This is a genomic window from Pleomorphochaeta sp. DL1XJH-081 (assembly GCF_049310885.1).
Classification (GTDB): domain Bacteria; phylum Spirochaetota; class Spirochaetia; order Sphaerochaetales; family Sphaerochaetaceae; genus CAYZJV01.
The window spans coordinates 403,701-461,371 of the sequence record NZ_JBMDYO010000002.1 but is presented as its reverse complement, the minus strand read 5'-3'; the positions used below and the strand labels follow the sequence as shown (position 1 = coordinate 461,371).

At 48.6% G+C, this 57,671-nt stretch carries 55 protein-coding genes (1 of these 55 only partly in view); 34 read left to right on the top strand and 21 right to left on the bottom strand.

Annotated features, from left to right (window positions below):
• The first annotated feature begins 26 nt into the window (after positions 1 to 26).
• Positions 27 to 1,205 carry an iron-containing alcohol dehydrogenase gene (locus tag ACODJP_RS06415; protein ID WP_422479673.1) on the top strand — a complete coding sequence of 393 codons (1,179 nt, stop codon included), beginning with the start codon at positions 27 to 29 and terminating at the stop codon, positions 1,203 to 1,205.
• 42 nt (positions 1,206 to 1,247) lie between these two features.
• On the opposite strand, the gene ACODJP_RS06410 is transcribed toward ACODJP_RS06415, so the two are convergent.
• Entirely contained in the window at positions 1,248 to 1,829 is a 582-nt protein-coding gene (locus tag ACODJP_RS06410; protein ID WP_422479671.1) for a 4Fe-4S binding protein, read from the bottom strand.
• Positions 1,830 to 1,972: 143 nt separating this feature from the next.
• Positions 1,973 to 2,380, bottom strand: coding sequence for a hypothetical protein (locus ACODJP_RS06405; protein WP_422479669.1), 408 nt, complete (start codon positions 2,378 to 2,380; stop codon positions 1,973 to 1,975).
• 358 nt (positions 2,381 to 2,738) lie between these two features.
• Between ACODJP_RS06405 and ACODJP_RS06400 the strand changes: the two genes are divergently transcribed.
• The 4 genes from ACODJP_RS06400 (at position 2,739) to araA (ending at position 7,121) form a co-directional block, all read left to right on the top strand.
• Positions 2,739 to 3,218: a ferritin-like domain-containing protein gene (locus tag ACODJP_RS06400; protein ID WP_422479667.1), complete on the top strand. Its 480-nt coding sequence runs from the start codon at positions 2,739 to 2,741 to the stop codon at positions 3,216 to 3,218.
• Positions 3,219 to 3,356: 138 nt separating this feature from the next.
• A complete protein-coding gene (locus tag ACODJP_RS06395; protein ID WP_422479665.1) occupies positions 3,357 to 3,929 on the top strand; it encodes a GNAT family N-acetyltransferase in 573 nt (190 codons plus the stop codon).
• Positions 3,930 to 3,966: 37 nt separating this feature from the next.
• Entirely contained in the window at positions 3,967 to 5,631 is a 1,665-nt protein-coding gene (locus ACODJP_RS06390; protein ID WP_422479663.1) for a ribulokinase, read from the top strand.
• Entirely contained in the window at positions 5,631 to 7,121 is a 1,491-nt protein-coding gene (gene araA / locus ACODJP_RS06385) for an L-arabinose isomerase (protein WP_422479661.1), read from the top strand. The genes ACODJP_RS06390 and araA overlap by 1 nt, the downstream gene beginning before the upstream one ends.
• Before the next feature lie 72 nt (positions 7,122 to 7,193).
• On the opposite strand, the gene ACODJP_RS06380 is transcribed toward araA, so the two are convergent.
• Positions 7,194 to 8,414, bottom strand: a complete 1,221-nt coding sequence (locus ACODJP_RS06380; protein ID WP_422479659.1) for a hypothetical protein — start codon at positions 8,412 to 8,414, stop codon at positions 7,194 to 7,196.
• A 508-nt stretch (positions 8,415 to 8,922) separates the two neighbouring features.
• Between ACODJP_RS06380 and ACODJP_RS06375 the strand changes: the two genes are divergently transcribed.
• Together ACODJP_RS06375 and ACODJP_RS06370 are read left to right on the top strand one after the other, a co-directional pair.
• Positions 8,923 to 9,858: an ArsR/SmtB family transcription factor gene (locus tag ACODJP_RS06375; protein ID WP_422479657.1), complete on the top strand. Its 936-nt coding sequence runs from the start codon at positions 8,923 to 8,925 to the stop codon at positions 9,856 to 9,858.
• Between the two features lie 117 nt (positions 9,859 to 9,975).
• A complete protein-coding gene (locus tag ACODJP_RS06370) occupies positions 9,976 to 10,593 on the top strand; it encodes a GNAT family N-acetyltransferase (protein WP_422479655.1) in 618 nt (205 codons plus the stop codon).
• A gap of 11 nt (positions 10,594 to 10,604) precedes the next feature.
• On the opposite strand, the gene ACODJP_RS06365 is transcribed toward ACODJP_RS06370, so the two are convergent.
• On the bottom strand, positions 10,605 to 11,534 hold the full coding sequence (locus ACODJP_RS06365) for an AEC family transporter (RefSeq protein WP_422479653.1): 930 nt from the start codon (positions 11,532 to 11,534) through the stop codon (positions 10,605 to 10,607).
• Between the two features lie 172 nt (positions 11,535 to 11,706).
• On the opposite strand from ACODJP_RS06365, the gene ACODJP_RS06360 reads away from it, so the two are divergent.
• The 6 genes from ACODJP_RS06360 (at position 11,707) to ACODJP_RS06335 (ending at position 17,434) form a co-directional block, all read left to right on the top strand.
• The gene (locus ACODJP_RS06360) at positions 11,707 to 12,123 is read left to right on the top strand and encodes a PPC domain-containing DNA-binding protein (protein WP_422479651.1); all 417 of its coding nucleotides are present in this window, start codon (positions 11,707 to 11,709) and stop codon (positions 12,121 to 12,123) included.
• A gap of 54 nt (positions 12,124 to 12,177) precedes the next feature.
• Positions 12,178 to 12,324, top strand: a complete 147-nt coding sequence (locus ACODJP_RS06355; RefSeq protein WP_422479649.1) for a hypothetical protein — start codon at positions 12,178 to 12,180, stop codon at positions 12,322 to 12,324.
• A 62-nt stretch (positions 12,325 to 12,386) separates the two neighbouring features.
• Positions 12,387 to 14,528 (top strand): KamA family protein, encoded by a 2,142-nt coding sequence (locus tag ACODJP_RS06350; RefSeq protein ID WP_422479647.1) that lies wholly within the window; start codon positions 12,387 to 12,389, stop codon positions 14,526 to 14,528.
• A gap of 2 nt (positions 14,529 to 14,530) precedes the next feature.
• The gene (locus tag ACODJP_RS06345; RefSeq protein WP_422479645.1) at positions 14,531 to 15,838 is read left to right on the top strand and encodes a sn-glycerol-1-phosphate dehydrogenase; all 1,308 of its coding nucleotides are present in this window, start codon (positions 14,531 to 14,533) and stop codon (positions 15,836 to 15,838) included.
• Positions 15,839 to 15,845: 7 nt separating this feature from the next.
• Positions 15,846 to 16,646 (top strand): HAD-IIB family hydrolase, encoded by an 801-nt coding sequence (locus ACODJP_RS06340; RefSeq protein WP_422479643.1) that lies wholly within the window; start codon positions 15,846 to 15,848, stop codon positions 16,644 to 16,646.
• 161 nt (positions 16,647 to 16,807) lie between these two features.
• Positions 16,808 to 17,434 (top strand): hypothetical protein, encoded by a 627-nt coding sequence (locus ACODJP_RS06335; protein WP_422479641.1) that lies wholly within the window; start codon positions 16,808 to 16,810, stop codon positions 17,432 to 17,434.
• Here ACODJP_RS06335 and ACODJP_RS06330 read toward each other — a convergent pair.
• Positions 17,431 to 17,976 (bottom strand): O-acetyl-ADP-ribose deacetylase, encoded by a 546-nt coding sequence (locus tag ACODJP_RS06330; protein WP_422479639.1) that lies wholly within the window; start codon positions 17,974 to 17,976, stop codon positions 17,431 to 17,433. The two genes, ACODJP_RS06335 and ACODJP_RS06330, sit on opposite strands and share 4 nt — an antisense overlap.
• 239 nt (positions 17,977 to 18,215) lie before the next feature.
• Here ACODJP_RS06330 and ACODJP_RS06325 point away from each other — a divergent pair, with 239 nt between their 5' ends.
• The 5 genes from ACODJP_RS06325 to ACODJP_RS06305 all read left to right on the top strand — a co-directional run bounded on the left by ACODJP_RS06325 (position 18,216) and on the right by ACODJP_RS06305 (position 25,994).
• A complete protein-coding gene (locus ACODJP_RS06325) occupies positions 18,216 to 19,487 on the top strand; it encodes an ABC transporter substrate-binding protein (RefSeq protein WP_422479637.1) in 1,272 nt (423 codons plus the stop codon).
• A gap of 82 nt (positions 19,488 to 19,569) precedes the next feature.
• Positions 19,570 to 20,682 carry a carbohydrate ABC transporter permease gene (locus tag ACODJP_RS06320; protein ID WP_422479635.1) on the top strand — a complete coding sequence of 371 codons (1,113 nt, stop codon included), beginning with the start codon at positions 19,570 to 19,572 and terminating at the stop codon, positions 20,680 to 20,682.
• Between the two features lies 1 nt (position 20,683).
• Positions 20,684 to 21,586, top strand: coding sequence for a carbohydrate ABC transporter permease (locus ACODJP_RS06315; protein ID WP_422479633.1), 903 nt, complete (start codon positions 20,684 to 20,686; stop codon positions 21,584 to 21,586).
• Positions 21,587 to 21,589: 3 nt separating this feature from the next.
• Complete coding sequence (gene pgmB, locus ACODJP_RS06310; RefSeq protein ID WP_422479631.1) at positions 21,590 to 24,532, top strand: beta-phosphoglucomutase; 2,943 nt, start codon at positions 21,590 to 21,592, stop codon at positions 24,530 to 24,532.
• A gap of 103 nt (positions 24,533 to 24,635) precedes the next feature.
• Positions 24,636 to 25,994 carry an alpha-glucosidase gene (locus ACODJP_RS06305; RefSeq protein WP_422479629.1) on the top strand — a complete coding sequence of 453 codons (1,359 nt, stop codon included), beginning with the start codon at positions 24,636 to 24,638 and terminating at the stop codon, positions 25,992 to 25,994.
• Positions 25,995 to 26,002: 8 nt separating this feature from the next.
• Here the strand turns inward: ACODJP_RS06305 and ACODJP_RS06300 are convergent, their stop codons facing one another.
• The 4 genes from ACODJP_RS06300 to ACODJP_RS06285 form a co-directional block, all read right to left on the bottom strand.
• On the bottom strand, positions 26,003 to 26,968 hold the full coding sequence (locus ACODJP_RS06300) for a LacI family DNA-binding transcriptional regulator (protein ID WP_422479627.1): 966 nt from the start codon (positions 26,966 to 26,968) through the stop codon (positions 26,003 to 26,005).
• Between the two features lie 27 nt (positions 26,969 to 26,995).
• Positions 26,996 to 27,244 carry a DUF3343 domain-containing protein gene (locus tag ACODJP_RS06295; protein ID WP_422479625.1) on the bottom strand — a complete coding sequence of 83 codons (249 nt, stop codon included), beginning with the start codon at positions 27,242 to 27,244 and terminating at the stop codon, positions 26,996 to 26,998.
• A complete protein-coding gene (yedF, locus tag ACODJP_RS06290; protein ID WP_422479623.1) occupies positions 27,241 to 27,867 on the bottom strand; it encodes a sulfurtransferase-like selenium metabolism protein YedF in 627 nt (208 codons plus the stop codon). The genes ACODJP_RS06295 and yedF overlap by 4 nt, the downstream gene beginning before the upstream one ends.
• A 73-nt stretch (positions 27,868 to 27,940) precedes the next feature.
• Positions 27,941 to 28,795, bottom strand: a complete 855-nt coding sequence (locus tag ACODJP_RS06285) for a histidinol-phosphatase (RefSeq protein WP_422479621.1) — start codon at positions 28,793 to 28,795, stop codon at positions 27,941 to 27,943.
• 136 nt (positions 28,796 to 28,931) lie between these two features.
• Here ACODJP_RS06285 and amrB point away from each other — a divergent pair, with 136 nt between their 5' ends.
• From amrB to amrS, 3 genes are read left to right on the top strand one after another with little or no spacing between them, the layout of a single operon-like run.
• Positions 28,932 to 29,837, top strand: coding sequence for an AmmeMemoRadiSam system protein B (gene amrB, locus ACODJP_RS06280; protein ID WP_422479619.1), 906 nt, complete (start codon positions 28,932 to 28,934; stop codon positions 29,835 to 29,837).
• Between the two features lies 1 nt (position 29,838).
• The gene (amrA, locus tag ACODJP_RS06275; RefSeq protein WP_422479617.1) at positions 29,839 to 30,414 is read left to right on the top strand and encodes an AmmeMemoRadiSam system protein A; all 576 of its coding nucleotides are present in this window, start codon (positions 29,839 to 29,841) and stop codon (positions 30,412 to 30,414) included.
• On the top strand, positions 30,415 to 31,419 hold the full coding sequence (amrS, locus tag ACODJP_RS06270) for an AmmeMemoRadiSam system radical SAM enzyme (protein ID WP_422479615.1): 1,005 nt from the start codon (positions 30,415 to 30,417) through the stop codon (positions 31,417 to 31,419).
• A gap of 5 nt (positions 31,420 to 31,424) precedes the next feature.
• Here amrS and ACODJP_RS06265 read toward each other — a convergent pair whose 3' ends face one another.
• The 3 genes from ACODJP_RS06265 to ACODJP_RS06255 all read right to left on the bottom strand — a co-directional run bounded on the left by ACODJP_RS06265 (position 31,425) and on the right by ACODJP_RS06255 (position 35,738).
• Positions 31,425 to 32,432, bottom strand: coding sequence for a hypothetical protein (locus ACODJP_RS06265; RefSeq protein ID WP_422479613.1), 1,008 nt, complete (start codon positions 32,430 to 32,432; stop codon positions 31,425 to 31,427).
• A 63-nt stretch (positions 32,433 to 32,495) separates the two neighbouring features.
• Positions 32,496 to 33,689 (bottom strand): glycosyltransferase, encoded by a 1,194-nt coding sequence (locus ACODJP_RS06260; protein WP_422479611.1) that lies wholly within the window; start codon positions 33,687 to 33,689, stop codon positions 32,496 to 32,498.
• Between the two features lie 90 nt (positions 33,690 to 33,779).
• Positions 33,780 to 35,738: a DEAD/DEAH box helicase gene (locus tag ACODJP_RS06255; RefSeq protein WP_422479609.1), complete on the bottom strand. Its 1,959-nt coding sequence runs from the start codon at positions 35,736 to 35,738 to the stop codon at positions 33,780 to 33,782.
• A gap of 139 nt (positions 35,739 to 35,877) precedes the next feature.
• Between ACODJP_RS06255 and ACODJP_RS06250 the strand changes: the two genes are divergently transcribed.
• Positions 35,878 to 36,282, top strand: a complete 405-nt coding sequence (locus ACODJP_RS06250) for a hypothetical protein (RefSeq protein ID WP_422479607.1) — start codon at positions 35,878 to 35,880, stop codon at positions 36,280 to 36,282.
• On the opposite strand, the gene ACODJP_RS06245 is transcribed toward ACODJP_RS06250, so the two are convergent.
• Together ACODJP_RS06245 and ACODJP_RS06240 are read right to left on the bottom strand one after the other, a co-directional pair.
• Positions 36,276 to 37,313 carry a DUF2804 domain-containing protein gene (locus ACODJP_RS06245; protein WP_422479605.1) on the bottom strand — a complete coding sequence of 346 codons (1,038 nt, stop codon included), beginning with the start codon at positions 37,311 to 37,313 and terminating at the stop codon, positions 36,276 to 36,278. The two genes, ACODJP_RS06250 and ACODJP_RS06245, sit on opposite strands and share 7 nt — an antisense overlap.
• 3 nt (positions 37,314 to 37,316) lie before the next feature.
• Positions 37,317 to 38,276, bottom strand: coding sequence for an aldo/keto reductase (locus tag ACODJP_RS06240; RefSeq protein ID WP_422479603.1), 960 nt, complete (start codon positions 38,274 to 38,276; stop codon positions 37,317 to 37,319).
• Positions 38,277 to 38,435: 159 nt separating this feature from the next.
• Here ACODJP_RS06240 and yqeC point away from each other — a divergent pair, with 159 nt between their 5' ends.
• Genes yqeC through selD form a run of 4 tightly spaced genes read left to right on the top strand, consistent with a single transcriptional unit; the run spans position 38,436 to position 42,997 of the window.
• Positions 38,436 to 39,257 carry a selenium cofactor biosynthesis protein YqeC gene (gene yqeC / locus ACODJP_RS06235; RefSeq protein WP_422479601.1) on the top strand — a complete coding sequence of 274 codons (822 nt, stop codon included), beginning with the start codon at positions 38,436 to 38,438 and terminating at the stop codon, positions 39,255 to 39,257.
• Positions 39,254 to 40,834, top strand: a complete 1,581-nt coding sequence (gene yqeB, locus ACODJP_RS06230; RefSeq protein WP_422479599.1) for a selenium-dependent molybdenum cofactor biosynthesis protein YqeB — start codon at positions 39,254 to 39,256, stop codon at positions 40,832 to 40,834. The genes yqeC and yqeB overlap by 4 nt, the downstream gene beginning before the upstream one ends.
• Positions 40,831 to 41,967, top strand: coding sequence for an aminotransferase class V-fold PLP-dependent enzyme (locus tag ACODJP_RS06225; protein ID WP_422479597.1), 1,137 nt, complete (start codon positions 40,831 to 40,833; stop codon positions 41,965 to 41,967). The genes yqeB and ACODJP_RS06225 overlap by 4 nt, the downstream gene beginning before the upstream one ends.
• On the top strand, positions 41,960 to 42,997 hold the full coding sequence (selD, locus tag ACODJP_RS06220; RefSeq protein ID WP_422479595.1) for a selenide, water dikinase SelD: 1,038 nt from the start codon (positions 41,960 to 41,962) through the stop codon (positions 42,995 to 42,997). Before ACODJP_RS06225 ends, selD begins: the two co-directional genes overlap by 8 nt.
• A gap of 118 nt (positions 42,998 to 43,115) precedes the next feature.
• On the opposite strand, the gene ACODJP_RS06215 is transcribed toward selD, so the two are convergent.
• Positions 43,116 to 44,003 carry a VIT1/CCC1 transporter family protein gene (locus ACODJP_RS06215; RefSeq protein ID WP_422479593.1) on the bottom strand — a complete coding sequence of 296 codons (888 nt, stop codon included), beginning with the start codon at positions 44,001 to 44,003 and terminating at the stop codon, positions 43,116 to 43,118.
• A gap of 365 nt (positions 44,004 to 44,368) precedes the next feature.
• Between ACODJP_RS06215 and ACODJP_RS06210 the strand changes: the two genes are divergently transcribed.
• The 7 genes from ACODJP_RS06210 (at position 44,369) to ACODJP_RS06180 (ending at position 50,766) form a co-directional block, all read left to right on the top strand.
• A complete protein-coding gene (locus tag ACODJP_RS06210) occupies positions 44,369 to 44,653 on the top strand; it encodes a Trp family transcriptional regulator (protein WP_422479591.1) in 285 nt (94 codons plus the stop codon).
• Positions 44,634 to 45,884: a tryptophan synthase subunit beta gene (trpB, locus tag ACODJP_RS06205; protein ID WP_422479589.1), complete on the top strand. Its 1,251-nt coding sequence runs from the start codon at positions 44,634 to 44,636 to the stop codon at positions 45,882 to 45,884. Before ACODJP_RS06210 ends, trpB begins: the two co-directional genes overlap by 20 nt.
• 140 nt (positions 45,885 to 46,024) lie before the next feature.
• Complete coding sequence (locus tag ACODJP_RS06200; protein WP_422479587.1) at positions 46,025 to 46,855, top strand: arginase family protein; 831 nt, start codon at positions 46,025 to 46,027, stop codon at positions 46,853 to 46,855.
• A gap of 86 nt (positions 46,856 to 46,941) precedes the next feature.
• Complete coding sequence (locus ACODJP_RS06195; RefSeq protein ID WP_422479585.1) at positions 46,942 to 47,328, top strand: RidA family protein; 387 nt, start codon at positions 46,942 to 46,944, stop codon at positions 47,326 to 47,328.
• 26 nt (positions 47,329 to 47,354) lie between these two features.
• Positions 47,355 to 48,482, top strand: coding sequence for a glycine cleavage system aminomethyltransferase GcvT (gcvT, locus tag ACODJP_RS06190; RefSeq protein WP_422479583.1), 1,128 nt, complete (start codon positions 47,355 to 47,357; stop codon positions 48,480 to 48,482).
• A gap of 82 nt (positions 48,483 to 48,564) precedes the next feature.
• Complete coding sequence (locus ACODJP_RS06185; protein ID WP_422479581.1) at positions 48,565 to 49,869, top strand: hypothetical protein; 1,305 nt, start codon at positions 48,565 to 48,567, stop codon at positions 49,867 to 49,869.
• Between the two features lie 18 nt (positions 49,870 to 49,887).
• On the top strand, positions 49,888 to 50,766 hold the full coding sequence (locus ACODJP_RS06180) for a hypothetical protein (protein WP_422479579.1): 879 nt from the start codon (positions 49,888 to 49,890) through the stop codon (positions 50,764 to 50,766).
• Here the strand turns inward: ACODJP_RS06180 and ACODJP_RS06175 are convergent.
• The 3 genes from ACODJP_RS06175 to ybaK form a co-directional block, all read right to left on the bottom strand.
• On the bottom strand, positions 50,763 to 52,223 hold the full coding sequence (locus ACODJP_RS06175; protein WP_422479577.1) for a TrkH family potassium uptake protein: 1,461 nt from the start codon (positions 52,221 to 52,223) through the stop codon (positions 50,763 to 50,765). The genes ACODJP_RS06180 and ACODJP_RS06175 overlap by 4 nt on opposite strands.
• A gap of 9 nt (positions 52,224 to 52,232) precedes the next feature.
• Positions 52,233 to 53,582 (bottom strand): Trk system potassium transporter TrkA, encoded by a 1,350-nt coding sequence (trkA, locus tag ACODJP_RS06170; protein WP_422479575.1) that lies wholly within the window; start codon positions 53,580 to 53,582, stop codon positions 52,233 to 52,235.
• A 76-nt stretch (positions 53,583 to 53,658) separates the two neighbouring features.
• The gene (ybaK, locus tag ACODJP_RS06165) at positions 53,659 to 54,123 is read right to left on the bottom strand and encodes a Cys-tRNA(Pro) deacylase (RefSeq protein ID WP_422479573.1); all 465 of its coding nucleotides are present in this window, start codon (positions 54,121 to 54,123) and stop codon (positions 53,659 to 53,661) included.
• Between the two features lie 91 nt (positions 54,124 to 54,214).
• Between ybaK and ACODJP_RS06160 the strand changes: the two genes are divergently transcribed.
• Positions 54,215 to 54,754 (top strand): hypothetical protein, encoded by a 540-nt coding sequence (locus ACODJP_RS06160; RefSeq protein ID WP_422479571.1) that lies wholly within the window; start codon positions 54,215 to 54,217, stop codon positions 54,752 to 54,754.
• 87 nt (positions 54,755 to 54,841) lie between these two features.
• On the opposite strand, the gene ACODJP_RS06155 is transcribed toward ACODJP_RS06160, so the two are convergent.
• The 3 genes in view from ACODJP_RS06155 to ACODJP_RS06145 are tightly spaced (each overlapping or abutting the next) and all read right to left on the bottom strand, a layout consistent with a single transcriptional unit that may run on beyond the window.
• Positions 54,842 to 55,804, bottom strand: a complete 963-nt coding sequence (locus tag ACODJP_RS06155; RefSeq protein WP_422479569.1) for an ABC transporter permease — start codon at positions 55,802 to 55,804, stop codon at positions 54,842 to 54,844.
• Positions 55,804 to 56,862, bottom strand: a complete 1,059-nt coding sequence (locus ACODJP_RS06150) for an ABC transporter permease (RefSeq protein ID WP_422479567.1) — start codon at positions 56,860 to 56,862, stop codon at positions 55,804 to 55,806. Before ACODJP_RS06150 ends, ACODJP_RS06155 begins: the two co-directional genes overlap by 1 nt.
• Positions 56,859 to 57,671: the 3' portion of an ABC transporter ATP-binding protein gene (locus tag ACODJP_RS06145; RefSeq protein ID WP_422479565.1), read on the bottom strand. Its footprint extends 729 nt past the window's final position; the window shows 813 of its 1,542 coding nt (coding positions 730-1,542); its start codon lies beyond the right edge, outside the window — the gene reads right to left on this strand; the stop codon is at positions 56,859 to 56,861. Before ACODJP_RS06145 ends, ACODJP_RS06150 begins: the two co-directional genes overlap by 4 nt.

The following is a 57,671-nucleotide window of genomic DNA, read 5'->3' as shown; positions in this document are numbered from 1 at the left end:
GATTTACATCAAGGAGGATCAAAGATATGTTGAATTTTTCATATTATAATCCGACACGGATCGTGTTTGGAAAAGGTACTATCGGACAAGTCGGTGAACTGGCGAAAGGCTATGGAAAGCGTGTATTGCTCCACTACGGTGGCGGCTCGATCAAGAAGAATGGTGTCTATAGCCAGGTGGTAGAATCACTCAAGGCTGCCAAATTAGATGTGGTGGAATTGGGTGGAGTCGTTCCTAATCCGCGATTGTCGCTGGTGCGTGAAGGTATAGCGCTCTGCAAGAAAGAGAAGATCGATTTCATCCTTGCCGTCGGTGGTGGAAGCGTGATCGATTCCGCGAAAGCGATCGGTTTCGGTACCGTACTCCCCGATAATGAGGATGTGTGGGATGACTACTATATGAAGGGTGACTGTGTGGTTAGAAAATCGTTGCCCTTGGGCGTTGTGCTCACCATTCCGGCAGCGGGGTCGGAGAGCTCCACAGGTACGGTGGTTACCGATTGGGAGAACAATCTCAAGCGTGCTGTCAATAGCGAGACCATTATTCCCAAGTTCGCGGTCATGGATCCCGAAACCAACTATACCTTGCCGGCCTATCAGACAGCGTGTGGTGCAGCAGATATTCTAGCACACCTGCAAGAGCGGTACTTCACCATGGAGAAACACAACGACCTTTCCGACAAGATGTTGGAGAGTGCGATGCGTAACGTGATCGCCTACTCATTGATGGCTCTCAAGCATCCGAACGACTATAGGTATCGTGCTGAGCTCATGTGGACGGGAACACTTGCCCACAACAATCAGCTCGACAGAGGTAGGGTCGGCGATTGGGCAAGCCACGATATAGAGCATGAGATCAGTGGTCAGTACGATATTGCCCACGGCGCAGGTTTGGCTATCGTATTCCCTGCCTGGATGAAGTATGTCTATCGTGACAATATCGATCGTTTCGTCCAGTACGCTCTGAGGGTATGGGATATCAGTCTTACCTTCGATGATAAGGATGCCATAGTTGAGGCCGCCATAGATCGTTTGGAGGCATTCTACCGTGCTCTCGGACTTCCCGTACGACTCAGCGATGCCGGAATCGGTAATGAGAGAGTACGTAAAATGGCCGAAAGCGCCATGATCGGAAGAGATTCCGTTGGTAACTTCAGGAAATTGAAGGCCGACGATGTAGAGAAGATTCTCAAGCTAGCCCTCTAGTAGCCCAAGAAACGCGAAGATCAGGATATTGAAAATCACTGATCAATTTCCCGGTGGTGTCAGTTTGTTTGATAGGTTTCCTACCGGACAGACTGCACACCATGCGCGGGATCGCCATATACGAGCAAAGGCAATTCCCAGGATAGTTGAACTGAACATCATTGAATAGAGTCTATAGGAGAGGTGTATCAGCCAGTCGGGACCCTCGAGCTGTACCAGCTGTGGTAGGGGGAAGAGGGGAATTGCGATGAATAGGCGTATATAGGGCATTGCCGGCATATTCCCCATGGCAATCTGGATAGTACTTCCTGTAATGAACAGGAGATTCAAACCGAAATACCATAGTAATAATTTTCTTAAAAATCCATCGGTGAAGATCTGGGGCAACTTTTTCCAGCGGTTCCTTTTAATTCCCACAAGATCGATCAGTGAAGCTCTAGGGCAGTAGTGGTGGCACCACACTTTTTTCTCATGCTTTGCCAGCAGTATGAATGGAATGGTCATGCAGAGAATTGCTGTCAATGCTGAGTATATGGAGACAAAACCTAACGCGAAGTAGAGCAGAGTGATGATGTAGAGACCGGAAATTAATCCCGGAGTACGTCTGGATGATGGGTTGACCATGAGTTCCTCCCCGAAATGATGTCTTAGTATCACATACATTGGCAAACATGTTCGGTGACAAGATCACGGTAAAAAGAGAGAAGCTGCCGCTTCGGTCATCTTTGACCTAGTCGACAGCTTCTTTTTCCTTGGCTGCAGTGTGTTTAGGCTGCAGTTCGTGGTAACTGGAGTCTGGAGACTAGTTTTGCCAGTCCCTTCCCGTATGTCGCTGCATATTCAAGCGCAGCGAAGTGGGCTGATACTCCAGGGTTCTTCTCCAACAGGTAATACCAGTGGTTTGAAATCTCGAAGAACAGTATTGCGCGGGTTTTGGTTGGGAACGCCGCTTGGACTTCCCACATGTCCACAACCTGCATGATAGGATGGAATACGTTTTCCATCCAAGAGAATGCCGCCTCATCCCAGGAGATTGTCCAGGGGATGTCTTGGTTGATCAGATACTTATGCACTTCTATTTGATCGGACAGGGCCTGGTAATCTGCTTTTTCAAACACGGAACCAGTACTCGCCATCAGGAACTGCATCCTTGCATTGCTGGTGTCATTTTTCATGTGACCCCTCCTTGTATATCGTTTTTTTCAGTGGTCTTTTCAGTACCACACCTATAGTATCGATAATTTGGGAACAATAGGCAATAGCTTTTAGTAAAAAAATGAAAAAATTTCTTGACAAATCAAAATATGTATGAATCGTAAAGCATAATAAGCTATGTTTTTCATATTAATCAATAATTTACTAATTTATTATGGTCTATGTGATGATTGTTGTGACAGGAAGGTAATAAATACATGAGCGATTGATGGCTTCTTCGCTAGGGGTGGAGCCAGATCCTTCCGAATAAAGCATTTGCTTGCCAACTCCATCAGCCTTTGGTACTATGCAGGTAGGAACTATCGATAGGAGGATTTCATGGAATTATTCGACATCGCTATCCGTATGGAGACAGAGGGGGCGGCTTTCTATAGGGATTTGGTTGCCAAGGCTACATCGGAAGGTTTTAAGACCATCTTTACGATGCTCGCCGAAGATGAAGATCGCCATAAGGCTACATTCGAGGCTATGAAAGCCAATTCCGATGTTCCAGCGAGTACTTCGGATGCATCAGTGAGAGCAACACAGATATTCAAGAAATTTTCCAAAGAGGATTTCTTGCAAGAAGAGAAGCAGCTTTCCGTGTATGAAGAGGCATTGGAGATAGAATTGAAAAGCATCGAATTCTATTCGGAGCAGCATGACTTGGTTACCGATGTGAAGCAAAAGCGAGCTCTTTCGAAGATCATCGAGGAGGAGAGGCGACACTATGACCTCATAGATGATATCATCGTCATGGTCGAAAGGCCTGAATCCTGGGTAGAGGATGCCGAATTCGGTGTCCGCGACGATTATTGATCGCGCTCCCATCGTTGGGACTGTCATCTGACTGTGCGGCCGTTTGATTTCGGCCGCCAATTTTCTATTTGGGCAAGAAAAATCAGCATTTGTAACATAAATGTTGCAACAAACGCCAGCTAGGGCTAGGATAGGGATATGGATAGTTCGAATCCCCGACTTACCGATCGGGTCTATACCGATAGGTTAGTTTTGGAACAACCTCAGTCGCTTGATGAAAAGGATGTATTGGCCTTCTATATAGCCAATAAGGTGTTCCATGCGCCTTGGGAACCTGTTCGTCCCAGCGAATTCTATCAGGAAGATTCCATGCGGAAGTTACTTGCATCACAGGCAGCCGATAATGCGGAAGGCCGTGCGTTGCACCTCTACCTGCAGCTTCCCCAAGAGCCGGGTATCATCGGTTCGATCAGTCTTTCAAACATAATTTATGGACCTTTCCTCTCTTGCTTTCTCGGTTACCGGATAGCCCGTTGTATGACCTGTCATGGATACATGGGGGAGGCTGTGGAGAAGGTCATATCGCTTGGTTTCGGGCATTTCGGTCTGCACCGTATAGAAGCTAATATTATGCCAGGGAACCATGCTTCGGTACGATTGGTCGAAAAATTGGGTTTTATCAATGAGGGTTTCAGTAGTAGGTATCTCAAAATTGCGGGGGTATGGGAGGGGCACTCTCACTATGTCCTCTTCAATGAAGCATTGGAATAGCATAAAAATATTTTACGGCAAAGGAGTTGCGAACGCTATGGAAAAAGGTAAGAACTATGTTTTGGGGGCCGATTTCGGTTCTGACTCGGTACGGGTGGTGGTAATCGATGCCGCAGACGGCGAAGTCGCCGGCAGTGCGGTCTCGTACTATAAAAGGTGGAAAGAGGGACTCTATTGCGATCCCAAAGCGAACCAATTCAGGCAACACCCCCTAGATTACACCGAGAGTTTCGAATTTGCGGTGAACGATGCCGCCAAAGAGTGTAAGGAAGCCATGTCTAAGGTCCGTGCAATTTGTGTCGATACCACTGGAAGTACTCCCTGCTTGTGCGACGAAAATGGTACTCCTTTAGCGCTCAATGAGCGTTTTGCCGATAATCCCGATGCGATGTTCATTCTCTGGAAGGATCATACTGCGGTAAAAGAGGCAGATGATTTCAATGCCCTCTCCCACAGTTGGGGTGGAACAGATTATACTCAATTCATGGGCGGTACCTACTCTTCCGAATGGTTCTGGTCTAAACTGCTGCATGTTGCCAGAAAGGGTGGTGCAATAGTCGATAGTGCGGTATCTGCTGTCGAGCATTGTGACTGGTTCTCTGCTGTCCTTACCGGCACCACCGCATTGGATAAAATCAAGCGTGGCCGCTGCTCTGCTGGACACAAGATCGCTTGGCATGCTTCATGGGGCGGGTATCCATCCGAAGAGTTCCTCGGGATGTTGCATCCTCTTTTAGTGAAAGTTAGACAGAACCTGGGTAGTGAGACCTATACATCCGACCAGGTTGCTGGCCAGCTCACTCAAGAGTGGAGTGGAAAACTTGGACTTCCTTCCGGTATACCGGTCTGCGTTGGCTCTTACGATGCCCATATTGGTGCAGTCGGTGGTCATGTGGCCGAAGGAGTCATGGTAAAGAGCATAGGAACCAGTACCTGCGATATCATTATTGGTCCACAACCAGCCGAGGGTGAAACAGAGCGACGAGTCGCTGGTATAGCTGGTCAGGTAGATGGTTCAGTAGTCCCAGGCTATATCGGGTATGAGGCTGGACAATCGGCATATGGTGACTTTTACGCATGGTTCAGGAATGTTCTCATGTGGCCAGTACAGAATATGGGACTCGATATCGATGAAGAAACCGCAACAAAGATGGAGAAGAAGGTTCTTGCTGCATTGGAGAAGGCAGCCGAGGAGATTGAAGTGACCGAAAACTCTCCAGTAGCACTCGATTGGATAAATGGTCGACGAACTCCGAATGCCGACCAGACGCTCAAAGGGGCTCTTTCGGGTCTCAGTCTGGGTACCGATGCTCCTGCTATCATGAGGATGCTCTTGGAATCCACTGCATATGGTGCACGGGCAATCTTGGAATGCTTTGAGGCTGGAGGCGTCAAGATAGATCAGATCATTGCAATCGGCGGAGTTGCCAGAAAGAGTAAGATCGGTATGCAAATTCTTGCCGATGTAACCGGACGGGAAATCCAAGTTACAAGCAATGACCAGGCTCCAGCGATTGGAGCTGCGGCCTATGCCTCCGTTGCTGCCGGGCTCTACCCCGATATTCCCTCGGCACAAAAAGCCCTCTGTGCTCCGATGGAGCGGGTCCATAAGCCGGATACCAAGAAAAAGAAGATTTACGACACCTTGTATGAACGGTACCTTGCATTGGGCGCCTTCGAAGAGAAACAGAGGAGAGGATGATGAAGCAATTGAAAGAGTTGGATTTCTGGTTCCTGACCGGTAGTCAGGACCTCTATGGAGAGGGGCCGCTGAAACAGGTCGCTGCCGATTCCCAGAAGATGGTCGATGCTTTGAATAAAAGTGGCTCATTGCCCTTCAAGCTAGTGAGCAAGCCGGTGCAAAAGAGCTCTTCGCAGATCCGTTCAACGATTGAACAGGCTGGCGCTGATGCTTCCTGTGGTGGAGTAGTCTGTTGGATGCACACCTTCAGTCCCGCCAAGATGTGGATTGGAGGGCTCTCGGTCCTCTCCAAGCCATTGTTGCAGTTGCATACTCAGTTCAATGAGAAGATTCCCTTCGATACTATCGATATGGACTTCATGAATCTGAACCAGAGTGCCCATGGGGATCGTGAATTCGGCCATATAACCGCCCGTATGGATATTCCGAGGACGGTGATAACCGGACATTGGTCCCACCAGGAGACACAGGACAGGATTGCCCGTTGGATGCGTTCGGCAGCTGCCGTTGCTGAGAGTCGTGATCTTATTATAGCCCGCTTCGGCGACAACATGCGTGATGTCGCGGTGACCGATGGAGACAAGGTAGAGGCAATGATCAAGCTCGGATGGTCAGTCCCCTACTATGGTATTGGAGACCTCGTCGCCTACCGGAATAAGGTAGCCGATAGCGATGTCGACTCCCTCATAGATGAATATCAAAAAGCCTATGAGTTCAAGTATTCGGTGAGTGAAGCGTCTTTTCTTAACCAGACGCGTGAGCAGGCTAGGGTCGAACTTGCTCTGGAGGCTTTCCTTGGAGATGTGGGAGCACGGGCTTTCACCACCAACTTCCAGGATCTCCATGGTATGAGCCAATTGCCGGGGCTTGCGGCCCAGCGACTGATGGGTAAGGGCTACGGTTTCGCTGGTGAAGGTGATTGGAAGACCGCTGCTATGGTCCGTCTGTTTAAGGTTATGGGAATGGGACTTTCTGGTGGTGCCTCCTTCATGGAAGATTACACCTACCATATGGAGAAGGGTTCCATGTTGGACCTGGGAGCCCATATGCTCGAGATTTGCCCATCCATAGCAAAAGACAAGCCGACTCTAGAAGTCCATCCTCTCGGTATCGGAGATCGTGAAGACCCAGCTAGGCTGGTATTCGACGGCCGACCGGGTAGGGCGCTCTGTGCTGCGATCGTGGATATGGGAAACCGTTTCAGGATTGTCGTGACTGAGGTCGAGTCGGTCGATACTCCCCAAGCATTCCAGAAGTTACCTGTTGCTCGTGTGTTGTGGAAACCACTTCCTGATCTCGTTACAGCGAGCGAAGCATGGATCCTTGCAGGTGGTGGCCACCATACAGCCTACTCCGATGCCATCGAAGTGGATTATATTCGCACCTTCGCAGAGATGACAGGGATTGAGTGTGTGGAGATTGGCCAAGAGACAAAGATTCCCCAATTCCGCAACGAATTGCGATGGAATTCGGTCTACTACGGTAAGTGATCGGTTACTAGCATGGTTTGTGAGAGATAATGTTGAGCCGGAGGCTAAAAACCTCCGGCTTGATTATATTTACTAGACCATTGTCATTCTTAAAATTCCAGAAAGCGTCTTCATGAACACATTCATGGCCTCAAGACCTGAATAGAGTTCAATAGGAGTACTCGCCGACTCATCACCAAAGTAGAGATTAATTTCCATGCCGTCAGAACCAGCTCCCCAAAGCAATGTTTCCAGATCTGCATAAGCTGTTCCTATCGTGGTTTCGTCAGGAACATCTGCCGATATCGCATCGACATAAGCTTGGAAAGCCGTTGAGAATGCTACGAGTGATACTTCGGTAAACTCTGGCAGTTCTATCTCAAGCACCATGGGAATACGTACTATCTCATCAGTCGCTCCTGTTTCCAAGTTTATAAAAGCGAAGTTTGTTCCAATGCTGATTGCAGCCTCACCGCTGATGGTTCCCGTGGGTGCGATTTCTGGTTCGGGATCTTCTACTACTCTAGCATCTGCCTCAACAGCCATATCAATCGCAAAATCTGCGAACAGGCTGGCAAATCCCTCCAGTTGTGGAGACTCTGCATCAGTGGTGAAGTCTGGACTGTCATCAAACATTCGTGGATCGGCCTTGCTCTCCAAGGCTATGGAGATACCGGCACTCCCTTCAGCTCCAAGATCGAAGGGGACTACTCCGCTATCCATTGGCTCAAGCGACATAAGTAGTGCCGTAAGCGAATCGATCTTGCCTTGGAGCAAAAGTTCCAGATTCTCGATGTAGATATCGCTCAGCACTATTTCTTCGACGACATCAGTAGTGGCAGGATCATCATAGATAAATTTTACGCCCTCATTATACAGTCGTAGATGCAACAATGCTTCGAGAGTTCTTGCTTTGGAGTACAAGTCGATATCGGACGCTACCATAGCGCCAGCAACATTGGTTTCGATCATTGCTCCGAAGGCATCGGCGACGACGCCCATGACGAAGGCTTCTGCATCAACATCATCAGGTGGATCATCAATAAAAGTCATTAACGTGGATCTTACATCTGCGGTTTGCGCCTCTCCCAATGATGCAAAGTCACTGATAATCACAGGATTGTATGCGGTGAGTGTGATTTCTCCTGTCGAGCCTGATGAATCATCATCCGATGTGTCGTCCGAACCTCCTGGTGATACGTCCCCGATGAGATCGTCCGAATCCGGTTCCATACTCATAGGGCAACCAGAGAATACTACCACCAATGATAATGCAATGATCATTACCAAAGCCAAAGACAGCCGTTTTTTCATATGCTGTTCCCCCTTTTCTATGATTACATCGAAAAACCGATGAATTTTCCGGGTGGCCAATGATGTGACATGGGTAGAAGTAATACATTTGGCGAAAGTACAGCGTCGTAGTAGGTATTTCTGCAATACATTATAAACGGTGGAGGATGAAAATCAATAATATTTATGACAAGTGTCATAAATAATGCTAATATATTACTATTACATTGAGTTGCTCCTTTGCCTCTACCGTATATTTTGTCATATTCGCCCAATATTTTTTGAGCGCTATTGACCAGATATACCAATATTTGTTGCATTAATTTGTTGATTCACAGTTGTTTGCCTAGAAAGTGCTGTGGTATAATTACTAGACTAAGAAAGGGTAGCACCGCATCGGCCGTCCCCGACTTGCGTACCTTCGGGAAGCAAGAGAAGAGGGGATGAAAAGCCGATAGGGGCGAAGGGAAAGACTTTTCCCTCCAGTTCAGGGCTAGAAAGTGATACGATTTCGGGAGGCTGGAAGTAGATGTTGAAAGAGGTATTTCTCGATTATTCAGACAAGAAACAGATGCTTCTTATTGCAAAAGCCCTCGCAAATGAAGCACGGATTAATATCCTCGAACTATTGAATGAAAGCAGCCTTAACGTAAATGAAATAGCCGAAGCACTCGGCCTTCCCACCTCGACCGCAGCAATGAATGTACGAATCTTGGAGAATGCAGGCCTCCTTTTCACCGAATCGCAACCCGGAATACGCGGATCCATGAAAGTCAGTAGCCGCTTCTGCGATAAAGTCACCTTCAAACTCATGCTTGGGGAACAATTCAACAAAGAAGAAGATACCATAGTAACCAACATGCCAGTTGGAAACTTTGTTAATTGTGAAATACACCCCACCTGCGGAATCGTGAATGAAAAGAACAGCATTGGCATATTCGACCAGCCTGGTAGCTTCTACTTCCCCGAAAGGACATCTGCACAACTCCTTTGGTTCTTCAAAGGCTATGTCGAATACCGCTTCCCCATCACCATAGCCGAGAATGGAACCATCAATCGACTCCAAATCTCCTTCGAAGCCAGTTCAGAAGCCCCCTTCTACAGAAACGATTGGCCAAGCGATATTACCGTCTGGATAAACGATGTCGATATCGGTACCTGGACCAGCCCGGGAGACTTCGGTGGAAGACGTGGAAAGCAGAACCCATCCTGGTGGCCAGAGTCGCTCAACCAATACGGACTACTCAAGAACTGGGTAGTGGATGCAAACGGAACTTTTTTGGACGATGACCAGATATCGTCTGTTACTTTGGACCAATTACATATCCAGGATACCTACTTCGCCAGCGTAAAAATTGGTATAAAAGAGGATGCCAAACACATCGGTGGAGTAAGTATTTTTGGTGAACGATTTGGCGATTTTCCACAGAATATCGTCATGAGACTCGACTATCGTATGACGTGAACCGAGAGAGTTTCGTAAACCTATATAAGAATCCTATAGGGGCAATACAATTTTACTAAATTTCCTCTTCCCTAAATTCAACTATGGTAGTATTATGACAGCAGAGGGGATATCTGTATGGTTAAGAAGCCTATGATCAAGAACCTCGCTGACCTTAGTCAGACCCATCTACGGCAAGCAGTCGAGATATTCGCCGCAAGTTTCTATGAGCCGCTTTCATTCATCTCGCCCGATGTAGATGTTATAGCCGATATCCTGCAGCACTCCTTCGTACCATCAAACCACTTCGTCGCACTCCTCGATGGAAATGTTGTCAGTGTAGTTTCATTTTCCACTACTGCAGGACGCTCGCACCGCTTCCAACACGACCATCTTGTCGATAAACTCGGATTCGTCCGCGGCACCATTGTCTTCTTCCGGTTACGTGGGGTTCTGGAAAAACCTCTCGACCTAGATGAATCGCAGTGCTATATCGATTCGGTCGCTACCGATACCGCCTTCAGAGGTATGGGCGTCTCTTCAGAACTCCAGCGCTATCTGCTTCGTCGATTACCCTACAAGGAATTCTTACTTGAAGTCGCAGAATCCAACTTCAAGGCGATCCGCATGTATGAAGAGCTAGGATTTACCGTCGAAGAGCGTAAAGCTCAGCGATCATTCTGGAAGCCAAATTCTGAGGGTGGTAAATTGTCACTGCGTAAGCAGGTGGTCACAGATAAAGCCTTTAGCAAGTAAACATTTTAAAATTACACATACACCGCAGCGACTATCATCGTAGCGAAGACCGAGATGATGCAATCCAGAGAGAGTGTCCTATTGATGTAGCCGATGTTCTCTGCATCACCCCGTCTGGCAAGGATAGAATGGATGAATGAGGGCGGAGTCAATGCAATGATCATCATAGAATAGCGATACATGCTGTCCATATGGAGAAGGCCATCGATAATGTAGTGGTTTATCAGAAGTGCGAATATCAGCAGCAAGCCCTTGCGGGTTAGGATGGTCATAAAAGAGAGTCCAAGACCTTTCTTCTCGATCAGAATATCGTATCCGATAGTCATAGTGATTAGCGGTACCGTTACAGAACCCAGCATCTGTAGAAACGAATCGACCATGGCGAGCGTGGGAGTGCTATCGAATGGGGGAGCCACCTGCCCAGCGAGGACACCCGCTCCGATTGCAAGGATGATCGGACTGGTGAAGAATCGCTTTACCGCTGCCATGGGAGCCTGCTTTCCCTCCCTAAGCACCAAAAGCATGGATATGAGGAAAGAGAAGGTGAAAAGAGTCTGGCCAATACCTAAAAATGCGATATAGCCCAAATTTTCAATCCCATAGAGACTGATGAACAGGGCATAGCCGAACATACTCATCTCGAAGCCGCTCATCAAAAGAGGAAAGTAGGGAGTCCTGATATTCGCTATCTTGGCTACCAGTTTGCCTAACAGAACCATAGAGCCGGCCATCACATACATGACCAGCAACATGATCAGATAACTTCTCTGGATCGAAAGTGATAGGAATGCCCTGAAGAGAAGTGCCGGGACGCTGAAATTGAGGATGAATTTCTTGATATCTTCGATAGTTTCACGCGAAAAGAATCCGATTCTCTTGAGAACATATCCCAACCCGAAGAAAAGCAATACCGGTAATGATGCGAATAGATGTGTGATCATGATAACCTCATAGGATTTTAGCAATCCTACCGGTTATCGAGTGCTCTGGCAAGGGAATTTAGTGCGTTTGGTAAGTACTGGTATAGCTTCATTCACCTTGGCAAACGCCTTCTTATGCAATAACATAGATTGATTGGTCATACTTGTAATGGAATAGAGACTGGAGAATTATATGAAAGTAGAAAAAGTGCCCTTCAAAGATGCTGTATTGGTCCGTTTGAATCCTGGTGATGATCTTCTGGTCAAGATCAGGGAGGCCGTCGAAGAAAACGATATCAAGAATGCTGTCATTCTTGCTGGTGTGGGATCGGTTATAAGCCACCACTTCCATGTGGTTGCAAGTACGAGCAACCCACCTAAAGAGTATTTTTCTAAGGGTGAGGCTGCTGCCGATATCGTGAATATCAATGGAATGATTATCAATGGTAGGGTCCATGCACATATCACCTTCTCTAACGAGAAAGTGGCATATGGTGGCCATCTTGAACTCGGTTGTGAAGTGTTGACCTTCAGTGTAATCGTATTGGCTGAAATGGATACCAACTTCGAGAAATGGGATGGCACAGGTGCGATTGAGGAGTTGTTGTAGGAATTGCTGCGATTGTAATCCGAAAAATCCTTTATGTTCGTAAAACCCACATATATGACACAACAGCCGATCAAGGTCGGCTCGATCGCCGCAACCCTTATGCTCTCCAGACTCGATGCGCATGACTTGCCAAATCGTGAACAAACGGTGGAAGCACAATTGGAATCCGGGGACTCCCTCAAATATTTACCTGTCAAGTAAGCGATTATGATGCTTGTATTGAATTGTTGACACCAAATTCCTCCACGTAGTATTCTTCTGCCATGGATATACATGCAAAAACGATCTCTGAGCTTATACACACGATACGGGATGAGAATCCTGTCATAACCGCATATATGCTCGATGAATCGATGGACGATAAAGCTCTCGTCGATCGGCTTCGCACCCATTATACCGAAATAATGCAGAGGGACTTTCCCGATGCCTATGCCTACTATAAGGGCGAGCAGAATACCTATTCGGACTTCTTTAAGCTTACCTGGCGTTCATTCGCTTTTATCAGGATTTTAGATATTCTTGATCATGAGGGGACATCCTTCCAGGATTGGAACCTACATGGACAGGCAGTAGTCTCACAACCAGTGACACTTATGAGGAAGCTCCTTCGGGACAAACCCTGTGATGTAACAATTGATTTTGTCTTAGATGTACTGCACCTCTTGCGTCAGCTAAATGGTCTGGAAAAACAGGATCTTCCCAGTAGGAGTACGGTCTACGAGTGGACAGAGCGGCATCCCTCTGGATTGGATGAAAAAGTAATCCGTTGGCGAGCACGTAACAAGGAGCGGATCGTAGAATTGCTGGTTGATCGTATCAGAAAAGAGAGTCGTGAAGGTAAATCTTCTGCTGCCTACCACTTCAAAAAGGACCTCTCCGATGCTGAAGCCAGAAAACAGGTCCTCACTTGGTGGAGAGAGGATCGTTTCCACCTCCGCTATGCGATCAGAAGCTCTGTCGAGGTTAACCGCTATTTGGATAATTCAATCGATGCGCAAACCATGCGGATCATGGCAGATGCCGAAAAACGGGGAATTCCTGTTTTCGCCACTCCGTATTTCCTTTCCCTTATAGATACCCGACCTATGGAAGAACGCGAGCATCCCTACGCCGATGAAGCGCTACGAAGCTACTTATTCTATAGCCAAGATCTCGTGGATGAATTCGGCACCATAAATGCCTGGGAGAAAGAGGATGTGGTGGAACCGGGAAAGCCCAATGAAGCTGGATGGATCCTACCATCCCATAATATCCATAGAAGATATCCCAATGTTGCAATTTTCATCCCCGATACCATGGGGAGAGCCTGTGGAGGACTGTGTGCCTACTGCCAGAGAATGTACGATTTTCAGAATGGTCGATTCAATTTCGATCTGGATAGATTAAGGCCCAAGAAGAGTTGGACAGAACTCCTGCATGAGTCAATGGTCTACTACAGGACAGATGAATTCCTTGAAGATATCCTCATTACCGGTGGCGATGCACTGATGAGTTCGGTCTCATCACTCAAGAAGATTCTCGATGCGGTACTTAAGATGGCACGCGATAAGAAGAGTGACAACAAAATGCGTCCAGAGGGGCAGAAATTAGCCGAGTTCAAGCGGGTACGACTTGGGACCAAGTTGCCCGTCTATCTCCCCCAGCGAGTAACCAAGGAGTTGGTAGACGTCTTATCCCGTTTCCGCATGGATGCGAAGGAAATCGGTATTAACCAGTGCATTATCCAAACCCACTTCTCAAGCTCAATGGAGGTATCAGTCGATTCTGCCAAGGCGGTGAGGAAGCTACTCAATGCAGGGTGGGCTGTGACCAATCAGGAGGTATTCACTGTAGCTGCCAGCAGACGTGGCCATACGGCGAAACTCCGTCAGGTACTCAACGATATCGGAGTATTGCCCTACTATACCTTCACCGTAAAGGGATTCAAGGAGAATCGTGAGCTGTTCGCTAACAATCCACGTTCTATGCAGGAGCAGATAGAGGAGAAATCGGTAGGCAGGGTCGATTACCGTTACCATAGTCTTTTAAGATCATTTGTCGCCGATGCTCCAAACATGGTTGAGCATATCGACCAGATACGCGATGCGGATGAGATTCCTTTTCTCGCCACTGATAGGAATACCATTAATCTCCCCGGTGTGGGAAAGAGTAATACCTACCGTACGATTGGCATGACTGCAGACGGCAGGCGGATTCTTAAGTTTGAATTCGACCATACCCGCCCGCACAGCCCGGTAATTGAGCAGATGGGTTCTGTGGTAATCATTGAATCTAAATCGGTAGCACAATACCTTCGGCAATTGGAGCAGATGGGAGAAGATCCACAGGAGTACGCTAGCATCTGGGGGTATTCTGCAGGAAGATTGGAGCCCAGAAGTCCAGTTTTTGAAGGGACGAACCAATAGCCATGGCAACCTATGATGATATTATCGTAAAAAGGGGAGCTCTCTCCCTGATTGCAGCGGCCTTTTCCCGACACTGGCCTGGAAGGACTCCTTTGATTGTCGCAGACCGCAATACCTGGCTGGCTGCCGGTGAGGTAGTCGCCGATAGATTCCAGGAGCATGGTATCCACACCGAACAGTTGGTCTTTGATGAACAGCAGCTTCATCCCGACTATGATCATGTGAAACAGGTCAAAGAGCGTCTTGATGCGGTAGGAGCGTTAATCGCGATTGCCGTAGGATCAGGTTCTCTCAATGATGTCGTGAAGCTTGCCAGTTATGAAGCTGGAAGGACCTACTGTTGTGTCCCTACCGCTCCATCGGTAGACGGTTATACCTCGGCAAATGCACCGATTACCATCGATTCCTTCAAGCAGACCATTGTATGTGCTCCACCGCTCATCGTTGTAGCCGATGTGGATGTTCTCAAGGATGCTCCCTTGTGGCTTATTTCATCGGGATACGGAGATCTGGTAGCTAAGGTGGCCGGTGGGGGTGATTGGATCATTGCCGATGCCTTATCTATTGAAAAGATTGACCAGAATGTCTGGAATCTGGTCCAAGGACCTCTACCTGAACGGATTGCACATCCCCAATCGATCATAGCAAGAGAGCATGCCGTAATCGATCAGCTCTTCTCAGGGTTGGTTGAAACTGGTCTTGCCATGAAACTCTTCGGTAACTCCCGTCCTGCCAGTGGGGGAGAGCATTTGCTCAGTCATGTCTGGGAGATGAAGGGCTTGGCTGTTGAAGGAAAAGAGGTCTCCCACGGTTTCAAAGTAGCTCTTGGCACACTCATAACCACAGCGATGATGACGCTAGTTCGTGAGCTGTCGTGGGAATCTGTGCAGGAAATCTCTCTAAATACGGATTTACATGACGATTGGCAAGGAGAGCTTGGCCGTTTACTTGGTGAACCATTGGAAAGTGATGTCCTTTCACTAGCCAAAGCGAAGCAATTGGATGGTGAACATCTCCAAATACGCCGGGATTTGATAGCCAAACAATGGAAAGAAATCGGCGATAGACTCGAAGGGCAACTTATCGCTTTTACAGAACTGCACAGCATGTTGGCTGAGGCGAAATGCCCCACTGAACCTGCCGAAATCGGACTCGACCGGGAGACTATGGCGTATGCCATGAGAAAAGCCCGCGTCATCCGCCCACGTTATACCATATTCGACTTGGCCTATGAATGTGGTATCTTGGAGTATATGATAGAAGAAGTTGTCTACAGCAACAGATTCTTCAACAATTTCTTGGAGAGGTGAATACACCATGCTACCCATCGATAGTATTACCAGAGAGACCGCTAAGAAGATCAGCTATGTATTGATGGATATCGATGACACAATTACCTTGGATGGGAAGCTCCCAGCCGAAGCTTACACTGCCCTCTGGCAATTACACGATGCCGGTTTCCATGTAATTCCCATTACAGGACGACCTGCAGGTTGGTGTGATCTTATAGCCAGGCAATGGCCGGTAACCGCTGTGGTTGGAGAGAATGGAGCTCTCGTCTTTTGGGAAGATGGAGGAAAAGTCGAACGTCTCTACCACGAGAATGCTGTACCGAACGACCACGAGACCTTGCAAAAGATCCAAAACCGCATATTACAAGAGATTCCCGGCAGCCACATGGCCTCAGATCAATTCGCCCGCATGTTCGATCTTGCATTCGATTTTCATGAAGAGAAACCTATACTTAGTTTAGATGATGCTCTCGCTATGCAACAAATCGCCGAACAGGAGGGTGCTGTAGCAAAAATCAGCAGCATCCATGTCAACGTCTGGATGGGACGCTATACAAAACTCTCCATGGCGAAGACCTTTTTACAACAATATTTCGCCTATGATGATGCTTGTCAACGCGATACGGTCATATTCTTCGGAGACTCTCCGAACGATGAGCCCATGTTCTCCCATTTTCCCCAGAGCGTAGGGGTTGCCAATATCGCAGAGTACCGCCATTTGATGGAACATCTTCCTACCTATATCACCCATGGTGAAGGTGGGTATGGATTCGCTGAGGGTGTCCGGATTCTGGTGGATCTCAAGAATACTGGACACAAGTCATAAGATTTTCCTTTACCGCAGTCGACTCTTTGGGTACACTAGTGCTCTGCAGCAGCCTACGCTTGTCGGTGAGCTTGGAGCGGATCGGACAGAGGGCAAGGACCACGAAGCGAAGATACCCGAGATATCTGAGCTGACACCATGTAGACTAGGGGGTGTTTAAGATGGATACGATAACAAAGCGACTGGCACAGATAATGTATATTCCCATGATTAAATCGGTCGGTGTACAGCAGGTCGATTCTCTTGGTACAGCTCTTGTAGAGGGTGGTCTTCCAGTTGCCAATATTTCCCAACAGACCGATGACGGGCTTGAATTGCTGCGTATCCTCTCTTCCCACTTTCCCGAGATTATTGTCGGGGGTGGCAATGTGCAGACTGAAGGTGAAGCCCGCAATGCAATCGAAGCCGGTGCCCGATTCATATTCTCCCCAGTGTTCGATCCCGCTATTATCGAACTCTGCCAGATGCAGGGTGTGGCCGTCTATCCTGTTACAAAAGATGGAATTTTGGCTGTGGAAGAGGGGTTGAAGGTTCTTGGATTCTATCCTATAGAGAAACTCGGTGGGCTAGCGGCAATCGACCATATGGCCGATCTTTTCGGACTCAAATTCATTGCCGCTGGTAGTATTACCGAGCAAACGGTTAACAGCTATCTTGCCAATCGGCATGTCATTGCCGCCACCGGTTCCTGGATGATTGATCCTGTACTTGTAGCTGCTGAGCAGTGGGCCCAGGTGAAACTGGCTATCCGGAAGACGGCATCGCTTGCACAGACTCTTGTCCGCTAGCGCTCTTCGGCAGATAGTATGCGTTGGTAGACCGCAAAGGCTTCCTCAGAGAAACAGACGAATATCACCTCGTTCAACACATGGGGACTCACCCCATGCAAGGCCCTATTGACTGTTTCTACAGCAATATGCGTGGCTCTTTCCAGTGGGAACCGATATACTCCGGTGCTGATTGCGGGAAATGCTATGCTCTTTGCTCCGATTTGAATGGCGAGTTCCAATGAACGACGGTAGCATGATGCCAACAGATTCTCCTCTTGTTGATCGCCTCCATGCCACACCGGTCCAACCGTGTGGATAACGTACTTAGCCGGGAGCAGATAGCCTTCTGTGACTTTAGCATCTCCCGTATCACATCCTTGTAACGTACGACACGCTCTAAGTAATTCGGGGCCAGCTTTGCGATGGATAGCGCCATCGACTCCACCACCTCCTAAAAGGGTGCTGTTTGCAGCATTCACAATCACATCCACCGTCACGGTAGTAATATCCCCCAAGATAACCGACATGCGCCGATCGTAATATGTTTTCGCCCCTTTCATGAAAAACCTCCCTTCCAAGGCATTATACACCCTATCGTAACTGATATACCGTGCCAGGATCCAAATATCATTTGACAACGGGGAAAAGGTGTGTGAGAATATGTATGGAAACGCTTCCACGATTACGGACAAGCAGTTCTCCCAGTTTTTCTTTCCCCATCGTTGAGACGTCTTCCACTGCGTCTGAGACGCACCAATGTATCATAACGCTTGGAATTCCAAGCAGAAGGAGAAAAGGTATGAAGAAAGTTGTGCTTGTGTTGCTGATTGCACTGATGGTGATGCCATCAGTCTTCGCGGCAGGACAGAAGGACGCCGCTGCTTCCGATGAGAAGACAGTCATGGTGTTCGGTGCTTTTGTCGATGAAGAGGCGAGACGATTCGAAGAGGCCATTAAACCCTTTGAGGAGAGAACCGGAATTGATGTGGTCTATGAAGGATCGAAAGATTTCGAGACCCTCATCAGTGTACGTGTAGAGGGTGGAAATCCTCCCGACATTGCTGGTTTGCCACAACCCGGGCTTATGGTGAACTTCGCATCCCAGGGAAAATTGGTTCCCATGTGGGATTCGTTGCTGAAAACCGTCGATGAGAACTACGCTCCGGTTTGGAAAGACCTCGGATCCTATGAAGGTGTTCCCTATGGTGTCTTCCACAGAGTTAATGCCAAAAGTTTCGTCTGGTATCCCAAGAAGGCTTGGGCAAGAGCAGGGTATGAAGTTCCAACGACATGGAATGAAATGATCGCACTGATGGACAAGATGGTCGCCAATGGCCACACCCCATGGTCTGTCGGAATCGAATCCGGTGGTGCCACAGGTTGGGTAGGAACCGACTGGATCGAAGATATCATGCTTCGGACCGCAGGTCCCGAAGTCTATGATAAGTGGGTCAACCACGAGATTCCGTTCGATGCACCAGAAGTCAAAGAGGCTTTCGATATCCTTGGTGACATCTGGTTGAATCCAAAGTATGTCTATGGTGGAACCAATACAATCCTCACCACCAGTTTCTCAGATTCTCCTCGTAGTATGTTCGACAATCCACCGAAGTCCTGGATGCACCGTCAGGGTAACTTCGTGACCGGATTCCTACAGGATGATATCCAAGCGAATCTTGAAGAAGAGGTCGGTGTATTCCCACTTCCTGCTATTAATGATGAGTTTGGTATTCCAGTACTTGGCGGAGGGGATCAGTTCGTAGTATTCAACGACCGCCCCGAAGTACGTCAGTTCATGGAATTCTTGGCAACCTGGGAATCGGGTGAACTTTGGGCGAAGGCTGGTGGAGCGTTGTTCCCCTACCTGAACCAGGACCTCGATGCCTATCCGAATGCCATAGAGAAATCGTTGGCTGAAGCTTTGGTCAATGCGAAGGTCTTCCGATTCGATGCATCCGACCTTATGCCAGCACAGGTTGGCGCAGGTTCCTTCTGGACCGGAATCGTAGACTGGGTCAATGGTAAATCGACAGATGCCATGTTGGACACAGTTGAGAAATCCTGGCCATAAAAGAGACGCATAGTATTAGCACCGGTGGATGGGACCGACCTGCCACCGGTGCATCTCTTCACATCGTGAAAAGGAGTCGGACATGACTACGACAGAAAATCGTACGGATGGAAGGGGAATCGTCTCCCAGGCCATGGTAACCATCGGTAGGGTAGCGGTTTCGCTATTCATCCCTCTAGCAGCATTCGGAATCCTCTGGGCTGGTTTCATCTTCCTCAGAGATAGCAATGCCTCCCAGGGAATCATAGCACTGGTCGCCATCATTTGGGGTGTCGGCGGAGTAGCGATGCTTTTTTGGGTTGCCGATTGGGTAGTTAATAGGATGCCCTTGCAGATCACCAAGAAGCTGCAACCATTCGTATTCGTAGGACCGGCTCTCGCGATCCTTGCCTGGTATCTATTCCTCCCTACCATGCGGTCGCTCTACTTGAGTTTTTTTGATGCGCAATCCAAGAACTTCGTCGGATTAGCCAACTATCTGTTTGCCTTTACCGATGCCAAGATGTTGGAATCGTTTCTGAATAATCTCATGTGGATAATTCTCGGTACCGGTGGAGCCGTTGGTTTCGGACTGCTGATAGCCTTGCTTGCCGACCGAGTCAAAATGGAGAAGGTGTTCAAAAGCCTCATATTCATGCCGATGGCGATCTCGTTTGTAGGAGCAGGTGTTATCTGGCGATTCGTCTATGCCTACAAGCCGGCAGGAGAGGACCAGATAGGTCTCTTAAATGCGGTAGTGACCTTTTTCGGTGGTGATCCGCAAGCTTGGTTCACCTTACAACCGTGGAACAACATCTTCCTTATCGTCATCTTAGTATGGCTACAGACCGGATATGCGATGGTAATCATAAGCGCCGCATTGAAGGGTGTCCCCTCATCTATCATTGAGGCCGGTAGGATCGATGGTGCAAGCGAGATCAGGATAATCCGTAGTATCGTCATTCCCTATATTGCATCAACGCTGGTTACCGTTTCCACTACCATAATAATCATCTCTTTGAAGATATTCGATATCGTATTCACTATGACGAACGGTAACTATGGTACTGAGGTTATCGCGAGTATGCAGTACAAACAGATGTTCCGATTCCTCCACTACGGTCGTGGATCAGCGATAGCCATCGTACTTGTATTGGCTGTCATTCCGGTCATGTGGTACAACCTACGACAATTCGGCAAGAGGGAGGGTTTCTAAGATGAAGACTATGAAGAAATCGCATAAGGGTACGGTCATCGTCAATATCATCCTCCTAGCCTTGGTGATCGTATGGAGCATTCCGATCCTCGGATTGTTCATCTCCAGTATCCGTCCTCAGGACAATGTATTGAATACTGGCTGGTGGACCGTGTTCGGAGAAAACTCTGGTTTCACCTTGGATAACTACAAACAGGTACTCGGTGGAAGTCAATATACCTTCGTGAATTCAGCGGGAGATACTGTACGTGCGAGCGGTGACAATCTTACTAGGGCCTTCCTCAACAGTTTCACCGTAACAATACCATCGGTAATCATACCTATCCTGATTGCGGCTGCGGCAGCTTTCGGTTTCGCTTGGATGATTTTCCCGGGCAGGAAGTTGTTCTTCACCATCGTCGTTGCGCTTCTGGTAGTACCATTGCAGATTGCCCTTATCCCGATCCTTCGCGACTATCAGGCTCTCGGACTCACAGGGTCCTATCTTGGTATATGGCTCGCTCATACGGGATTCGGCCTGCCTTTGGGAATCTACCTGTTATACAACTATATTTCAACGATACCAAGAGATGTCTTTGAGTCGGCCTTTCTCGATGGAGCCCGTCCCATGGTAGTTTTCTCGCGATTGGTGCTTCCGCTCTCTGTCCCCGCTATCGCATCGTTGGCCATCTTCCAATTCCTTTGGGTTTGGAATGACCTACTTGTCGCCTTGGTATTCCTCGGAGGAACAAACGATGTTGCTGTGCTGACTCAAAGACTGGCCAATATGGTTGGTTCACGAGGTCAGGATTGGCATCTGTTGACTGCTGGTGCTTTCGTAGCCATGGTTGTTCCGTTGACGGTGTTCTTCGCATTGCAGCGTTACTTCGTCCAGGGACTCATGGCAGGATCTGTAAAGGGGTAGCCGATGGCATTGGATACGTGGACACTGGTGGAGACCGAATTCACCGAAGAGCATCTGGCGCGTTCGGAAAGTCTGTTTTCGATTGGTAATGGGTATGTGGGCTTCCGTGGCTTCCCCTGCGATAGGGAACCTGCTCAACACTCGGGTGTATTCATTAATGGATTCTATGAGTTGTCTCCTATCCACTATGGCGAAGATGCTTACGGATTTGCCCGTTACAACCAGACCATGCTCGATCTTCCCGATTGTCGTTTCCTCTGGATAGAGATCGATGGCCAGCGTATATCCGTTGCTGACGAGGCAGTGCAATCCTATCGTAAGGAACTCGATTTCCGTAATGGGCTACTTACCCAGAAAATTACATGGCGTTCACAGGATGATATTCTAGTAGATATCTGTTGGGAGTCGTTCATATCGATGGCTAAAAGACATCTTGGAGCTTTGCATCTTACCATTACGGCAAGTGCTCCGATCGATATCGCTCTCTACTCCTCGATAGCTATGCCGGTTCCAAGAGCCATGTCAGCTCTCGATCCACGCGTAGGAACGGTGCTCACCAAACCTTCGCTCGCTTGTGTCGGAAATGGGTATTCTTCCGAAGGGGAGCAGCAACTACCCTCATTCCATGCCTCTTTTAAGACGGTGGAAAGTGGTTTACATCTCTCCTGTGGTGCGGTCCATAAGATTACAGTTCCTGTCCATATAGAACGATTTACCCACAGCCCACAAGACATGCCTGGTCTCCATTTCACACATCATGGCAGTTCACTGGAGCTATTCAAATGCTTCTACTACCATACATCGGGACGGCCAGGTGAACAGTTGCCACTCAACCAAGTCTCAGAGAACCGAATTGATGCCTGTGCATTGGATTGGGACCAGCTTCTTGGTGAGCAATGCTCCTGTTTTGAAGATTTCTGGGCTCATGCCGATGTCCAGATTGTCGGTGATGAAAAACTCCAGCAAGCCTTACGGTTGAATTTATTCCAGTTGTACCAATCTACTGGGGCTGATGGTATGTCATCACTTGCAGCAAAAGGTCTTACAGGAAGTGGTTATGAGGGACACTATTTCTGGGATACCGAGATCTATGGCATGCCGTTTTTTAACCATACCCAAGCTAAGACCGCTAGAGCCTTAATAGCCTATAGGATATCGACACTGGACTATGCGCGTGAGCGCGCTCGACAAATGAGCCAGAAGGGAGCGCTCTTCCCATGGCGGACTATTAATGGTTTGGAGGCATCGGCATATTTTCCTGCCGGAACAGCCCAGTACCATATAAATGCCGATATTGCCTATAGCATCTTCCAGTACCTGGAGGTCAGTGGCGATGATACAATCTTGGCCGAAGGAGCTGCCGATATTCTACTTGAGACAGCGCGCCTCTTTTATGATCTCGGTTTCTTCAATCCCGCCAAAGACGGTCTCTTTTGCATCAATGAGGTTACCGGTCCGGATGAATATTCAGCCTTGGTTGATAACAATACCTATACCAACATCATGGTAAAACACCACTTTGAAGGGGTGGTCGCACTTTTTGGTCGACTCAAGCGGGATCAGATTGAGTTGTACACCACCTTGGAACGTCGGTTACATATAGCTGAAGAGGAATTGGAGAACTTTGCTGAGGCTGCGCGATTAATGTACATTCCGTTCGATGGGCAGAGGGGAATCAATCCTCAGGATGATTACTTTTTGAACAAAGAGCCTTGGGATACGGACAAAAGGGGAGAGTTATTCCATCCACTGTTGCTTAACTACCACCCACTGGTGATCTACCGTCACCGTCTGCTCAAGCAGGCCGATACCGTATTGGCGATGCTTCTGCAGCACCACCGCTTTCCTTGGTATCTGAGAAGGAGAAACTTTTTCTTCTACGAACCATTGACTACCGGTGACAGCTCGCTATCGGCATGCATCCAAGGTATCCAAGCCTTCGATGCTGGTGAAGTCTCCATGGGGATAGATTATATTCGCCAGACTGCACTTATGGATATCGACGATTTACATCGCAATACCAAAGATGGACTACATACCGCGGCGATGGCCGGTTCATGGATGGCCATGGTCTATGGGATCGCAGGTTACCGAATGCATGAGGCCGTTCCGACATTCTGTCCTCAAATGCCTGAAGATTGGCATAAACTTGCGTTCCATCTCACGTTCGGTAAGATCATGCTTACTGTTACGATCGATAGCGAGTATACGACCTACGTGACCAAAGGAGGCGAACTTACCATTGGCCACCGTTCAGATAGGTTTGCAGTGGGAGAGAAACCGGTAAGACTCTCCACTAAGCCACATTGTAAGGCTGTAATCTTCGATCTCGATGGTGTAGTGACCTCTACCGATGGCTACCACTACCGGGCATGGAAACGCCTCTCTGATGAACAAGGGTGGAAATTCGATGAGACGGTGAATCAGAAACTCCGTGGTATCTCCCGTAGACAATCCCTCCAGGTGATTTTGGACCATAATGGGGTTGCACTAGATGATGCTGAGATGGATCGTCTGACAACGGTCAAGAACGACTGGTATCGTCAATCGCTACAGGAACTTACTCCTTCGGATATTCTTGATGGTATTCGGGAGCTCTTGGTTGCGATCAAGCAAAGGGGATTACAGACAGCAATAGCAAGTGCCAGTAGGAATGCTCCCTTCATCCTCGATCGACTCGATCTTACCGATTCATTCGATGTAATTGTCCCTGCTCCTAATGTTGTTTGTGGAAAGCCCGATCCAGAAGTCTTTGCTAGGGCTGCTGATATGTTGGGAGTCTTTCCTGAAGAGTGCTGTGCTATTGAGGATGCTCCGGCAGGAATCGAAGCAATCCGGGCTGCAAAGATGCGTTCTATAGGCGTCGGTTCGGCAATCAATCCCGATTGCTGCTCGGTCCATGTGCCCGATACAAGTCACCTCATGGTAGATCTTCTCGTCTTCTGAGAATGGAAGGCATACTATAAGGAAAAAAGGTTGTAAACTCTTGAATAATTGCGTTACCATGCGTTCTATATGCCTGTGGATGCAGGCATAGGAGGAGTAGGCGATGAAGCTGGTTTTGATTGGAGCCGGGAGTGCCCAGTTCGGCTTGGGAACACTAGGGGATTTCTTCCAGAGTAAGAAACTGTATGGTGCCGAAATTGTTTTGGTAGATATAGACGAAGAAGCCCTTGCTACAGTGCAAAGGAAGGCTGATGCATTCTTGCAGGAGAATCCGCTTCCGTTTACCGTAACCAGTACGTCAGACCGTGCTAAGGCACTTGAGGGTGCCGATTTCGTGATCATCTCCATTGAGGTGGGCAACCGATTCAAACTCTGGGATGAGGATTGGACGATTCCCCAACAATATGGAATTCGGCAGATCTATGGAGAGAATGGAGGAGCCGGTGGTCTTTTTCATGCCCTCCGCATTACCCCTGTGATAATGGAAATCTGTGATGATGTCGCAATTCATTGTCCCGATGCTTGGGTGTTCAACTACTCTAATCCAATGACTGCAATTACGACAGCGGTACTGAGGAAATATCCAAGGATGAAGTTCGTTGGTCTTTGTCATGAAGTTCTTTCCCTAGAGCGATATCTTCCGATAATCCTCGATACGCCATTTGCTAATCTGGAGCTCCGATCGGGTGGCTTGAACCACTTCAGTGTACTCTTGGAGGCAACCTATCGCGATTCGGGCAAAGATGCTTATCCCGATATCCTAAGGCTCGCTCCGGCCTTTTTTGAGAAAGAAGTCGGTTATTCCGATATCTATTCCTATGTGAAAAGAACCGGTAAGGCACCAAAGACCGAAGGTAGCACCAAACGATTTATCCTCGATGGAGAGAGAAGCGAAAAGAGCTGGGCTGACCGTACCCTCTTCAAAGAGATCTTGGAAACCTACGGACTCTTACCCATAACCGTCGATAGCCATTTCGGAGAGTACATACCTTGGGCGAGCGATGTGGTCGACCATAAGGGGATAAAAGATTTTTACAGTCTCTATCAGTTGGAACTTGCCCAGATCAAACCCAAGATCGAGCTACGGCGAGATGAACGGATGGTCCTGATAATCGAAGGGATCCTAGAAGATAGTGGTTATGAAGAACCTGCTGTGAATGTCATGAACGATGGCCTAATCGACGATTTACCACCTACTATAGCAGTTGAAGTTCCTGTAAAGGTTCATCGTAATGGGCTTAAGCCGATTGGCTTCTCGTCCTACCCGAAGGGGTTCGGTGCGCTATTGAGAAACTACTGTGGGGTCTATGATCTGACGGCAGAGGCTGTGTTGACAGGTAGGAAGGAGTACGTGGTACAGGCTCTTTTGGCCAATCCGATCGTAGGAAGTTACCACCATGTGCGTGAGTTGGTAGATCTGATGATAGAGCGCCAACAGCGTTGGCTTGGTTACCTTACCTAGTCCTCTGATCAACTATTACGATCTATGAGAACCGGTGTGATGCAATGTCGCACCGGATCGGGCTCCTTTTCCATCTGCATAATCTGGACAATGATGGTAGCAGCCTGTGTCCCGATTCTTCCCGGTTCCTGACTTACGGTCGACAATCCCATATGCTCGGTAATGCGCACACCATCGAATCCTACGACTTTTAACGATGCTCGTCTTTCGCGCACAGCTCTCACGACACCTGCGGCTATATCATCGCAGTAGCAGAATACGCCATCGCAACTCTTGCTTTCAATAATCTCACAACCGACTCTATAGCCCTCTTCTTCCGATAGTGCTGCGTTGAAAGTTTGTCCCGGTTTCATGCCATGGATGGCCAGCTCGTCGGTGAAGCCTGCGTAGCGGTCGGCATTGGCTTGGGCTGGTGGATCGACTGCAATATAGCTGGGGTTTTCCACCCCTTTTGAAATGAGATACCGGGCAGCCAACCTGCCTCCATACACATTGTCAGTGTAGATGCAATGTTCGTTATCCCTCGGATAATCGATATAGAGGTACCGGACATTCCTTCGTCTGAGTAGTTCCCTTTCGGTATCGTCGAGTTGAAATGCGAATATTAAAAGAGCCGATAGCTGGGCATCTAGCACCTTCTGGATCACCTTAGGATTATGTTTCTCGTAGTTAAAGATAAGCAGGTCGATCCCCATACCACGGAATTTTCGGTAGATAGTTTCAAAAATCTCAAAAAAGTAGTGGTTTCCGATATCGGGTAGCAACAGACCGACTGTCGATTCCACGGTATCGTTTCGAGCTAGCTTGCTAGCTGCGGCACTGGGGGTATACTGACGTGCCTTGACGATATCGAGTACCCGTTTTCGGGTACTTTCTGAGACATGTGCACTGTTGTTCAGTACCCGTGATACGGTTCCCAAACCAACGTGAGCTTCTCGGGCGATGTCTTCAATGGTAATCTTTTTCTTGCCCATAAAAAAAATGTAGAGGTTTTTGCTGTCTCAGTCAACGCAATTGCCCAATAACTCAAGCTTGTTGTCGTAGAACACCGCAATGGTGCAACGTGCCCCCTTGAGATTTTTGCAATTCGGGGCAGCCTCTACTGCTACCAAGAGAGCTATACCGCAAGTGCTGGTAATCTCCACCGGGGTAGGTATGACTCTGAACGATATGCCCTTTTCGGACAATGTCTTTTGTGCAGAGATGGCATGATGGGTAGAGTCGAATGTGATGATCGCCTGTCGGTTCATACGGTGATCATCTTTTGTGCTTTAAGGAAGCTCTGGGTAATGTCGTACATATTCCCCACTGTTCCTACCTTCAGTTGATCCAACAGTCCGTAATAGTCAAGACAGGTTCCACAAACTAAGACTTGCACCCCTTTTTCAACCAACGCTTCCAACGTGGTTATACATTGGTCATCTTCGACAGCGAGTTTTACCCCGCTATTCATGAGAACGATTGTTGTGGGCAGATTCTCTCCTTTTTCCAGGGTATAGAGGAACATTCGGACAAGGTTCCTACCCAACGTGAGATCGCCTTCCCCCATGGTATCCTTACCGAGGAATATGAGGTATGAGCTCTTATCCTTGGTTGTGGAAACTGTAGCGCCGATAGCATCAGGATTCCATTTTGCCTGTGGGGCTCCCTTTTGTTGTTTGCTCTCCCGGTCGAATTGAACCTGGTAGATACCATCCTGGGTTTCGACAGATGTTGAAAAGCCTTGCGACGCAGCCAACCGTTTAAGGTTTTCCACTGCAGCTCTATTATCTACCTGTACGATAAAGGATTGTTGCTTCGCATCAATTTGCTCTTTTGCCAGCATGAATGGGATTGGGCAGGCTTTTCCCGTCGCATCTATGGTGTTGGACATGATAGTGCCTCCTAGATATTGCCAATATTCATCTTAAAGTATAATGGTAATCTACCGCTGGCACAATGGGAAATCAGACGATCGATACTGATTGCCACATTCCATGTTGCAGGATATCGATGTTCCTATAGCCTGCCTGAACCAATTGGTCATCGGCTTGTGAGAAGTAGAAGTCGATATGGGAACTCTGGTGGGCATCCGAAGAGAGGGTGAGAGGGATTCCCAGTTGGGCACATTCCTCTATCATCTCGACCGATGGGTAGCTTTCCTGTGTTGCTCCCCTGGCTATGCCTCCAGTATTCACCTCTATTCTCACCTTATGTTTCTTGGCTGCTTTCAGCATACTCTTAGTCAACTTGGCATACCAAGGAGCGCTCGGATCGAAATATCTGTTCTCCCCATTGCGTTTTTTTATTACATCACAGTGCCCGAGGATATCGAAGGAATATAAGGACATCATCCTCTCTACCATTTCGTAATAATGACCTACGAATTGTTGGATGATTCCATTGAAGTTGTCGTGCAATAGGGTTTCGAACTCCTCAATTGGTCCATCGATGGAGAGGTATGTATCCGATTTGGCATGCTTCATCACGTGTACAGAAGCAATAGTGTAATCGAGTTGGTCGCGGTATTCGTTCCCCACGAGCTCTTCGGTATCGTCTAGGAAATCGAGTTCCAGACCCACATAGATCTCTATCCGATCACGGTAGAGGTTCCGAAGGCGATCGATTTCCTCAAGGTAGTAGGGGAAATCCTCTTTTTTCATATGCCACCCGTCATTCAATGTTCCAGGGGCGTGACATGAGAAGCCAAGTGCATCGAAACCCTTGGAAAGTGCGCTGAGGACATATTCCTCCATAGTTCCAGTTCCATCATCCAGTCCGCAGTGCGTATGGAAATTGCTCAACCCTTTGTTTCGTTCCATAGCAGCAATATACTGGAAAACGTTTCAGTTGTCAGGCCCCTGACATACAAATTCGGATTCAAGATTCATTTGTAGCTGATTTCCAGCTCTTTCCAGGTAGCGCGGTAAGGGTTATACTGAAGATAAGGAGTCGGTTATGGTCACAGAAGGAATGCCCTCCATGCGCAAAGCATGGTATGCAGGAACCTGGTACGCCGCAGAACCCGACAGCTTGCGTTCTACCATAGAAACGGCAATCTCCCAGGTTGAAGAGAACAATGATGGCGGACGACGTCAGGGCCCAGTTCGCTTTGCGGTGCTGCCACATGCGGGGTTAGCCTATAGCGCTAGGGGATTGGCTCACTTGGTATCACTAGCTCCCGAAAAGATTGAGAGGGTACTCATTCTCTCCCCATCGCACAATTCGGTACTACCGGAGAATACCCTCTCATTCGGACAATTTTCAGGTTACGAAACTCCACTCGGTGCGTTGCAAGCCTTCAAGACAGGATTGGAGTCGCATGGACCCGATGTGACGCATGCTATCCAACGTGAACATGCGGTTGAAATGGTACTTCCTTTCTTAGCCTACCTGCAGAAGCGTCAAAAAAGTCCAATCTCTGTAGCTATGGCTTTAGTTTCACATGTCACCGAGGCTTCTCATGCAATGAAAATTGCAGATGATCTTTTTTCAGCCTTGGGAGAACATGAGCTGGAAAGTGAAAGTACGATGGTGATCGCTTCATCGGATTTCACCCATTATGGGAAACGGTTCGGTCATGCCCCGTACGGTGTCCATGTGGATTCCACTGTTGCGAGAAAGGTGGAAGAGGATGATCTTTCATTAGCAACAGCACTGGCGAGGACTGAACTTGGTCCGGTATACCTTAAACAGAGGATGGGAAGGCTCACTGTTTGTGGAATCGCTGCTGCAGCGATTGTGAGCGCACTAGGTCGGAGAGTCGATACCACGGGTTGGATCGCAGACTACTATACCTCCTTGGATGTGATGGGTGACCATGCTACCGATTTTGTGGCCTACTGCTCCATCGTATGGAGGTGATATGCAAGAACAGGCAAGAGCAATGCTATTGGCTATTGCACGTGAATCGATCCTCGAATCATTGGATGGAGATCCTTCGAAAACATATGTCTTGGCGGAATCACATGCACCAGAGGAGGTATGTGGACAGGAGGGTGCTTTTGTGACCCTCAAGCGGAAAGGGTTCGACCCTGGTGCTCCTAGTTCGTTGCGGGGGTGTATCGGCAATATCATTGGAGAAAAACCCTTGTATCGTCTTATCCGACGTCTTGCCCGTGAAAGTGCATTTCATGATCCCCGGTTTCCTGCTGTTCAGCGCAATGAGTTGGGACTATTGTCCATAGAGTTGTCGATACTCTCGGTTCCTAGGGATATCGAAAGTCCCGAAGAAATTGTCGTAGGTAGGGATGGCGTTATTCTTTCCAATGGATACAAGAGGGCGGTCTTTCTCCCTCAGGTGGCCATAGAGCAGGGATGGGACCGCGATACGATGTTGGACCATCTTGCTATGAAGGCTGGTCTCTATCCCACAGCATGGCACCAGAGTGATAGTATGTTCTCCATATTTCAGGCTGAAGTTTTTGGTGAGGAATCGTAGATGTCAGAGCGTGTACAATGTGATTTTTGTTACCATCTGTGCTCCTTGTCACCCACTCAGCGAGGTCTGTGTGGCGTACGGGAAAATCGGGATGGGAAACTCATTACCCTCGGGTGGGGGGATCTGGTCGCCAGTGGTGTAGATCCGATTGAGAAAAAACCGATGTACCACCTGCTGCCGGGGGAGAAAACCTTCTCATTTGCTCTTTTCGGGTGCAATTTCTGTTGTCAATTTTGCCAGAACCACCAGATTTCCCAACAAGAGAGTCCCTATTGGCCTGGCAGGATAAGCTATGATCCGCATAGAATCACCTCGCCCGAATCATTGGTGAAAATAGCCGATCGAAGTGCAAGTAGAATCATGAGTTATACCTACAGCGATCCAGTCGTATGGCAGGATTATATGGTGGATGTTGCCAAGTTGATCCACCAGCGGGGTAGGATCAACTGCATGGTAACCAATGGTAGCTTCTCAGAACAGTCGCTTAAGCGGATCTTGCCGTATATCGATGCATTCAACATCGATGTGAAGGGAGACGAAGATTTCTACCGCACCTACTGCAAAGGATCGCTCAAACCCGTAATGGAGTCGATCTCTACCATTGCAGCCGATCCAGAGAAGGTTTTGGAAGTCACCACATTGGTGATCGAGGGTATCCACACTGCCGAGTCCATCCGTATACTAGGCGAACAGTTGGCTATGCGACAGGTCAAGGTATGGCATCTTAGTCGTTTCTTTCCCCACTACCGGATGCAGGATAGATCTCCTACTTCAGAGGATTTCCTGCTTAAGATGCTAGAAATAGGTCGAGCTTCGGGCATACCACATATCTATGCAGGGAACAGCTCCCTCTCAGGATGGGACAAGACCGTATGCCCCGCATGCAAGAAGACGCTTATACCCTCCCATTCGTATAGTGGAGAGGCTGCTTTAGAGGCAAAGATCAATATCGTGAATGGTAAGTGTGTCCATTGTGGAGAACCGATCTACGGTCGCTTCGACTGATCTTTTCAGTTTCTGATAATATCTACTTGGATTTCGCTGGTATAGTCACCTACTGTATAGGTCACATCATCATAATTCATATCGGAGATCTCTAAATCAAAAGTGTCGCTATGCACACCTCCGGAAAAATTTCTCACTTCAAGATCGAAGAAAGTTGGCTCAGGAAGGATAGAATCGGGATGTGTTGCACGGACTTTATAGGGTATTTCGACGGTGCCGTTAACTTTTTTAAATAAGAATTGGGCAAGGGGATTTCCCATGGCTTCGACCGGACCTATCCTTACAAAATAATCATTCTGTTCACTAGGATCGTTGATGATCACCTCTACTGAGCCTACAGGAACGGAGGCTCCTGATGTCTGTAGGGCAGGTATATCTATACTGCTTGCAGCTGGGAAGGCATTAATGTTGATCTGAGTAGTTACGTATGTGGGTACTCGGTCAGTATATTTTACCCGTACCACATAGTCAAAAGAGCCAATTTCCACCTCATCGGTAGTATCGTAGTCGATATAAGCCGTTACTCTGAACGGTAGGCTATAGTTGCCCGAATATGCCATTTCCTCCATGAATATCTGGGTGTCGACGGTCAATCTCAGGGTAAATTGTGTATAGTTTTCCGGTAGCGTATAAGGAAAAGTAAATGGAAGTTGTGTTCCGACTACATCATCTTTTTTCTTGGGAGCTTCCACCTTGATGGAAGCAGGAAACGACACAGTAGGGTCATTTTCTTTATAGATTCTAAGCGGATTAATGGGATTTCCACTTGGTGAAGATATGACAAGGGTTAGGTCTCCATCCCATGGATTGGTCCACGCTGAAACAGGGGCTATAGCTACATACCCTACATACATGTCGGTATTATAATCTTTGATGTCCTGCGAGTAGTCTTCCATGGAAGTGCTGACGAAAAAAGTTGTCTCATACCAATTCGGATCCGCTGCAGCGAAGAGTTGCATGGAATTGAGGGTAAACAGGAGGATAAGAAACAACGCCAATTTCTTAACTTTCATGACACAACTATAATATGTTCATGTGATGTTGTGAAGGGATAATCGTCATTACAGTGGTAAAACCTATGACATAGGTGAACTTTTTTGGTCCACTAATGCTCTGTAGCGGCTTTCGACCTCATCTAGAACTTCGTTCCAGCTACGGTATAGTGTCTTCTGGGCTGCCACTCCCGCCTTTTTACAAGCCCTGGGATCGGCAAGTATCTGTTGTAGCCTATCTGCATACGACTCTGCTGTATTACGAGCTATATAGCCATTGTATCCATCGGTAGTAATTCCCGCAGTACTCGATCCCCGTGTATTGAGCAGAGGTAACTGGAGGGCTGCTGCCTCGCGGAGAACAAGAGCAGAGGTATCGTACTGTGAGGGAAAGAGGAACAACGTACTTACTGCAAGAAGGGATTTGAGTCTCTCTCGGTCGGTGATTTTTCCGGTAAAGGTGACATGAGGTGTCAGATAGGCTTCCTCTATCATTTCCTCAAAGTGGTGACGGTCGGGTCCCGTCCCCACAAAGATCATATGGAAATTCACATGTCGTTTATGAGCGATATCGAGAGCCTCTATTAACAGTTCGAGATTTTTCTCTTTTTTTAACTGTCCGACATAGATGAGAGTAGGTACTCCTTGTGGAACCTGAGTGATGGAAAGTCCCGCTTTACGATAGGCTGAATATTCTGAGTCCGATGGGAGAGGGAAGTCGCATCCATTCTCTACAACCTCGATTTTGCCATCGAAACCATAGTCGCGTAGTTTCCTTTTACTCCACTCTGTAGGAGTCCAGACCTCATCCGCTACTCGGTAATGACGCAAGATCATCCTCGTCAGATGTTCACTCATCATATGCGAGTGGGTGAATCCGTAGAAATCGTCCTTATACAGAGAGTGGAATGTACTTACGAGGGGAATTCTCTTATGACGGGTAAACTGTTCTGCAAAACGTCCAAGAAAGAATGGTGAGTGGGTATGGATAATATCGAAGCTCAGCTCGCCGACTTTTTTCCGGAATTCCATATTCTTGACAACCAAGCCATAGGGATTTATTCCTGGAACGGGAATCATCGATGATCTTATGGTATAGTCGATCCCCTGTTCCCTATCGTACTGCTCACCTTCATCTACCATGGAGCCGGATACAATAGCATGGGTATCATGTCCTCGTTCGAGAAGAAGTTCTGTATAGTTCTTTACCACAAATCCGACACCATCCATAAGTGGAGGGAAAGCATCGCTGAATTGCCCAATTGATAGACGGTCCATCATTACCTCCGGGATCCCTTAATCTACGGGACCCCTTTGGTAAAGATACTAAATTTTGGGGTAAATACAAGGTGTTACGATAGTTTTCCGTCACCGGCCCTTTTTGGAACGTCCTTTTGGACCGCTACTCTTGAAACGACCTTTGGAGCTTTTCTTTGCATAATTCGGTTTGGGACGATCTGATGGGTAGCTATAACGGTCTCTTCGATCGAAGGATTGTGACCGGTCATCCCTAGGATACCCGGTCTGTTCAAAATCGCGTGCTGCACGATCATCGTATGATCCATAGCTATTGCGATCGGATCGATCAGAACGTTCATGACGATCGCCTCTCCGTCTTCCGGCAAGGTGTTTTCCATTAGGGTTGTCGGGACGAGCTTTCGTAACAATCGGTTTCCCGTCGTTTTCCATATGGTCGAATGATTGAAGTATGTGTCTGGCAGCATCCGATGGAGCTGTGACGAAAGAGAAGTCTTCCATAACCTGAACAGCGTCGAGTTCTCTATCGGTGACACGGGCATGTTCCTTGATATAATCCACCAAGAGTCTCTTGGTCATTCCGGAAGATCGGCCTTTTGCAATGAATAGGCGGACATCGCCGTCTCCACGGCTGTCATCTCGATAATCGTCTCGTCTGCGGTCCCAATTGTCACGCTTCCCGTAACGATCGTTTCCTCGCGATGGTGCACCTCTTCCCTGAGATTCACGAGGTCCGCGATCTTCCACCATGCGAATACGGGTGTAGGATTTCTCGTTCAACTGGCTGCCATAATGGCGACTGAGCAATGAAGCTACCACAGCTTCAGGCTCATGGATATCGAGAAGGTCTTGAGCCATCGCGAGATATTCTTCATGGCCCTCTGCGGTTATATTCTCCGCAATGCCGTTAATGATTCTCTCACGCTTTATGGCGACCACTGTTTCAATATCGGGGATTCGCTCCTTGGTAATCTCGCTCTGGGCTTGCCTGCGTATATAGGTGAATCGTCGAGACTCACTAGGAGTTACGAATGTTATTGCACTGCCGAGTTTACCCGCACGACCAGTACGCCCAATACGGTGGATATAGGTGTCGGGATTCTGGGGAATGGAATAGTTCACCACGTGGGAGAGATCCTGGATATCGATTCCACGTGCTGCCACATCGGTAGCTACTAGGATGCTGATCCTCTTCTCTCGTAACTTATGGAGGATAAGCTCGCGTTGTTTTTGGGCTAGATCGCCATGGATGACCTCGGCATTGTACCCACGGTCTATCAGCATGCGGCCGACTTCATCGCTTTGCATCTTGGTTCTACAGAATACGAGACCGTAGAAATCGGGAGCGATATCGATGAGTCTGCTAAGCAGTTCAATCTTGTCCCCCTCTCGTACCTCATAGTAGTGTTGGTCCGTCAGGGTAGGAGTGTTCGCTGCCTGTTCGACCTCTACCAATCTATAGTCACGCATGAATCTCTCTGCGAGTCTCAAAATTGGCTTTGGCATGGTCGCACTGAAAAGCAGCATTCTCTTATCAACGGCGGTCTGTTCAAGTATAGCCTCTACATCCTCGATAAATCCCATATTGAGAATCTCGTCGGCTTCATCGAGAACTGCGAACTTGAGTGCACTCAGATCGAGCGTACCTCTTCTAATGTGATCCAGTACTCGACCTGGAGTTCCCACCACTACGTGGACACCCCGTTTCAAGCGTCTGATCTGAAGATCCATTGATGATCCCCCATAGACCGGTAGAATCTGCAGATTCCGGTCTCCTCTCATCGATTCGATTTCGGCACCGACCTGAACGGCCAGCTCCCGTGTCGGTGAGAGTATGAGGGCTTGTACTGCCAGAATTTCGGGTTCGACGATTTCCAATATGGGAAGACCGAAGGCGGCTGTCTTACCGGTTCCGGTCTGGGCTTTACCTACGACGTCTACTTGTTCTTTCAAAAGCAAGGGAATACAACCGGCCTGAATGGCGGTGGGCTCTTCGAAGCCTTTGGCTACGAGGGCGTTGATAGTGCGGTCTGATAGACCGAGGGCTGAAAATTTTTCCAATTGTTGCATGGGACTCCTATGTATCTGTATCGTACACGGACAAAGCGGCGGGATACGTGGCTAACTCTATACGATAGTTAGCATTTATTCAACCGTATGAAGCAGAATCGATTTAATTGCCGTATGTGAGACAAGGAGGTCGTCTAGAATGAAAGACCAAGTGATCAAAGTTTGTCCCAATCCCGATTGTCGGTATCACATCCCCGAATTCGCTGCCAAGAAGCGTTGGTATCGTCCCCATGGCTACTACACCAGTACAGCGAATCCCGAACGGCAACTGAAGCGTTATCGATGTTCTACATGCGGAAAAACCTTCAGTGAAACCTATTTTACTAGGAACTGGCATTTACAGCAGTTGGAGATAGATGAGATGGATTTGCTATTCGAATGGTGCAAGGGAACATCGATCAGCAATCTCGCTAAGATGTACCACTGCTCTCCCCGTGCCATTGAGACACGGATAGAACGGATGCAAAGCTTAGCCGATGAGAAATCGGTTATTCTGGAGATAGAAAGTCAGGGAAAGATCAAGAGGGTGGGTGCGATTCAGTAACGGTTGTACACATCCTCTGCAAATCCGGGGAGGCTGTCGACCTGTAGTGCCGTCCCATCATCGAGAACCACTGTTCCGCTGAAGGTCCCAAAAACCTGGTGCTGGACCGACTTTACCAGAAGGAGATTGATATGGGATTGTCGGTCAGCTGCCGGTGTGAATTCGAGTTCACATCTGCCATCGCTACTGGTTATGGTCCACTTCTTGAGATAATCATTTTCTGGGATGTGGAAGGTGACCTCCTCAAGTTTATGGATATGGTTGTCGAAAATGATCGCATTCTCGCTCGCCGGAGAGCGGTCGGTGAAACCATAGCCTAGATTGAGACCGAAGTTGCAATCCTCTAATCTTCCCGATGCCGATGCCCAATACCAACGGTTTGTATAGGTCCAGGGGCCCCTTCCCCAGTCGAGTACACCAAAGGCCTCATGGGGTTGGAGCGCTATCGAGTCATTGCCGAAACGGACAGTCCCACTTGCTGCAAGGCAGTTTATTTTCTCATTCAGGTAGAATGCGGTACGCTTCTTCTCCCAGCTGGTAGCGATATTCAAGCTCTCCAATTGGGGAGGTTGGACCAAAGTCAGATCTACATCGATTCCCCTCCTTCCGTCGGGTAGGAGGATATCCGGTGCCGCGAAGAGGATTCTCCGCCTCTCCTCCCGCCTGCTATAGGCTATACGGAGAGTCTTGTTGGAGAATGCAATATTATGGTCTCCAGAATGGTTCGGAAGCCCCAATTTTCCCAAAGTCAGTGGTTTTATCGTATCTACTTGTGAGACCTCTTTCTTCTTCATATCGATAAGAGCAATGGCGAACAAACCAGCGAAGCCCAAGTCACTGCAGGTAACAGTGAGACAAATCTGGTGTTCATGGGACATGATTGCATAATAGTCCCACTCCTTTATTCTTAGTGCTCCAGATCTGATCTTCTTTCGGTCATAGCGCCAGAAAGGACGTCGTGCCCATCCCTCCTCAATGATACGACCCTTTTCATCGAGTAAATCCTGACGATGGGTGATCTCCCTCTGCATAGCCTACCTCCCTAAAAGGAAATCGAGTCGATTGCGATCCAATACCAGATCTGCACCACTTAGGGAGTCCTTCAACTGTTCCACGCTGGAACAGCCTACGATGGCTACCGATGAGGGACTTTCATTGACGATATAGGCAACAGTTACCGCAGCAGGACTTACCTGCTCCTCTGATGAAATTATCTTTACCCGCTCTGCTCTAGCAATATTCTTTTGAGAAAGGAACCGATTGCGACTCTTTTCGCTCAATCCATCGATCCCATGTTCAATGAGTTTGCTGAAAAACCCTTTACCCTGGGAAGAGAATGCCAGTACCGGCATCTGGGCGTCACGGTACCATTGGAGACTTCTATCATCCATACATACCATAGTCTCATCTCCCATCCGTTGTGGAGTCGATTCGGCTAGGCTCCATTGGATTTCACTGATAGAGAAGGGGGAAAGTCCATGGTCGAGTGCATAGGTATTGGCCTCCGCGATCCTTTCAATAGACCAATTGGAGGCTCCCAAAGCGCCGACTGTCTTCGATTGGACCAAGGGATCGATCATCTCCATGATCTCCTGAATCGGAATGGACGGATCGTCCCGATGGAGGAACCAGATATCGAAATAGTCTGTCTGAAGTTCATCCTGACTTCGTTGGATATCTACCAGCAGTGCCTTATGCGTGAATCTGCTTTCCCCCTGGGGCGTCGGGTGGAGCCCTTTAGTCACCAAAGCCATATTCTCCCGCATACCATTCGAGCGAAGCCACTTTCCGATAATAGTCTCACTCGCACTTGGACCACCGGGATACTCCTGCCCATACATCCTAGCGGTATCTATGGTCGTACCACCGAGTTCCGCGAATACATCGAGCATGCGCAGTGAAAGCTTGTCATCAATTTCGGTGCCGAAATAGGTAGTGCCGATAGCTATCTTGGAAATCTGATGTGCCGCTTGTTTCAATTCTAGGTATCGCATAGAGCTTTCCTCCAATGAGCATAGTATAGCGCCGAAAGCGATATCAGTGTACCAATGAAAAAGTTTTTATGGGTATAACCCTAAAAAGTATTGACCTGCTTTATGTGACTCTGCCGTTATATTATTGACTGCATAATGGGACAGTGGTAGACTCGGCCTATGGCCATTGTAGCAGTAGAACCCAATCCTATAGCATGCATGCTCGATGCGTGCATCGCACGACATTGTCCCCAAGATGGACCTTGGATTGTCAGTGTGACCGGAAGCGGAGGAAAGACCACTACCATAGAACAACTTTCCCGCTACTGGGCAGGGCAAGGTAAGCGGGTGCTCGTGACTACCACCACAAAAATGGCCCATCCAGACAGACACCACTATCCGTTTGATCATTATCATCTGGTTAAGAAGGGAGACAACCGATCGATTACGTCCCGAAGTGGAGCAGTTACCCTGTATGGAGTGGACGAGTATCCTAAGATTACATCGGTCGAAGAGCAGTCGCTGCACCGTACTATCAGAGATTTCGACCGCATCCTCATAGAAGCCGATGGCGCAAGAGGACTTCCTTTGAAAATGCATGCTCAACGTGATCCGGTGATACTCGCAAATACTCATGTGGTCTTGGCTCTGGTGGGCCTTGGAGCTATCGATAGCAAGTTGGACGAGCAGGTGATGTATTTGTCCGACCGGTATCGGCAGCTTACCAAAGACAGTTCGGAAACGGTATCCGAGAAAACCTACCGGATCCTCGCCGATCATCCAGAAGGAATCTTGAAGGGGTGTTCGCATATACCAGTTCTGATCTGTTTTAACCAATGCGATACTATAAAAGAAGATAGAGCTAGGAATATCGTTAATACCATGAATGGAAATGGGGAAGATCACACGTTCTCAATGACTGTCTTCTCGTGGCATGAGGGTACTATCCTCTATGATGGTAGCAAGGTGGATCTTGAGGATCCAGAAAGGAGAATAGGGTGAATTTGTTCGAAAAAGCGGCAGAGTTGGAGAAGAAGAATCAGGCATTCGCTATGGTGACCATAACCAAAAGCGAGGGATCCACACCCAGAAGCCAAGCGAAGATGATCGTCCTTCCCGATGGAACCACCTACGGTACCGTGGGTGGAGGGGCTTCAGAATTTGAGGCCATAAATCGGGCACGCAGATGCATCGCAGAGCGTAGGAACGAGACCATGGATATGTCCTTGACAGTCGCAGAGGGCCATAACTGCGGAGGTGCAGTTGAGTTGTTCATTGAGACGATCCCCCCTGCTTACCGACTGGTATTGATAGGAGGAGGACATGTGAATCTCGAAATTGCCCGATTGGCAGCTGCCAGCTCATTTTACATAGAATTGGTAGAAACGAGAGCAGAATTTGCCACACAACAGCGGTTTCCCTGGGTGAGCGCCTTCCATGTAGGAGAGACAGTCGACGACGCTTTAAGTGATTTGTCCATTGATGGTGAGACTGCGATCATCATAGCAACCCACAACTTAGACAAGCAGGTCCTCGAACGGGTAATTACATCGCCAGCATGCTACATTGGTATGTTAGGAAGCAGGACCAAGGTAAATGGTTTTAGGCGATATCTGCGTGAAGAAAAAGCCATTGATGAGACCTACTTGAAACGGTTCTACAGTCCCATAGGACTCGATATCGGGTCCGAGACACCCCAGCAGATTGCTGTAGGCGTAGTGGCTGAGTTGATGATGGTGCTAAACCACACCGACGGAAAACCGCTGAGTAGGAAGGCCGAGAATCTGGTGATCATCCGAGGGGCAGGGGACTTGGCTACGGGAGTTGCCTGTCGACTGCATAGGGCAGGTTACCGGGTGCTAGCCTTGGAGACCCGACAACCAACTACAATCCGCAGGACAGTAGCCTTTAGCGAGGCAGTCTACCAAAAGCGTGTTGTTGTCGATGGTGTGGTGTGTCGATTGGCTGAAAGTGATAGACAAGCGAAATCGATCATGGATGCCAATGAAGTGGCATTGATGATAGACCCAGAGGGAAAAGCAATCGCCTCATTACGACCAGCTGTGGTAGTCGATGCCATTATAGCAAAGAAAAATCTAGGAACGACAGTCGATATGGCTCCCCTTGTGATCGCACTCGGCCCAGGATTTAGTGCTCCCACCGATTGCCATGTAGTCGTGGAGACAAAGCGAGGGCACTATTTGGGACAGCTTATTCTCGAAGGAAGTGCACAAGAGAACAGTGGTGTGCCGGGAATCATCAATGGATACGGGGTTGAACGGGTAATCCACTCCCCCGCAGAAGGCTTATTCACCAGTGACCTCGCCATCGGTAGCATCGTGAAAAAAGGCGATGTATTAGCAAAAGTAGACGAAGAGCCGGTATATGCGACACTCGATGGTGTACTCAGAGGACTGCTACATACGGGACTGGAGGTTCCCAAGGGATTCAAAATTGCCGATATTGACCCAAGGGGAAATCCTGAACACTGCAAGAGTGTAAGTGATAAAGCACTCGCCCTCGGTGGTGCCGTACTCGAGGCAATCGATAGTTTTCATGCCAATAGGTTGTTCGTATGATCTATCTCGATAATGCTGCTACCAGTTGGCCTAAAGCCCCTACAGTAGCGCATGCTATCGCAAGGAGTATAGACGAACCCGTCGGAAATGTCGGGCGATCAGCCCATGCACCCGCTATGGCCGCCGCCAATGTGTTGTACGACTGTAGGAGTCTTTTACAATCTGTCATGCCACCGACTGAGCTAGAGAAGACCATTTTCACCCGCAATGCAACAGAGGCTCTAAATGTTGCCCTCCTAGGAACTCTAATGCCTGGAAATACCGTTTTGACCACACCAGTGGAACATAATGCTGTTGCAAGACCACTGTATCGATTATCTCGGCAGGGAGTGAAGTTACAGTTTGCCGAATGCGACCGATTCGGAATGGTCAATCTTGAGGATTTTCGAACGCAGCTGAGAAAATTCTCATTCGATTTGGCAGTATTTACGGCAGCAAACAATATCACCGGAGCGATCAATCCGGTGTATGAAATGGTAGCAGCTTGTGTCGACTTTAGTGTGCCCTTCGTTATCGACGCTTCTCAGGCTATCGGAGAATTACCGTTTCCCGCCTTTCCCCATGGTGCCTCTGGAGCGCTTTGTTTCTCATTACACAAAGGATTGCTCGGTCCCTCTGGCGTAGGGGTGATGGCACTCTATGGAGACTTCTCTCCCCAACCATTATGGTTCGGGGGGACGGGTAGCCACTCCGACAGTGAGGTGCAACCCGATTTCCTTCCCGACAAATATGAGAGCGGAACACCGGCGATCCATGCGATTGCTGGAGCGAATGCTTCATTGGTATATGTGAGAAAGCATTTCGATGAAATCGCCAAAAAACGACAGCAGACCGCCCGATCCCTGTGGGAGTTTCTCATCGGTTTTGACCGACTACGGATGCTCACAAGCGATAAAGAGAGCCTTGGAGTTATTTCGGTCACCGTACGGGAGGGAACCATAGGGGAACTATCGAGAGCTCTCTATGGAAAAGATATTGCTGTCCGCTCTGGATTTCACTGTGCTCCTTGGGCACACCGGCATTTACAGACTGTAGAGCATGGTGGAGCAATCAGATTTTCGGTCGGATATGCGACTACTCAAGAAGATATTGAGAAGACCGTTGCCGTAGTGAAGGAGGAACTCTATGGTTGATGAGATCAAATTGACCCAATTTTCCCGATTTGCAGGCTGTGGTGCCAAGCTGGGTCCTGGGCTACTCGATAAAGCCCTCTGTGGTCTTACCCAACCAAAGTATCCGAACCTGATCAGCGACTTCTCCCATGCAGAGGATTGTGGTGTATATCGCCTCACCGATACAATCGCACTGGTACAGACGATCGATTTTTTTCCACCCGTGTGTGACGACCCATGGACATTCGGACGAATAGCTGCTGCCAATGCCCTCAGCGATATCTATGCGATGGGGGCGACTCCTGTGAGCGCTGTAAGTGTGGTGTGCTTTCCCGAAGAGATTTTGGATATCAGTTATCTGAGAAAGATCATGGAAGGCGCGATGGATGCGCTTGTGGAATCGGGTACCGCACTGGTCGGAGGCCATAGCGTTCGCGATAGCGAGGTGAAATTTGGTCTCTCGGTAAATGGTACGATCCACCCCGATCGTGTATTACAGAACAACACATGGCATGATGGTGATGTTCTCATACTTACCAAGCCTGTCGGGGTAGGACTGGTGAATACTGCCGCCCGTGCTGCCATTGCTTCCGATGAAGAGGAGCGTCTGGCGCTTGAGTCTATGATGCGCCTCAATAAGCATGCAGCCGAGGTCCTATCGCAATTTCCCGTCTCGGCATGTACCGATGTCACCGGCTTCGGGCTACTCGGACATGCCTGCGAAATGGCATCCGACAACCCGGTCGGTGCCGTCATAGAGGTCGACAAGGTTCCGCTTTTTCCCAAAGTAGCCGAGTACGCCGATATGGGGCTCATCCCAGCTGGAGCCTACACGAATATCGAATTCCGTTCTCGTTTCGTAGATGGGTATGCACAGTTGGAGGATGCAATGCGCTACGTACTGTTCGACCCCCAGACATCGGGAGGACTCCTTGCAGCGGTGCCGCGAGAGTCAGCCTCCGCCATCCTGGCAGCATTGTATAAAAAGGGAATCGAAGCTGCAGTGATCGGCTATACCGACAAAACACGCAAGGGGCTTTCAGTGCGATAATTGCCTGCATTGCCAAACGAAGCGAGAGGAGATGGTCCATGAAAAGGTCCCTTTCCCGAGCGAGTGCAGGCAACGAAAGCTTGCCTACATAGCTTTCATTCTCGGAGGAGTCGGATAATCATATCTCGATACCAAGGGTTGCCTTCACAATAATTCCGATAACGAATGAGAGACCTGCGACCGATAGACTGATAATTGCCATCTCAGCGAATCTCTTGAAGAATGGGACATCCTTGGCTACCGAAATGTAGTAGGTGAATGCCAAAATGATGATCACCACGGTACCGAGCATAATCGCCAATGCGACCATGAAGCTCTCATTCGGTAGCAAGAGGTATGGAAGCACAAGAAAGGCTACCGTTGCCAGGTAGACCACTCCGGTATAGAGTCCCGATTTGAGCGCATTACTCCCTCCCTCGCTTCTTGATGAGAGATATTCGCTACTGGCCATAGAGAGAGTAGCCGATATGCCGGTTATGAGTCCCGATAGGGCAATAAGACGGGTATTTTGCATGGCAAAGGTTAAACCAGCCAGTGTTCCCGATAGTTCTACCAAGGCATCGCTGAGTCCCAGTACCATGGATCCTACATACTGCAGTCGCTCTTCATCTAGGAGAGCTATTAGCTCCTGCTCATGACGGTCTTCATCAAGGGCAATCTTCTTTGCCTCCGGGATTTCTGAAGCGAGTTGTCCATAGAGTTCGCTGGCATCGGCTTCCCCACGCTCCATGAGCTTGAGTGCGAAAGTAAACCCTAGGATTCTCGCAAGTAGCGTGAAGAAGAGGATCTTCATGCGGGACGGTTTTACCACTGTATTGGTGTATTTCTTCCAGATATCAGCGTGGCGTTTTTCCTCGGCGGAAATTCTCAGCAACACATTCTTGTTATGTTCGTCCTTCACCCATCTGGCGATTTTTCTATAGATGATGGTTTCAGTCTCTTCACCAATTTGCATGGCAATGACGAGTTTTCTTGTCTTATCACTCAAACGGATCTCTTCAGCCATAAGTACCCTCCCAGCACGTTATTCCCCAACGAAACGAGGGTAGCGGAATCATTACCATGGTTCCATTACCGAGCGAGTGCAGGAAACGAAAGTTTGCTTGCATACCTTTCATTCGCGAAGCGACACAATTGTCGTATGGTTGTCAAATTTTTGCAATGGGGATATACCCCATTTTGAACGAGGCCTCCAGAATATACCTGGAATGCAGGGTAACGTGGAAGAGCGAAACACACGAAACACACAAATCGGCCTGGAAGGGGGCAGTTTCGCAACCTAACGTGGTGAAGTGGAGTTTTTCCCAGGGACATATTGACAAGTGTTTCTACTTGTAGTAACGTGCTTACCAATACCCGATGGAGGAGATAATGGACGACCTACATGAACTGATCGACATATTCACGAAGACGAACAACTACGAAGAGATGCAAAGACTCTTCGAGGAGATCTTCACCCAGAGGGAAAAATATGACTTCGCGCTCCGGTGGCGACTCATGAAGGACCTTCACGATGGAAAGACGCAGAGGGAGATCGCCAACGATTTGGGAATCAGCCTCTGTAAGATTACCCGGGGATCCAAGATCCTCAAGGACCCTGAGTCGCAGATGAATATCGTCTTAAAGGAGCGAGATTATGGCAAAGATAACAGATAAACAGGCATTGAATACACAACAACCCGATGAAAAGGGCTTTTTCGGAAAGTATGGTGGGGCTTATCTTCCTCCCAACCTCGTGGGTGTGATGCAGGAGATCACCGAAGCATACCAGAAGATAAAAGTAGACCCCACCTTTATTGAGGAACTTACCCACCTGCAGCAGACCTACACAGGAAGACCCTCACCCATCTACTATGCAAAACGGCTCTCAGAGGCAGTCGGTGGAGCCAAGATCTACCTTAAGAGAGAGGATCTCAACCACACCGGAGCCCACAAGATAAACCACTGCCTCGGTGAGGTTCTGCTTGCCAAAAAAATGGGGAAGAAGAAAGTAATCGCAGAGACCGGAGCTGGACAACACGGTGTGGCACTTGCTACGGCTGCCGCCTTGCTTGGCTTAGAGTGCGATATCTATATGGGTGAGATCGATGTTGAGAAACAGAATCCCAACGTTCGCCGCATGCAGGTATTGGGAGCTACCGTAGTTCCGGTAAGCCGGGGCACCAAGACACTCAAGGATGCAGTCGATGCCGCCTTCGAAGCCTACCTTGCCGATCCTGAGACCACGATGTATGCCATTGGTTCGGTCGTCGGGCCACATCCATTTCCTATGATGGTCCGCGATTTCCAGAGCGTAGTAGGAAGGGAAGCCAGAGAACAGTTTATCGAGATGACCGGCAACCTGCCAAACTACGTCATGGCGTGTGTAGGTGGTGGTTCCAATGCGATTGGAATCTTCAGTGGATTCCTCGATGATGCTGAAGTGAAACTCTACGGAGTCGAGCCTGGTGGACGTGGCCCAGCTCCCGGAGACAATGCAGCTACCATGACCTATGGTAAGCCAGGAACAATCCACGGCTTCAGCTGCTACCTACTGCAGGATAAAGAGGGAGAACCGTTACCAGTCTATTCCATTGCCAGCGGACTCGACTATCCCGGAGTTGGACCACAGCATTGCCACCTAAAAGATATCAAGCGGGTCGAATATGTGGTAGCCACCGATCGCGATGCCTTGGTAGCCTTCTACGATCTCAGTCGCTTGGAGGGGATCATTCCTGCTTTGGAAAGTTCCCATGCCCTCGGTTATGCGCTCAAGGTAGCCGGTTCGATGAAGAGCGATGAGACTATCTTGATCAATCTCTCCGGACGGGGTGACAAGGATATGGACTATGTCATGGAACACTATCCCCTTGAGGCTTACGAGGAGCAGAAACTTCTGGTAAAGTAAATTTCTCATATTTTGGACGGCACCTTCAGGGCTATCGGAAACCACACCGATAGTCCTCTTTTTATCGAATCATACCGCTATGACCTTTGCAGGAATAGGAAAAAAGTCTAGACTGGAATGAGCCGAATGGAGGTAGTTCGATGACACAGGTTTACACCATGGTCGTCCCCCAATGGCAGGGTGCGGCTGCAGGAACAGGACCACTTCATGGTGCACAGGCAATAGTGCGCATGATGGGAGAGAAGGCTGTAGATGCATTTGTGAAGGTGCATGAACAGTCTGTAACAAAGAAAGACGAGGGCGTCTGGTACGAGTACGAGATAGCCGACCACATAGATCAAGCTTTGGGAATGTTGGAGCAATCCAAACCCAACCGATTGTTTACGATTGGTGGCGATTGTTCGAGCGATGTCGCTGCTATTAGTTACCTTAACAAAGTCTACGATGGGGATTTAGCCGTATTGTGGCTCGATGCCCATGCCGACCTGAATACCCCTGAATCATCACCAAGTCACAAATTCCACGGTATGCCGTTGAGACTTCTCTTGGGTGAGGGTGTACCGAGCATTCTCGGCAAACTTCCGAGTACACTGGAGCCGAGTCAGGTAATCTATACCGGATTACGGGAGTTAGACCACGCCGAACGCCAATATATCGTCGACCACGCTATTCCCAATGTCCCCATGTGCCACGAGTGCTCCGATATGCTAGGCGATGTTGTCGCAAAGCGGGGACACAAGAATCTCTACATCCATCTCGATCTGGATGTAATCGATCCCATGGATTTCGATGCGGTTGCTTGTCCCTCTCCGGGTGGGTTCTGGTTTCAAGATCTTCTTGATGCCATCGATGAACTTGGCCAGCAGTACACGATCGTAGGCGCTGCCGTTACAGAGTACCAACCGAAAGGCGATGAAGATGCCAAAAAGGTTCAGCTGGTGGTGGAGAAGTTACGACAGGTGATGCGATAAATCCCTTTTCCTCTACGACAATTCTTTGCATTCGCCCCTGTTTGGGGCTATAATCGATTGGACGATGAGCATAAGGAGTTTTTGATATGGAGAAGGTACAGATTACATCACAGGCTGCTCCTGCGGCGATAGGACCCTATTCACAGGCAGTCAGGATTGGAGATTTGGTATATACATCGGGGCAGCTTCCCGTGGATGTCGCTACTGGTGAGATAGCCGAAGGTGGGATCGAAGGACAGACCCATATGGTCTTCAAGAATATCAAGGCAGTGCTCCAAGAGGCGGGTACATCTCTGGCGAAAGTGGTAAAGGCTACCGTGTTCCTTAAGGATATGAATGACTTTGCCGCAATGAACGGAATATATGCCTCCTATTTCCCCTCTGATGCGGTGTTACCGGCCAGAAGTGCCGTCCAAGTTGCCAGACTCCCCAAGGATGTGATGATCGAGATTGAAGTCATCGCAATCCTCTGAACCTATGGTAAAGGGAGGATTAGACCATGCGTCATACCGTACTGTTCGATGAATACAAGGCTTATGAAGGGATCAAGATGGTCGACTTTGGAGGCTGGGAGATGCCATTGCATTTCTCTGGCGGAATCATTGCAGAACACCATGCAGTGAGACAGCGCTCTGGCCTTTTCGATATCTCCCATATGGGCAGGTGTATGGTAAGCGGTGATGGAGCCACCGAGTTGCTCGATTACCTGGTGACGAATTCCGTTTCAAATATGGAGATCGGACAGGTAATCTATACCCTGATGTGCTATCCGAACGGAACGGTGGTAGACGATCTGATCATCTATCGTATCTCGGATGACGAGTATTGGGTGGTCATGAATGCCGCCAACACGGAAAAAGATTTGGCTTGGATGACCACTGGGAATCCCCGCTCCCAAAGCCAGGATATGACGAAGGTGCAGTTCGTCGATTTCTCGCCTCATACTGCGCAGTTAGCTTTGCAAGGCCCTCTTGCCCAAGAGGTCATGGAGAAAATCGCACCAGAAAGTACGCAGCTGCCGTTTTTTCGTTTCATGAGCGATGTCCATATAGAAGGTATCCGGTGCATGCTCTCACGCAATGGTTACACCGGTGAGGATGGTTTTGAACTCTACTGCGATAATGAACACGCCACCACGCTTTGGCGCCATATTTTGGAAGTGGGAGCTCCAGAGGGTGTTGTTCCCTGTGGTTTGGGCTCCCGCGATACGCTACGCCTTGAGGCGAAATTGCCTCTCTATGGGAATGAGATATCGGATGAGATTACCCCCTTGGAGGCCAATCTAGGAGTCTTCGTAAAATTCGATAAGGGGGATTTCTGCGGAAGAGAGGCTCTCGGGCAGCAACATCTGAAGGGCGTTCCCCGATCTCTCAGGGGCATTGAGATGGTGGACCCCGCCGTTCCCCGTACCGGATACAAAGTCTATAGAGGTGAAGATGAGCTGGGATTCGTCACTAGTGGGACAAAAAGCCCAACGCTGGGTATCTTTTGTGGCTATGTACTCATAGACCGCCATAGTGGACTATCCTTTGGCGATGAGGTTGAGATCGATATCCATGGAAAACGTAAGAGGGCACGATTGGTGAAGACCCCCTTCTATAAACGTACTCCACAGCGCGATCACTAGATTGGGAGACTTCTTGACTGGATGACATGACAAAGTGATGTCAGACATTGCCGAGACTAAAGAATTCCAATAAGATATGGGCATGAGGAATTCTGCACACAGCGAAGAGCTGATGCCTTTGGACAACTCCGCCATTATATACCCCCCGACAGTAGCTCGGTTTAATACCCATACGTTCCGTCTCTCCATGGATCTTACTGTAGAGGTCAATCCTGAACGGCTGCTTACAGCCTTGGAGCATGTGCTCGAGCGTTTTCCCTATTTTGCAGTCGAATTGCACCGGGGTTTCTATTGGTACTACTTCTTGCCCAACAAGCGACCTTTGGCGGTATATCCCGATGCCCCCTATCCGTGTGGATATATCCACCGTAAGAGAGGCGCCAATAGATACCTGTTCAAAGTGCGCTATACGAAGAGCCGGATTGCGGTAGAATTTTTCCATGCCCTCACCGATGGTACTGGGGCTCTGGTCTTCCTCAAATCACTGGTAGCCGAGTACCTGAAGCTAAGCGGCTTGAGTGTGGAAACCGATGATCAGATTCTGCTTCCCGGTACACCAGTGAAACCTGAAGAGGCCGAAGACAGTTTCGAACGCTTTTACAAACCACTGAAAGCGGTTTTCGGGTTTGAAGGATCAGCCTACCATATGCCGGTGGATGATCGGTTGACCGACGATATTCAGGTGATTTCAGCTCGCATAGCCATAGCGGATCTCAAACGGGTAAGTAGTGCAAACCAGGTAACGATTACCGAATATCTGGTTGCCCATCTGATCGATGCGATGCAGAGGATACAGGAGACTACGGTAAAGAATCCACGACGATACAAACCTATCCGAGTCTCAGTGCCAGTGAATATCAGGAAGGTGTTTGGAGCCAAGTCACTGCGGAATTTCACGCTATTTATCGTCGTTGGAATCGATGTCCGACTCGGCCATTACGAATTCGATGAGATAATGAAACAGGTCATGCATCAGATGCGTAGCGAAGTGAACGACAAGACACTGAGCAAACAGGTGGCGAGGAATGTGGCAGGTAGACGGCATCCGGTGATCCGGTATGCCCCGTTGGTATTCAAGAACCCCCTCATGAAGCTCTTCAGCGATACCTATGGAGACGATACCTACAGTACTACCATAAGCAATATCGGTAACGTTACGCTACCGGAGGGGATGAAAGAGGTGGTTGATAGGATCGACTTCCATCTCTCACCAAGCAAGACGAACAAAGTCTCTTGTGCTGCAATCGGTGCGAAGGGATTTTTGACATTGAACTTCACCAGCATCTACACCCATAAGACCATCTTTGAGATGGAGGTGTTGCGTGCTCTGGTGGAGAAGGGGATTCCCGTGGAAGTCGCCACGAATCGGAAATCCCTCGAACAGTGATACTATTGAGGTAATACCATGGCATATTGTGTGAAATGTGGAGTCAAATTGGAATTGGGGACCACCGAGTGCCCATTGTGCCATACAAAAGTGGTGGCACCACTCGAGGTAATCGGTAATCATCAGGAGCCATTGTTCCCTACAACCGAGAGTGAACTCACCAAATACGACTACCAGCGTTTGGATAAGAATAGGAAAGGGATCATAGAGCTCGTCATAGCCTTCATGGGGATAGCTGTGGTTACCCTGGTGATTACAGCATTCGCGTTGGGAACGTCATTCTCACCTTGGCTTCCGATTGCTTCGGTAATCCTTGGCGGGTCTTATATTCTCGTACTACTGTTTGTACAAGCTACCTATACCAAGATAACCACATGGTTTGTGGCCATTACCATCGTCTTGCTCACCATCATAGATCAGGATAACGGTAGGCTAGATTGGTCTCTCTACGCTAATCTATCGGTAGCCCTGTATTGGCTCATTGGTGTCATGCCATGGATGTTTGGGAAAAAGATTCGTAGTCGACTGTTTATCGTATCTGCAAGTGCAGTCGCACTGTTTCTTCTGGCTATCGATTTCTTGGATAATGGTGTATTGCAGTGGTCACTTACCATAGCATTGCCCACCTATGCCATCGTGTTGATCGCCTTCGCCTTTCTTTTTCTTCGTATACGATTCGGTAAGCCGTCGATGACCGATATCGTGCTCTCGGTGATCCTTGGAGCCTGTTGGGGTGTGGTCGCTGGGGATTTCTTTCATCTCCGTTCCATCGGAAGCCAGCGTTTACTATCTTGGTCATCGAGCGTATTCATTGTAGCTGTCTGTCTGCTCATCTTCCTTACATTGAATGTCACGGTACGTAGAGTCCGCAATTACTTCAACAACCGGGTAGTCTAGCGGCGCCAGAAGGTGCGGGTGAATATGGAGAATACTGTATAGATTTCCAATCTTCCAGCTAGCATCATCAGCGACAGGAACCACTTCACATAGGAAGGCATGGGGCCGAATCCTACACCAGCAGGTCCGACTGCCTCCAGACCGAGACCGATATTTCCTACCGAGATGAGCCCCGCTGCGAATGAACTGAGAAGATCGTATCCAGCCGATGCAACCACGATTGTCGAGGCCAAGACAAGACCCAAGTATATAGCGATGAAACCAGCTATGGCATTTACCGTTTTCCATGGAATCCGTTCCGACTCATTCTGGATGGTGAACAAGCCTCTTGGATGGAGCAGGCTCCTAATATTCTGTCGTCCCAATTTGAACATGGTGATCAATCGGGTGACTTTCATACCACCACCAGTAGAACCTGCACAGCCACCGATGAACATGAGCAGAAGGATAATCGCCTGAGGTAATACTGGCCATAGACCATAATCGGCGGTAGCAAAGCCGGTTGTAGTCATGATTGAGGCGGTGTGGAATGCTCCATAGCGTAATGCAGTTCCCACACCCTGGTAGGTACCATGGGTGACGAGGCTTATCGTTGTTACGACGGTAGCTAGGAAATAGATGGCTAAGTATACTTTCAGTTCGGTATCTCGCCACACCATCGTGAATTTCTTACGGAGAAGAGCGAAGTAGAGAGAAAAGTTAACTCCTGCCATGACCATGAAAATGGTAACTACGACATCGACATAAGCACTTGCGTAGTAACCAATGGAGGCATTCTTGGTGACAAAACCTCCTGTCGCAACCGAACCGAAGGTCACAGTCAGCGAATCATAGAGACTTAATCCACCGAACAGCAGCAGGACTGTCTCTAATACGGTAATGCCAACATAGATGAGCCAGAGGATAAGAGCTGTATTCTTAATCTTGGGAGTAAGCTTGCTTTTTGTGGGGCCGACCGCTTCCGCTCCGAAGAGTTGGAAGCCCTCTACACCTACCAGGGGTAAAAGAGCTACGAAAAGGACTACGATTCCCATCCCTCCCAGCCAGTGGGTCAACGACCGCCAGAAGAGAATTGATCTTGGTGAAGCCTCAATATTGGCAAGGGTGGTCAGACCAGTGGTGGTGAAGCCACTCATGACCTCCATATATGCACTCGTATAATTGGTCGTTGTCCCGGTGAGGTGGAGAGGAATTGCGCCAAGGGCGCTTGCAACTACCCACGTGAGGGTCACAAAGAGATAGACATCCCGTACGTTGAGGCCTCGTGATTTTCTCCAGTTCCGCCCTAGAGTTAGAATAATGGTGACATAGATGATGATTATAGCAAGGGAGACGACGAAAGCCCTGAAGGCCTCCCATTCACCATAGACAATAGCGAGGATCGTGGGAATAAGCATGAAGAGACCAATGATGCTCTGCATAGTTCCGCTAAGGCGTAGGATCTGTTTCCAGTTCATAATACTCCCCTAGGAGAAGATGTTCTGCACGAATCCGAGATTTTCTCGTCCGGCGCAGACAATGAGTGTATCGCCGATTTCTATGCGATAAGCTCCAGTGGGGATGATATTTTCCCCTTTCTCGGTCGTAATGCCAGCGATAATACCCCTGTTACGCATATTGATCTCCTTGAGCTTCTTTCCCGCTACGGCCATATCGCTGCTGATCTGGAATTCGAAGATTTCGAATTGTCCATTGAACAGCGAATGAACGCTGGAGACATGGGCTCCACGCAAATATTTCAACAAGGAGTCGACAGTTGCCTCACTTACACTGATAACTGAGTCGATATCGAGATGGCGGGCAAGACGAATATAATTGTTGTTGTTCTTGATCAGGGCAATGGCATTGTTCACACCGACCCGTTTTGCGTAACTGGCTGTTATGATATTCAATTCATCGTTGTCGGTAAGACTGATCAGCAGATCAAAATTGTAAAACCGCTCATCGTCGAATATCGTCTCATCGGTAATATCGCTCTTGACTACCAAAAGGGTGGGAAAAAGGGTAGCAAAATGGTTTGCCACCTGTTCATCCTGCTCTACCAGTACGATAGAACGCAATTGTACGGGGTCGAATGAGCGAAGGAGGAAACGTGCAATCTTACTTCCACCTACGATTACGATCTTCTTTGGTTTTACCCGATGCTGTCCAAGGAGATTAAACAATGCTTCACGATCACTCTCGAATGCCACGATAGAGAGGGTGTCTCCTGGAAATACCACTGTATTGCCTGAGGGGACAATACCTTCGTCATCACGATTGATAGCGGTTATGACGAATTCGGTACCAACGGTCGAGCGGCAATTCGCTACATTCTGGTTGGCGAAACGTGATTTTTCGGTGACATAGATATTGTAGAGGACTAGGTTCGATCTTTTAAAGGTGATTACATCGCTGAAAATTCCCCGTTCTATAATCGAGTGGATGCTCTTAGCTGTCTCAGCCTCCGGATTCACGATGTAGTTTATTCCCAAGACGGTGGCAGGAAGACCGTCTTTGCCAGTGTAGGTAAGATTCCGTATGGCAGCAATGGTCTTCACTTCACTTTTAATGTTCTCAACGATACCGCAGGCTACAAGGTTTACCTCATCGCTGTCGGTTACTGCAATGAACGTATCACAATCCAGTATTGAGGCATTTCTCAGGGTTGCGGGGTCGGTACCCGAACCCACTACGACCATGCAGTCGAGCTTTCCCTCAACTTCACTAGCCCGTTTGGGATCCGATTCGATGATCACGACATCACGCTTTTCCTGAATGAGGTGACGGGCTAAGAGTGTTCCCCTTTTGCCTGCACCGAGTATCACGACTTTCATGGCTGCTATCATAGCCGTCTATATGGGTAATGGCAAGTTGGTAAAGCACTATTACCACTAATAGCGGAATCGTCAGTCAGATCAGGTCTGCCCAAACACCGTTTGCTACCTGTATGAGATCGTTGGGATCCAAGAAAAGTTGCATTCCCCTCTTTCCTGCACTGATAGCGATCTTTGGCAGAAGTTGTACGGTCTCCTCGATATACAGTGGGTAGGTGTGGATCATTCCCAAAGGAGAAACTCCTCCACGAATATAACCGGTAAGGGATCTCAATTTGTTGACATCGACTAATTCCAAGGATTTAGCTTGTACCACAGATCGTGCCTTTTTAAGGGAAATTTCGTAGGGGGCAGGAACACAGAAGACAAAAATTGCATTGCTTTCTGTAGATGTGACTAGTGTCTTGCATACCTGCAGAGGATCGAGACCGACCTGGTGTGCCACGCTCATGGCATCGATATGCTGTCCATCCGCGTCATAGGTGATTACTTCAAAGGGGATATCGGCATCTGAAAGAATTCTCATGGCATTAGTTTTCACACAGGTAGTATAGCCATCCTCGCCTATGAAAGAATAGTGGAAATCCCCCAAGAAATAGCGTAGGATTGTCGTTATGAAACAGGAGGATGAGATGAAACGCTATACCGTACCGTTTATAATACTTTTGGTTGTATTGGTTTTCCTAGCTGGGGGATGTGCAACGACGAATCCTGACGGTTCTCCTACATGGACGACCAATCCCCCATCGAACTGGAGGACCTTTTATGCCGTTGGGTACGGCAAATTATCCAATCCCCAGAATTCACGGATGCGCGCAGAGGCTTTGGCGATGGATTCTGTAGCTCGTTGGGCCAGTACGACAGTGCAAGGTGCCCTTACTAACTATTTTCAGGATTCTGGAACCAGCGGTAATCAGAGCTTAGAGATGATGGAGAATATCTCCAGACAAATAGTTGATATTTCTCTTCGCGGTGCTGTTATCGAAGAGATCTATACAGATGCCGAGGGTGGGGTATGGGCTCTTGTCTCATTCCCAGTCAAGAATCTTAAGGATGCCTATAAGCAGCAGAGTCTTGCTTTGGAGCGGAAAGCCGAAATCCAGAAAGCCGAGTTGCTCATTGAATATCTCGAAAAGGAACTGGAGAAAGAGGGAATGGGGGAGTCCGAATAGGATTCAGCCAAGTACCCCGCACGAACGACTCAGGCAAAAAAGAACCGGGTAGCAGTCTCCTGCTCCCGGTTCGTTGTAATCGAATACCTATTTGTCATCGATGGCAAATGGCGTCGCAAGTGCAGCCGGTGCTGCATATGCTCCCTTGCGGTTCTGATTCAGTATCGTCATCACCGAAAGGGTGATGAAGGTAATCAGATACGGCGCGAATGCCAAGAATTGGGTTGGAATGATCATCTTTATGCCAGCTGCCTGAAGGCTGAACTGCAGTGAGGTGATTCCACCGAATACCAAAGTCCCAATGACAGCCTTCCCTGGATTCCATGTCGCGAAGATAACCAGAGCAATTACGATCCAGCCCTTACCTCCGGTCATGCCGTCATTCCAGCTTGGGGTGAACGATAGCGAGAGGCAAGCTCCTCCCAGTCCTGCGAACATTCCCCCTATTACCGTATAGATATAGCGGAGTCTGGTGACCGAGAGGCCCATGGCTGTTGCTGTACGGGGAGCCTCTCCTACAGCTCTGATCGCCAATCCATGCTTTGTCTTATACATATAGTACCAGCTGAATGGAATTAGGAGATAGAGGAAGTAGGTGAGTATGCTGACATCGAAGAAGGCTCCGAGTACCGGAATATCCTTTAGGAATGGTATAGCGATATTCTCAAAGCGCTCGGGCAAGTTCATGCCGATAAGGTTGTGGTTGTTCGATGCCGGTCCGAGCCTCTGTCCGAGGAAGTTGGCTAAACCGGTTCCAAACATGGTTATCGCCAGTCCACTTACTACCTGGTTTGCACGCATCGTCACACAAAGGAATGCGTGGATGAGAGACATGATTCCACCAATGAGCATAGAGACCACCAGTGCGAAATAGAGACTTCCGGTTGCAAGTGCGGTGGCGAATCCGGCAAGCGCCCCCATGAGCATCGTACCCTCCATACCCAGATTCAATACACCGGTCTTTTCCGTATAGATTTCACCAAGGGTCGCGTAGGTGAGGCTTGTTCCCATGGCAATGGTCGCGGCAAGCAGTTTGGTAATGAATTCCATTAGACAGCCTCCTTCTTTTTGACTACCAGTCTATGCTCTACGAATATGCTTCCAGCCAGTAGTGGGATCAAGACGAGTCCTTGAAGGACCTCTCCCATCGATTCTGGTAGCTTCATGGCTATCTGTAAGGCATCGGCCCCGGTAGTGAGAGAGGCCATTACGATCGCAACCAGTATGGATGCGAATGGGTTGAGCCCTGCCATCCAAGCTATGATGATTCCAGTGAAACCATACCCTCCATCGACACCCTTGGTAAGGCGATGGGCTATGGCTGCGGTGTTGACCGAACCGGCAAGACCACAGATTGCACCCGAGAGAAGCATGGCTAACACGATATTCTTCTTGATTGAGACGCCCTGATAGCGCGCTGCGCGGGGGTTCTTTCCGATCATATTGAGTTCGAATCCCCAGCGGGTCTTATAGAGGAGGAACCAGAGGATGACCACCAATGCGAGAGCGATATATATACCGCTATGGATTTTGCCCCAGACTTGGGGAAGCCAAGCCTCACGGGGGAACTCAGGGGTACCCATATTTCCCAATGGTGCTTTCCAAGCATTGATATAGAGATATTCGGCCAGTCCGATGGCAACATAGTTGAGCATCAAGGTGGTGAGTGTCTCATCCACAGACCACTGTGCTTTCAAGAATCCGGGAATCCCTGCCCAAAGGGCGCCCAATATCATACCGACAAGTAAGCCGATAGGAAGGAGCATGGGAATAGGAAGGAATTTCCAGAACTGCATCACCCATGTGATTCCGATAGCACCCCACACATACTGTCCTTCTGCTCCAATGTTCCAGAATTTCAGTCTGAATGCGATTCCAACTCCCAAGCCACACATCAATAGTGGTAATGATTCCACGATTGTATATTGAAAGCGTCTTGCATTACCGAATGCTCCATCGATCATGGCTGAGTAGGCTTGTATGGGGTTTGACCGCGATGCGGCGAGCACAATAGCCCCTAGCAACAATGAGATGAGGAACGAGGCCAAAGGTATCAGGATGGCCATCTTATTTGATCTGCCGTCTCGTTTTTCAACTAGTAGTCTCATGCATCCCTCCTGGTATCAGACGCTCCGGCCATCATCATGCCCAACTCTTCTGTATTGGTCTCTTTGACATTCTTGATTCCCATGATCCGGCCTTCGAACATGACAGCAATCTTGTCTGCTACCATCTGTAGTTCATCCAGCTCTTCGGAGACCAATAGAACGGCATTTCCTTTGTCTCTTTGGAGGATGAGGTTCTGCCTAACCGCTTCTGTTGCTCCGACATCGAGTCCACGAGAGGGGTATACAGCTATGAGGACGCCTCCACAGGAGTCTATCTCCCGTGCTAGGATAGTCTTTTGGATATTTCCACCAGAGAGGAATTTTACACAGGTATCCTGGGTAGGAGTCTTTATAACGAATGCTTCGATAAGCTTATCGGCAAATGCCCTAAGGAAGGATCGTTTTATGACCACACCCTTGGAGATTTCATTCGTACGGTATTTCTTCATGGCGAGGTTGTCACCCACACTCATGTCTCCTACAACACCGTTTGCTCCACGGTCGGCGGGAATATGGCTCACTCCAGCACGGATTACCTGTAATGGTGTAGCGTTGGTCATTTCTTTGCCATCAATAAAGATCTTTCCCTCTGTTACGGGTAGCAAACCGGTGATCACTTCTGTTAGTTGGGTCTGGCCGTTACCGGCGACACCAGCGATTCCGACGATCTCCCCACGATGGATCTCGAGTGAGACATCGTCCAAAAACGGCCTCGATCCCAAAGGATTCTTAACCGTTACTCTCTCTACCTTCAGCTTGACCCCACCGGGATTGAAGGGGCAGCGGTCCAAGCTAAACAGGACATCTCT

Coding starts and splice junctions, on each gene's coding strand:
- ACODJP_RS06415 (WP_422479673.1), top strand. CDS start 27: ATGTTGAATTTTTCATATTATAATCCGACACGGATCGTGTTTGGAAAA.
- ACODJP_RS06410 (WP_422479671.1), bottom strand. CDS start 1,829: ATGGTCAACCCATCATCCAGACGTACTCCGGGATTAATTTCCGGTCTC.
- ACODJP_RS06405 (WP_422479669.1), bottom strand. CDS start 2,380: ATGAAAAATGACACCAGCAATGCAAGGATGCAGTTCCTGATGGCGAGT.
- ACODJP_RS06400 (WP_422479667.1), top strand. CDS start 2,739: ATGGAATTATTCGACATCGCTATCCGTATGGAGACAGAGGGGGCGGCT.
- ACODJP_RS06395 (WP_422479665.1), top strand. CDS start 3,357: ATGGATAGTTCGAATCCCCGACTTACCGATCGGGTCTATACCGATAGG.
- ACODJP_RS06390 (WP_422479663.1), top strand. CDS start 3,967: ATGGAAAAAGGTAAGAACTATGTTTTGGGGGCCGATTTCGGTTCTGAC.
- araA (WP_422479661.1), top strand. CDS start 5,631: ATGAAGCAATTGAAAGAGTTGGATTTCTGGTTCCTGACCGGTAGTCAG.
- ACODJP_RS06380 (WP_422479659.1), bottom strand. CDS start 8,414: ATGAAAAAACGGCTGTCTTTGGCTTTGGTAATGATCATTGCATTATCA.
- ACODJP_RS06375 (WP_422479657.1), top strand. CDS start 8,923: ATGTTGAAAGAGGTATTTCTCGATTATTCAGACAAGAAACAGATGCTT.
- ACODJP_RS06370 (WP_422479655.1), top strand. CDS start 9,976: ATGGTTAAGAAGCCTATGATCAAGAACCTCGCTGACCTTAGTCAGACC.
- ACODJP_RS06365 (WP_422479653.1), bottom strand. CDS start 11,534: ATGATCACACATCTATTCGCATCATTACCGGTATTGCTTTTCTTCGGG.
- ACODJP_RS06360 (WP_422479651.1), top strand. CDS start 11,707: ATGAAAGTAGAAAAAGTGCCCTTCAAAGATGCTGTATTGGTCCGTTTG.
- ACODJP_RS06355 (WP_422479649.1), top strand. CDS start 12,178: ATGACACAACAGCCGATCAAGGTCGGCTCGATCGCCGCAACCCTTATG.
- ACODJP_RS06350 (WP_422479647.1), top strand. CDS start 12,387: ATGGATATACATGCAAAAACGATCTCTGAGCTTATACACACGATACGG.
- ACODJP_RS06345 (WP_422479645.1), top strand. CDS start 14,531: ATGGCAACCTATGATGATATTATCGTAAAAAGGGGAGCTCTCTCCCTG.
- ACODJP_RS06340 (WP_422479643.1), top strand. CDS start 15,846: ATGCTACCCATCGATAGTATTACCAGAGAGACCGCTAAGAAGATCAGC.
- ACODJP_RS06335 (WP_422479641.1), top strand. CDS start 16,808: ATGGATACGATAACAAAGCGACTGGCACAGATAATGTATATTCCCATG.
- ACODJP_RS06330 (WP_422479639.1), bottom strand. CDS start 17,976: ATGAAAGGGGCGAAAACATATTACGATCGGCGCATGTCGGTTATCTTG.
- ACODJP_RS06325 (WP_422479637.1), top strand. CDS start 18,216: ATGAAGAAAGTTGTGCTTGTGTTGCTGATTGCACTGATGGTGATGCCA.
- ACODJP_RS06320 (WP_422479635.1), top strand. CDS start 19,570: ATGACTACGACAGAAAATCGTACGGATGGAAGGGGAATCGTCTCCCAG.
- ACODJP_RS06315 (WP_422479633.1), top strand. CDS start 20,684: ATGAAGACTATGAAGAAATCGCATAAGGGTACGGTCATCGTCAATATC.
- pgmB (WP_422479631.1), top strand. CDS start 21,590: ATGGCATTGGATACGTGGACACTGGTGGAGACCGAATTCACCGAAGAG.
- ACODJP_RS06305 (WP_422479629.1), top strand. CDS start 24,636: ATGAAGCTGGTTTTGATTGGAGCCGGGAGTGCCCAGTTCGGCTTGGGA.
- ACODJP_RS06300 (WP_422479627.1), bottom strand. CDS start 26,968: ATGGGCAAGAAAAAGATTACCATTGAAGACATCGCCCGAGAAGCTCAC.
- ACODJP_RS06295 (WP_422479625.1), bottom strand. CDS start 27,244: ATGAACCGACAGGCGATCATCACATTCGACTCTACCCATCATGCCATC.
- yedF (WP_422479623.1), bottom strand. CDS start 27,867: ATGTCCAACACCATAGATGCGACGGGAAAAGCCTGCCCAATCCCATTC.
- ACODJP_RS06285 (WP_422479621.1), bottom strand. CDS start 28,795: ATGGAACGAAACAAAGGGTTGAGCAATTTCCATACGCACTGCGGACTG.
- amrB (WP_422479619.1), top strand. CDS start 28,932: ATGGTCACAGAAGGAATGCCCTCCATGCGCAAAGCATGGTATGCAGGA.
- amrA (WP_422479617.1), top strand. CDS start 29,839: ATGCAAGAACAGGCAAGAGCAATGCTATTGGCTATTGCACGTGAATCG.
- amrS (WP_422479615.1), top strand. CDS start 30,415: ATGTCAGAGCGTGTACAATGTGATTTTTGTTACCATCTGTGCTCCTTG.
- ACODJP_RS06265 (WP_422479613.1), bottom strand. CDS start 32,432: ATGAAAGTTAAGAAATTGGCGTTGTTTCTTATCCTCCTGTTTACCCTC.
- ACODJP_RS06260 (WP_422479611.1), bottom strand. CDS start 33,689: ATGGACCGTCTATCAATTGGGCAATTCAGCGATGCTTTCCCTCCACTT.
- ACODJP_RS06255 (WP_422479609.1), bottom strand. CDS start 35,738: ATGCAACAATTGGAAAAATTTTCAGCCCTCGGTCTATCAGACCGCACT.
- ACODJP_RS06250 (WP_422479607.1), top strand. CDS start 35,878: ATGAAAGACCAAGTGATCAAAGTTTGTCCCAATCCCGATTGTCGGTAT.
- ACODJP_RS06245 (WP_422479605.1), bottom strand. CDS start 37,313: ATGCAGAGGGAGATCACCCATCGTCAGGATTTACTCGATGAAAAGGGT.
- ACODJP_RS06240 (WP_422479603.1), bottom strand. CDS start 38,276: ATGCGATACCTAGAATTGAAACAAGCGGCACATCAGATTTCCAAGATA.
- yqeC (WP_422479601.1), top strand. CDS start 38,436: ATGGCCATTGTAGCAGTAGAACCCAATCCTATAGCATGCATGCTCGAT.
- ACODJP_RS06225 (WP_422479597.1), top strand. CDS start 40,831: ATGATCTATCTCGATAATGCTGCTACCAGTTGGCCTAAAGCCCCTACA.
- selD (WP_422479595.1), top strand. CDS start 41,960: ATGGTTGATGAGATCAAATTGACCCAATTTTCCCGATTTGCAGGCTGT.
- ACODJP_RS06215 (WP_422479593.1), bottom strand. CDS start 44,003: ATGGCTGAAGAGATCCGTTTGAGTGATAAGACAAGAAAACTCGTCATT.
- ACODJP_RS06210 (WP_422479591.1), top strand. CDS start 44,369: ATGGACGACCTACATGAACTGATCGACATATTCACGAAGACGAACAAC.
- trpB (WP_422479589.1), top strand. CDS start 44,634: ATGGCAAAGATAACAGATAAACAGGCATTGAATACACAACAACCCGAT.
- ACODJP_RS06200 (WP_422479587.1), top strand. CDS start 46,025: ATGACACAGGTTTACACCATGGTCGTCCCCCAATGGCAGGGTGCGGCT.
- ACODJP_RS06195 (WP_422479585.1), top strand. CDS start 46,942: ATGGAGAAGGTACAGATTACATCACAGGCTGCTCCTGCGGCGATAGGA.
- gcvT (WP_422479583.1), top strand. CDS start 47,355: ATGCGTCATACCGTACTGTTCGATGAATACAAGGCTTATGAAGGGATC.
- ACODJP_RS06185 (WP_422479581.1), top strand. CDS start 48,565: ATGAGGAATTCTGCACACAGCGAAGAGCTGATGCCTTTGGACAACTCC.
- ACODJP_RS06180 (WP_422479579.1), top strand. CDS start 49,888: ATGGCATATTGTGTGAAATGTGGAGTCAAATTGGAATTGGGGACCACC.
- ACODJP_RS06175 (WP_422479577.1), bottom strand. CDS start 52,223: ATGAACTGGAAACAGATCCTACGCCTTAGCGGAACTATGCAGAGCATC.
- trkA (WP_422479575.1), bottom strand. CDS start 53,582: ATGAAAGTCGTGATACTCGGTGCAGGCAAAAGGGGAACACTCTTAGCC.
- ACODJP_RS06160 (WP_422479571.1), top strand. CDS start 54,215: ATGAAACGCTATACCGTACCGTTTATAATACTTTTGGTTGTATTGGTT.
- ACODJP_RS06155 (WP_422479569.1), bottom strand. CDS start 55,804: ATGGAATTCATTACCAAACTGCTTGCCGCGACCATTGCCATGGGAACA.
- ACODJP_RS06150 (WP_422479567.1), bottom strand. CDS start 56,862: ATGAGACTACTAGTTGAAAAACGAGACGGCAGATCAAATAAGATGGCC.